This is a genomic window from Luteibacter sp. TLI7-4A (assembly GCF_056754745.1).
The window spans coordinates 1,709,441-1,765,592 of record NZ_JBPGWO010000001.1 but is presented as its reverse complement, the minus strand read 5'-3'; the positions used below and the strand labels follow the sequence as shown (position 1 = coordinate 1,765,592).

At 64.6% G+C, this 56,152-nt stretch carries 51 protein-coding genes and 1 other RNA gene (2 of these 52 cut by a window edge); 29 read left to right on the top strand and 23 right to left on the bottom strand.

Features of this window, described 5'->3' with window-relative positions:
- Nucleotides 1–592, top strand: partial view of a Na+/H+ antiporter gene (locus ACR9Y6_RS07775; protein ID WP_481280782.1) — the final stretch only. 1,004 nt of this gene lie to the left of the window's left edge; 592 of the gene's 1,596 nt are visible here — the last part of the coding sequence; its start codon lies off the left edge, out of view; the stop codon is at nt 590–592.
- A 31-nt stretch (nt 593–623) separates the two neighbouring features.
- Here the strand turns inward: ACR9Y6_RS07775 and ACR9Y6_RS07770 are convergent, their stop codons facing one another.
- The 4 genes from ACR9Y6_RS07770 to ACR9Y6_RS07755 form a co-directional block, all read right to left on the bottom strand.
- Nucleotides 624–2,162: an alpha/beta hydrolase gene (locus ACR9Y6_RS07770; RefSeq protein ID WP_481280781.1), complete on the bottom strand. Its 1,539-nt coding sequence runs from the start codon at nt 2,160–2,162 to the stop codon at nt 624–626.
- A gap of 111 nt (nt 2,163–2,273) precedes the next feature.
- Nucleotides 2,274–5,303: a TonB-dependent receptor gene (locus ACR9Y6_RS07765; RefSeq protein WP_481280780.1), complete on the bottom strand. Its 3,030-nt coding sequence runs from the start codon at nt 5,301–5,303 to the stop codon at nt 2,274–2,276.
- Nucleotides 5,304–5,681: 378 nt separating this feature from the next.
- A complete protein-coding gene (locus tag ACR9Y6_RS07760; protein WP_481280779.1) occupies nt 5,682–6,335 on the bottom strand; it encodes a DUF6766 family protein in 654 nt (217 codons plus the stop codon).
- Between the two features lie 113 nt (nt 6,336–6,448).
- On the bottom strand, nt 6,449–6,646 hold the full coding sequence (locus ACR9Y6_RS07755) for a hypothetical protein (RefSeq protein WP_481280778.1): 198 nt from the start codon (nt 6,644–6,646) through the stop codon (nt 6,449–6,451).
- 288 nt (nt 6,647–6,934) lie between these two features.
- Between ACR9Y6_RS07755 and ACR9Y6_RS07750 the strand changes: the two genes are divergently transcribed.
- The gene (locus ACR9Y6_RS07750; protein WP_481280777.1) at nt 6,935–7,393 is read left to right on the top strand and encodes an Hsp20 family protein; all 459 of its coding nucleotides are present in this window, start codon (nt 6,935–6,937) and stop codon (nt 7,391–7,393) included.
- A 69-nt stretch (nt 7,394–7,462) separates the two neighbouring features.
- On the opposite strand, the gene ACR9Y6_RS07745 is transcribed toward ACR9Y6_RS07750, so the two are convergent.
- Nucleotides 7,463–8,308: a hypothetical protein gene (locus ACR9Y6_RS07745; RefSeq protein ID WP_481280776.1), complete on the bottom strand. Its 846-nt coding sequence runs from the start codon at nt 8,306–8,308 to the stop codon at nt 7,463–7,465.
- A gap of 314 nt (nt 8,309–8,622) precedes the next feature.
- Between ACR9Y6_RS07745 and ACR9Y6_RS07740 the strand changes: the two genes are divergently transcribed.
- The gene (locus ACR9Y6_RS07740) at nt 8,623–9,345 is read left to right on the top strand and encodes a hypothetical protein (RefSeq protein ID WP_481280775.1); all 723 of its coding nucleotides are present in this window, start codon (nt 8,623–8,625) and stop codon (nt 9,343–9,345) included.
- On the opposite strand, the gene ACR9Y6_RS07735 is transcribed toward ACR9Y6_RS07740, so the two are convergent.
- Nucleotides 9,346–10,080, bottom strand: coding sequence for an SDR family oxidoreductase (locus ACR9Y6_RS07735; protein ID WP_481280774.1), 735 nt, complete (start codon nt 10,078–10,080; stop codon nt 9,346–9,348).
- Between the two features lie 86 nt (nt 10,081–10,166).
- On the opposite strand from ACR9Y6_RS07735, the gene ACR9Y6_RS07730 reads away from it, so the two are divergent.
- On the top strand, nt 10,167–10,820 hold the full coding sequence (locus ACR9Y6_RS07730) for a TetR/AcrR family transcriptional regulator (protein ID WP_481280773.1): 654 nt from the start codon (nt 10,167–10,169) through the stop codon (nt 10,818–10,820).
- Between the two features lie 15 nt (nt 10,821–10,835).
- Here the strand turns inward: ACR9Y6_RS07730 and ACR9Y6_RS07725 are convergent, their stop codons facing one another.
- Nucleotides 10,836–12,629 carry an IlvD/Edd family dehydratase gene (locus ACR9Y6_RS07725; protein WP_481280772.1) on the bottom strand — a complete coding sequence of 598 codons (1,794 nt, stop codon included), beginning with the start codon at nt 12,627–12,629 and terminating at the stop codon, nt 10,836–10,838.
- A gap of 195 nt (nt 12,630–12,824) precedes the next feature.
- Between ACR9Y6_RS07725 and chvE the strand changes: the two genes are divergently transcribed.
- The 3 genes from chvE to mmsB are packed head-to-tail and all read left to right on the top strand — an operon-like array spanning nt 12,825 to nt 16,715.
- Complete coding sequence (gene chvE, locus ACR9Y6_RS07720; protein WP_481280771.1) at nt 12,825–13,952, top strand: multiple monosaccharide ABC transporter substrate-binding protein; 1,128 nt, start codon at nt 12,825–12,827, stop codon at nt 13,950–13,952.
- Between the two features lie 17 nt (nt 13,953–13,969).
- Entirely contained in the window at nt 13,970–15,526 is a 1,557-nt protein-coding gene (gene mmsA / locus ACR9Y6_RS07715) for a multiple monosaccharide ABC transporter ATP-binding protein (protein WP_481280770.1), read from the top strand.
- Complete coding sequence (gene mmsB / locus ACR9Y6_RS07710) at nt 15,510–16,715, top strand: multiple monosaccharide ABC transporter permease (protein WP_481280769.1); 1,206 nt, start codon at nt 15,510–15,512, stop codon at nt 16,713–16,715. The genes mmsA and mmsB overlap by 17 nt, the downstream gene beginning before the upstream one ends.
- 32 nt (nt 16,716–16,747) lie before the next feature.
- Here the strand turns inward: mmsB and ACR9Y6_RS07705 are convergent, their stop codons facing one another.
- Entirely contained in the window at nt 16,748–17,497 is a 750-nt protein-coding gene (locus tag ACR9Y6_RS07705; protein ID WP_481280768.1) for a FadR/GntR family transcriptional regulator, read from the bottom strand.
- A gap of 122 nt (nt 17,498–17,619) precedes the next feature.
- Between ACR9Y6_RS07705 and ACR9Y6_RS07700 the strand changes: the two genes are divergently transcribed.
- The 3 genes from ACR9Y6_RS07700 to ACR9Y6_RS07690 are packed head-to-tail and all read left to right on the top strand — an operon-like array spanning nt 17,620 to nt 21,102.
- Nucleotides 17,620–19,143 (top strand): aldehyde dehydrogenase (NADP(+)), encoded by a 1,524-nt coding sequence (locus ACR9Y6_RS07700; protein ID WP_481280767.1) that lies wholly within the window; start codon nt 17,620–17,622, stop codon nt 19,141–19,143.
- Nucleotides 19,144–19,174: 31 nt separating this feature from the next.
- Nucleotides 19,175–20,167, top strand: coding sequence for an AraD1 family protein (araD1, locus tag ACR9Y6_RS07695; RefSeq protein ID WP_481280766.1), 993 nt, complete (start codon nt 19,175–19,177; stop codon nt 20,165–20,167).
- Between the two features lie 2 nt (nt 20,168–20,169).
- Nucleotides 20,170–21,102 carry a Gfo/Idh/MocA family protein gene (locus ACR9Y6_RS07690; RefSeq protein WP_481280765.1) on the top strand — a complete coding sequence of 311 codons (933 nt, stop codon included), beginning with the start codon at nt 20,170–20,172 and terminating at the stop codon, nt 21,100–21,102.
- Between the two features lie 67 nt (nt 21,103–21,169).
- Here the strand turns inward: ACR9Y6_RS07690 and ACR9Y6_RS07685 are convergent, their stop codons facing one another.
- Nucleotides 21,170–21,760 carry a TetR/AcrR family transcriptional regulator gene (locus ACR9Y6_RS07685; protein ID WP_481280764.1) on the bottom strand — a complete coding sequence of 197 codons (591 nt, stop codon included), beginning with the start codon at nt 21,758–21,760 and terminating at the stop codon, nt 21,170–21,172.
- Nucleotides 21,761–21,886: 126 nt separating this feature from the next.
- On the opposite strand from ACR9Y6_RS07685, the gene ACR9Y6_RS07680 reads away from it, so the two are divergent.
- From ACR9Y6_RS07680 to ACR9Y6_RS07670, 3 genes are all read left to right on the top strand, one after another.
- A complete protein-coding gene (locus ACR9Y6_RS07680; RefSeq protein ID WP_481280763.1) occupies nt 21,887–22,852 on the top strand; it encodes an SDR family oxidoreductase in 966 nt (321 codons plus the stop codon).
- Nucleotides 22,849–23,661, top strand: a complete 813-nt coding sequence (locus tag ACR9Y6_RS07675; protein ID WP_481280762.1) for an NAD-dependent epimerase/dehydratase family protein — start codon at nt 22,849–22,851, stop codon at nt 23,659–23,661. The genes ACR9Y6_RS07680 and ACR9Y6_RS07675 overlap by 4 nt, the downstream gene beginning before the upstream one ends.
- Before the next feature lie 172 nt (nt 23,662–23,833).
- Nucleotides 23,834–24,283: an acetyltransferase gene (locus ACR9Y6_RS07670; RefSeq protein ID WP_481280761.1), complete on the top strand. Its 450-nt coding sequence runs from the start codon at nt 23,834–23,836 to the stop codon at nt 24,281–24,283.
- 216 nt (nt 24,284–24,499) lie between these two features.
- Here ACR9Y6_RS07670 and ssrA read toward each other — a convergent pair.
- Nucleotides 24,500–24,892: a transfer-messenger RNA gene (gene ssrA / locus ACR9Y6_RS07665) on the bottom strand.
- An 81-nt stretch (nt 24,893–24,973) separates the two neighbouring features.
- Nucleotides 24,974–25,474 carry an SsrA-binding protein SmpB gene (gene smpB, locus ACR9Y6_RS07660; RefSeq protein WP_306847568.1) on the bottom strand — a complete coding sequence of 167 codons (501 nt, stop codon included), beginning with the start codon at nt 25,472–25,474 and terminating at the stop codon, nt 24,974–24,976.
- A gap of 79 nt (nt 25,475–25,553) precedes the next feature.
- Here smpB and ACR9Y6_RS07655 point away from each other — a divergent pair, with 79 nt between their 5' ends.
- Together ACR9Y6_RS07655 and ACR9Y6_RS07650 are read left to right on the top strand one after the other, a co-directional pair.
- Nucleotides 25,554–25,982 carry a type II toxin-antitoxin system RatA family toxin gene (locus ACR9Y6_RS07655; RefSeq protein ID WP_481280760.1) on the top strand — a complete coding sequence of 143 codons (429 nt, stop codon included), beginning with the start codon at nt 25,554–25,556 and terminating at the stop codon, nt 25,980–25,982.
- Nucleotides 25,975–26,253, top strand: a complete 279-nt coding sequence (locus tag ACR9Y6_RS07650) for an RnfH family protein (protein ID WP_481280759.1) — start codon at nt 25,975–25,977, stop codon at nt 26,251–26,253. Before ACR9Y6_RS07655 ends, ACR9Y6_RS07650 begins: the two co-directional genes overlap by 8 nt.
- Before the next feature lie 9 nt (nt 26,254–26,262).
- Here the strand turns inward: ACR9Y6_RS07650 and ACR9Y6_RS07645 are convergent, their stop codons facing one another.
- On the bottom strand, nt 26,263–26,745 hold the full coding sequence (locus ACR9Y6_RS07645; protein ID WP_306847563.1) for an outer membrane protein assembly factor BamE: 483 nt from the start codon (nt 26,743–26,745) through the stop codon (nt 26,263–26,265).
- A 72-nt stretch (nt 26,746–26,817) separates the two neighbouring features.
- Here ACR9Y6_RS07645 and fur point away from each other — a divergent pair, with 72 nt between their 5' ends.
- Complete coding sequence (gene fur / locus ACR9Y6_RS07640) at nt 26,818–27,231, top strand: ferric iron uptake transcriptional regulator (protein WP_306847561.1); 414 nt, start codon at nt 26,818–26,820, stop codon at nt 27,229–27,231.
- A gap of 481 nt (nt 27,232–27,712) precedes the next feature.
- On the opposite strand, the gene ACR9Y6_RS07635 is transcribed toward fur, so the two are convergent.
- Nucleotides 27,713–29,332, bottom strand: a complete 1,620-nt coding sequence (locus tag ACR9Y6_RS07635) for an MASE1 domain-containing sensor histidine kinase (RefSeq protein ID WP_481280758.1) — start codon at nt 29,330–29,332, stop codon at nt 27,713–27,715.
- A gap of 89 nt (nt 29,333–29,421) precedes the next feature.
- Between ACR9Y6_RS07635 and ACR9Y6_RS07630 the strand changes: the two genes are divergently transcribed.
- Nucleotides 29,422–30,051 (top strand): response regulator, encoded by a 630-nt coding sequence (locus ACR9Y6_RS07630; RefSeq protein WP_371024859.1) that lies wholly within the window; start codon nt 29,422–29,424, stop codon nt 30,049–30,051.
- Here ACR9Y6_RS07630 and recN read toward each other — a convergent pair whose 3' ends face one another.
- A complete protein-coding gene (gene recN, locus ACR9Y6_RS07625; RefSeq protein WP_481280757.1) occupies nt 30,052–31,722 on the bottom strand; it encodes a DNA repair protein RecN in 1,671 nt (556 codons plus the stop codon). It abuts the gene before it with no gap.
- A gap of 134 nt (nt 31,723–31,856) precedes the next feature.
- Here recN and hrcA point away from each other — a divergent pair, with 134 nt between their 5' ends.
- The 4 genes from hrcA (at nt 31,857) to dnaJ (ending at nt 36,856) form a co-directional block, all read left to right on the top strand.
- Nucleotides 31,857–32,918, top strand: coding sequence for a heat-inducible transcriptional repressor HrcA (hrcA, locus tag ACR9Y6_RS07620; protein ID WP_481280756.1), 1,062 nt, complete (start codon nt 31,857–31,859; stop codon nt 32,916–32,918).
- A gap of 86 nt (nt 32,919–33,004) precedes the next feature.
- On the top strand, nt 33,005–33,544 hold the full coding sequence (gene grpE, locus ACR9Y6_RS07615) for a nucleotide exchange factor GrpE (RefSeq protein ID WP_481280755.1): 540 nt from the start codon (nt 33,005–33,007) through the stop codon (nt 33,542–33,544).
- A 131-nt stretch (nt 33,545–33,675) separates the two neighbouring features.
- Nucleotides 33,676–35,601 carry a molecular chaperone DnaK gene (dnaK, locus tag ACR9Y6_RS07610; protein ID WP_481280754.1) on the top strand — a complete coding sequence of 642 codons (1,926 nt, stop codon included), beginning with the start codon at nt 33,676–33,678 and terminating at the stop codon, nt 35,599–35,601.
- Between the two features lie 127 nt (nt 35,602–35,728).
- A complete protein-coding gene (gene dnaJ, locus ACR9Y6_RS07605) occupies nt 35,729–36,856 on the top strand; it encodes a molecular chaperone DnaJ (RefSeq protein ID WP_481280753.1) in 1,128 nt (375 codons plus the stop codon).
- Nucleotides 36,857–36,912: 56 nt separating this feature from the next.
- On the opposite strand, the gene ACR9Y6_RS07600 is transcribed toward dnaJ, so the two are convergent.
- Nucleotides 36,913–37,359, bottom strand: coding sequence for a DUF2147 domain-containing protein (locus ACR9Y6_RS07600; protein ID WP_481280752.1), 447 nt, complete (start codon nt 37,357–37,359; stop codon nt 36,913–36,915).
- Between the two features lie 140 nt (nt 37,360–37,499).
- On the opposite strand from ACR9Y6_RS07600, the gene apbC reads away from it, so the two are divergent.
- The 3 genes from apbC to ACR9Y6_RS07585 all read left to right on the top strand — a co-directional run bounded on the left by apbC (nt 37,500) and on the right by ACR9Y6_RS07585 (nt 39,801).
- Nucleotides 37,500–38,585, top strand: coding sequence for an iron-sulfur cluster carrier protein ApbC (gene apbC / locus ACR9Y6_RS07595; RefSeq protein WP_481280751.1), 1,086 nt, complete (start codon nt 37,500–37,502; stop codon nt 38,583–38,585).
- A 70-nt stretch (nt 38,586–38,655) separates the two neighbouring features.
- Entirely contained in the window at nt 38,656–39,222 is a 567-nt protein-coding gene (gene dcd / locus ACR9Y6_RS07590; RefSeq protein ID WP_036114141.1) for a dCTP deaminase, read from the top strand.
- An 87-nt stretch (nt 39,223–39,309) separates the two neighbouring features.
- Nucleotides 39,310–39,801, top strand: coding sequence for a hypothetical protein (locus tag ACR9Y6_RS07585; RefSeq protein ID WP_481280750.1), 492 nt, complete (start codon nt 39,310–39,312; stop codon nt 39,799–39,801).
- Between the two features lie 101 nt (nt 39,802–39,902).
- Here ACR9Y6_RS07585 and ACR9Y6_RS07580 read toward each other — a convergent pair whose 3' ends face one another.
- Both ACR9Y6_RS07580 and ACR9Y6_RS07575 read right to left on the bottom strand, forming a co-directional pair.
- Nucleotides 39,903–40,319, bottom strand: coding sequence for an HIT domain-containing protein (locus tag ACR9Y6_RS07580; protein WP_481280749.1), 417 nt, complete (start codon nt 40,317–40,319; stop codon nt 39,903–39,905).
- Complete coding sequence (locus tag ACR9Y6_RS07575; RefSeq protein ID WP_481280748.1) at nt 40,316–40,987, bottom strand: dienelactone hydrolase family protein; 672 nt, start codon at nt 40,985–40,987, stop codon at nt 40,316–40,318. The genes ACR9Y6_RS07580 and ACR9Y6_RS07575 overlap by 4 nt, the downstream gene beginning before the upstream one ends.
- An 892-nt stretch (nt 40,988–41,879) precedes the next feature.
- On the opposite strand from ACR9Y6_RS07575, the gene ACR9Y6_RS07570 reads away from it, so the two are divergent.
- From ACR9Y6_RS07570 to ACR9Y6_RS07560, 3 genes are all read left to right on the top strand, one after another.
- On the top strand, nt 41,880–42,944 hold the full coding sequence (locus tag ACR9Y6_RS07570; protein WP_481280747.1) for a hypothetical protein: 1,065 nt from the start codon (nt 41,880–41,882) through the stop codon (nt 42,942–42,944).
- A gap of 573 nt (nt 42,945–43,517) precedes the next feature.
- Entirely contained in the window at nt 43,518–44,843 is a 1,326-nt protein-coding gene (gene rimO, locus ACR9Y6_RS07565) for a 30S ribosomal protein S12 methylthiotransferase RimO (RefSeq protein ID WP_481280746.1), read from the top strand.
- 6 nt (nt 44,844–44,849) lie between these two features.
- Nucleotides 44,850–45,647 carry a DUF3025 domain-containing protein gene (locus ACR9Y6_RS07560; protein WP_481280745.1) on the top strand — a complete coding sequence of 266 codons (798 nt, stop codon included), beginning with the start codon at nt 44,850–44,852 and terminating at the stop codon, nt 45,645–45,647.
- Nucleotides 45,648–45,810: 163 nt separating this feature from the next.
- On the opposite strand, the gene ACR9Y6_RS07555 is transcribed toward ACR9Y6_RS07560, so the two are convergent.
- Entirely contained in the window at nt 45,811–46,446 is a 636-nt protein-coding gene (locus ACR9Y6_RS07555; protein ID WP_481280744.1) for a response regulator, read from the bottom strand.
- Between the two features lie 84 nt (nt 46,447–46,530).
- On the opposite strand from ACR9Y6_RS07555, the gene ACR9Y6_RS07550 reads away from it, so the two are divergent.
- Entirely contained in the window at nt 46,531–50,112 is a 3,582-nt protein-coding gene (locus tag ACR9Y6_RS07550; protein WP_481280743.1) for an ATP-binding protein, read from the top strand.
- Here ACR9Y6_RS07550 and greB read toward each other — a convergent pair.
- The 3 genes from greB to ACR9Y6_RS07535 are packed head-to-tail and all read right to left on the bottom strand — an operon-like array spanning nt 50,062 to nt 53,323.
- Nucleotides 50,062–50,562: a transcription elongation factor GreB gene (gene greB / locus ACR9Y6_RS07545; RefSeq protein WP_481280742.1), complete on the bottom strand. Its 501-nt coding sequence runs from the start codon at nt 50,560–50,562 to the stop codon at nt 50,062–50,064. The two genes, ACR9Y6_RS07550 and greB, sit on opposite strands and share 51 nt — an antisense overlap.
- Nucleotides 50,559–51,821, bottom strand: a complete 1,263-nt coding sequence (locus ACR9Y6_RS07540) for a hypothetical protein (RefSeq protein WP_481280741.1) — start codon at nt 51,819–51,821, stop codon at nt 50,559–50,561. The genes greB and ACR9Y6_RS07540 overlap by 4 nt, the downstream gene beginning before the upstream one ends.
- Nucleotides 51,822–51,823: 2 nt before the next feature.
- Entirely contained in the window at nt 51,824–53,323 is a 1,500-nt protein-coding gene (locus tag ACR9Y6_RS07535; protein WP_481280740.1) for a helicase HerA-like domain-containing protein, read from the bottom strand.
- A 135-nt stretch (nt 53,324–53,458) separates the two neighbouring features.
- Here ACR9Y6_RS07535 and ACR9Y6_RS07530 point away from each other — a divergent pair, with 135 nt between their 5' ends.
- Nucleotides 53,459–54,985: a transglycosylase SLT domain-containing protein gene (locus ACR9Y6_RS07530; protein ID WP_481280739.1), complete on the top strand. Its 1,527-nt coding sequence runs from the start codon at nt 53,459–53,461 to the stop codon at nt 54,983–54,985.
- Between the two features lie 9 nt (nt 54,986–54,994).
- Here ACR9Y6_RS07530 and ACR9Y6_RS07525 read toward each other — a convergent pair whose 3' ends face one another.
- Together ACR9Y6_RS07525 and asd are read right to left on the bottom strand one after the other, a co-directional pair.
- Complete coding sequence (locus tag ACR9Y6_RS07525) at nt 54,995–55,444, bottom strand: hypothetical protein (RefSeq protein ID WP_481280738.1); 450 nt, start codon at nt 55,442–55,444, stop codon at nt 54,995–54,997.
- Between the two features lie 129 nt (nt 55,445–55,573).
- On the bottom strand, nt 55,574–56,152 hold the 3' portion of the coding sequence (gene asd / locus ACR9Y6_RS07520; protein ID WP_481280737.1) for an archaetidylserine decarboxylase. Its footprint extends 276 nt past the window's final position; 579 of the gene's 855 nt are visible here — the last part of the coding sequence; the start codon falls outside the window, past its right edge — the gene reads right to left on this strand; its stop codon occupies nt 55,574–55,576.

Sequence of the window (56,152 nt, the reverse complement as noted above, 5' to 3'; positions counted from 1 at the left end):
GCGCATGGTGGGACGCAAGCCCGTGCCGGCGTCGGCGAAGGCCTCGTTCCTGCTCAGTTGGGCGGGCATGCGTGGCGTGGTGACGCTGGCGATCGCCTTGTCGCTGCCCGAAGCCGTGCCTGGGCGCGACCTGACCATCGCGGCGGCCTTCGCCGTGATCCTGGTCACGGTGGTGGTGCAGGGTGGGACGATCGCGCCGGTCATCCGCTGGCTTCGGCTCGATGCCGGCGAGAAGGCGGAAAGCGCGCACCTGACGGAAGCACAGGCTTCCGTATTCATCGATTCCGCCCAACTCGCGGCGGTGAAGGCGCGTGCCTACGATGACGAAGGGCGCTTGATCCATCCCCGCCTGCTGGAGCAGTACACCTATCGCGTGACGGTCGCCGAACGCTACAGCAAGGCCCCGCATGCGAACGAAGGAGGCCGCGCCGCGCATTACGACGTGGTGCTGGCGGCCATCGCTGCGGGTCGCACCGAACTCCTGCGCCTGCATCGCTCCGGCCAGATCCACGACGAATTGCTGCACTACATGGAACGCGACCTCGACCTGCAGCAGATCGAGGCCGAGAACGACCGGCAGAGCCCGACCTGATCGTTCCGGACACGAAGGCGGACGGCTACGCTCAGGAAGACCGCGCCGGCGGCGCCGAGGCCGGTGTCGGCGGCGCGAAGGAAGGTACCTCGAAGTCCGGAACCGGAAGCGTGACCTCGACGGGCAGTCCCGATGTTTCCCCGGTGGCGAGGAACCCATACACGGCTTGCTTCGCCGCCGGTTCGTTCCGCAGTTGATAGAACGCGCCGTCGTGCGATCCCCGGTGGACCAGGATGGCATGGCCCTTCGGGAAATAGGGAAGCAGGCCCAGGGTATTCTCGACCGGCGTCGAGGTGTCCCAGTCGCCGTGGATGAAAACCACGGGTATGTCGGACACGATGGGTTTGCGTACCCCGTCGCCCATGTCCGCAGTCGGCCAGTCGGCGGCCGAAGCGATATTTCCCTCGAAATTCCACGTTCCCAACATGTCCAGCGCGGGATCGGTGCGCAGGAGGTGCTCGCGCTCGGCGCTGACGCCGAGGCTGCTATCCGCCAGCGGTCCTATCAGGATCCTTGGGTCCGGTTTGCGCTCGCCGGCGACCTCGCGCGCCCATGCCTCGTAATGCCGGTGATACAGCGAAAGGATGAAGGCCGGCCATTCCGCGCTTTCCTGCGTGTGCGACAGGAGGGCCTGCTGGAGATCGCCCTCGCCAAGCACGATGCGCCGCGTCGCGCCATTGTCCTCCTTGAACGTGACCGTGACGGGGGCCGCGGCGAAGCGCTCGTGAAGCGCCTTCACGGCCGCCATGAGGCCACCCTGCGGAAGGTAGGGTGCCAGCGATGGCGCGCGATCGGCATCGTAGGCGATGCGTTGCAGCGAGGCATAGACATGCGAAGGCATGTCATAACCATTGTTCAAGGGTTCCACGCTGGCGATCACGGCGCGGCTGACGATGCCCGGATGCAGCCGCATGACCGCCAGCGCCCATTGCGAACCGAAGCTGCCGCCGAAGAGGCTGATCTTTTGATAGCCGAGCGCACGACGGAGGTCGTCGATATCGCTGGCGAACTCGCCGATGTCGTAGCCGGAGAGATCCTTGTCCGGATAGGCCGCGATGGCGGCCTTGGCATCTTCCCGCATGGCGGCCACGTCGTCGCGCACGGAGCCGGGGCGATCGTCGGGCAGGGGTTTCGAGGCAATGGTCAGCATGTCGCCGCGGGTGGTATAGCCACGCTGTTCGATGACGACGAGGTCGCCGACCTGGCCGAAGGCGAGCCATGAGCGCAGCCGGGATTTCGACGATGCGTCCGTATCGGTAAATGCACCGAGCACGGTCAGTCCCGGTCCGCCAGGAAGCCAGAAGACAGGAGGCGTGCCCGGACGCGTCGACGCCGGTCCCTTGATCCTGGCGAAGCCGACACCGATGAGCCGGCTGTCCGGCTTGTGCCTGTTCTCCGGCACGTAAAGCGTGCCGATTTCGTAGTCCCGGGACTGGCCCTTCTCGTCATGTATCGTGTGCCGCTCGACGATGATGTCACCCGCCTTGTGCTGCGCGGATGCGCACAAGGGCAGGAAGAGGAAGAGCGCCAGGACGGAACGGGGGACGTACGCTTTGCCGAACGAACGCATATATCGGTCCTTAAAAAAAACGCCACCGTTGTGCACGGCGGCGAGGGGAGTTTGCAATGAGGGGCCCTCCCTGGCCCGGTTTTTGTTGTGATGCCGTAATGATTCCCCAGCTCAGAAATCGTAGCTCGCGGTCAGGCGGGCATAACGAGGCGTCTGGTAGTACAGCCCCGCACCGTAGGTGTTCGACACCGTGAAGCGATCGTCCTCGTAGACATAGTCGTTGAGGAGCGGCTTGCGCTCGTTGGTGACGTTGAAGACCTGCAGGCCGAAGGCCAGCTTGTGGTCGGCGAACGCCGGGCGGTATTCGACCGACAGATCGAGCTGCTTGAACCAGGGCATGCGCTGCTCGCCCGGTGCATAGAGCTTGCCCGCGCAGGAGTGGTACGACGAGCCGTAGCTGATCGGGTCGTCGTCGTTCGGGCCGAAGAAGCCGAGACAGGACTTCGGCGCGCCGGAGGTGAGGCGCAGTGAACCGGAAAGCAGCCATTCCGGGGTCACCTGGTAGGAGCCGTAGGCCTTGAACTGGTGTTTGCGATCGTTGGCCAGCAGGCCATTGCTATGCACCATCAGCGCGGCGGCGTCCCAATCCTGCGTCTTCGAAATGTCGTTCTGGCCGATATCCGACTTCACCTGGCCTTCCGTGTTGCCGTAGCTCTTCGAGAAGGTGTAAATGGCGCGGCCGAACCACTTGCCATCGAACGGATGTTCCAGGTACAGGTCCAGTGAGTAGTACTTGCGCTTGGCACCGGTGGTGAAGCCCCAGTCGTCCTTGGACATCTTCACCTTGGTACGGCCACTGCCGTCGACGTTGGCCAGGCTGAACTCGTTCGAGCGGCCAGGATTGAAGATCACGCACCCCGGGATGGTGACGCTGTCCGGATCGATGCCGGTCGCCGCCAGCTTGTCGGCGATCCGTGCGGTGTCGCAGACATCGTCGATCGCCGCACGCAGCTTGCGGACCATGACCTTGGCGCCGGTGACCCAGTCGGGACCCAGTGTCTTGTCGAAGCCGAGGATGGCTTCATCCTGGTACTGCGACTTGAGGTCGGTCGCGGTGATCGACTTCGGATCATTGGGCTGACCGTACTCGCCGTTCGAGGATACCGGGCCGGGACCGATCGGGCTCAGGCCGGTCGGTTCGCCGTTCGGATCGATGCCGGTATACGTGAAGTACTCGTTGGTAAAGGTCGAGGCCGAGGCGCCTCGAATAGCGACGCTGTTCGGTAGCGCGAGGTAATAACGGCCGAGGTTGCCGTAGATCTTCAGCGAGGAGTCGCCGAAGACATCCCATGAAGCGCCCAATCGTGGCGCCCACTGGTTTCCGCTGTTGACGTAGGTGCGACCCTGGTCGTTGTAGTTCTTGAACCGGTCGTTGCGCACACCGATGGTGAACAGGAACTTGTCGGTGATCTGCCACTTGTCTTCCAGGTAATAAGCCTTCTGATCGACTTCCATGCTCGTGGTCGTGATGAAGATCGTGCGACGGGCGTAATAGCCGTCACCGCCGGTCGGGCCGACGCCCAGGCCCGGGACGAGTGGGACGGTGGGATCGTTCACGTGACCGTAGGCCCAGAAATAGCCCGGGCCCGTGGTCGTCACGCCTTCGTCCTGCGCGGTGTACTTCATGTTGTCGATACCGCCGGTCACGCGGTGATCTCCGACTTGCCATTCCAGGTCGGCACGCAGGCCGTGGGTCTTGCTGTTCGCGCCCGGCGCGATCTTCTGCGTGGTGGCCGTGGTGTTGGTGAAAGACTGTCCGCCGGTGATCGCCGGATCCTGGAGGTCCGGACGGCTGATGAAGGGCAGGCCCAGGTCGCCCGGATTGCGCTGGACGTCGGTTGTCTTGCTCTTTCCGTAAGTCGCCGAGAACGTCAGGTCGTCGGTGATGTAGCTGGTGTACTTGGCGATGCCGTAGGTCGACGACGTCTTCGTGCTGTCGGGGTAGCGTCCCTGGAAGCCCAGGTGTTCGCGTGTGTCGTAGTCGAAGGTGGAATACTTGCCGCTGCGTTCGTCCGCCGAGTTGATCCCGGTCAGTTCGAGGATGTTGCTGTCGTTGATGTTCCAGTCCAGCTTCGCGTAGTACTTCGGCAAATCCCACTTGTAGTGGTTGGTCGCGTTTGGTGCCGTGGTAAAGGGATTGGTATTGGTACCTTCCGTTTTCTCCGTTTCCGCGGCGACGAACAGGTACAGCTTATCCTTGATCAGCGGACCGCCGGCGTACGCGCTGACCGTGCGTGTCCATTGGTTGTCGCCTACGCGATTGCGGTAGAGCTGGCCGGCCAGCGAGGGGTCGGAGTACTCGTAGCCCGCGGGCAGGTTCGCACTTGGGAAGTACTGGTTGCCCAGCTGCGAGCGAGCGAACTTCGGCTCCCACAGGATCTGCGCGCCGAAATGCCATTCGTTCGTGCCGCGCTTGCCGACCTGGCTGATCACGCCGCCTTCGGAGCGTCCATACATCGCGCTGTAGCCGCCGGTATAGATCTCCTGCTGGTCGATGGCGCCATAGGGAAGGCCCACGCCACCCAGGTTACGCAGCGGATCGGCCGTGTTGTAGCCGTTGATGTAGTAAGCGTTCTCGGATACGCCCGAGCCACCGAACGAGACGGTCCGCCCGAAGAAGCCCGCGCCTGGATTCACGCCCGGAGCGAGCAGGGCGATGGCTTCCGCGTTGCGGCCGAGCGGCAGGCGGGCGAGTTGCTCGGAGGTGATCACCGTGCGCGAATCCACCGCGGAGACATCGATCGGCGGTAGCGCATTCGCTGTCACGGTGACCGATTCCAGCGCCTGGGCGCCGGTGGCGGTGGGAGCCCCGGTGAACGAGACTTCCGATCCCGCACCCACGGTCAGGCCGACGTTCTTGCGGGAATCGACCACCTGGCCGTTCTGCATGACGTTGACCGTATAGCTGCCTAGCGGAAGATTACCGATGCGGTACCGGCCGTCGGTACCGACCGTGACCTCGCGGGTCACACCGGTCGTGCCGGATACCTGGATCGTGCTGCCTGGACTGGCCTGGCCGAAGATCGCGCCCGTGGTGGCCTGAGCGAGGACGGCACCCGTGCCGCCGAGGCCAACCGCAAGGGCCAAGGCCAGTGCGGAACGACGCAGGACTTGCGCCTGCCGTAGGTCACGTGAATTCATTTACTGCTCTCCCCAGAGTTGGCCCCCAGCGGGCCACAAGTAACGCATCGGCGGTTGCCGAAGGTCTCACTCGGAAAGCATTTCCATTCGCTATTCGAAATTCTTTCCGAATGTTTCAAACGATGGAAAACAAGCCAAAGCCGTTCGGTCGCCCGTCAACGGCAGCCCGAACATAAAACTATCGTTCAGAAGTCGTCAATACTTGCGATGTGAATGGGCGTATGCAATTGCGGAAGAAGCGATATGAACGATTTAAATCTCTGATATCTAAGAGACTATCACGTAGATTTCACGTCGCAGGATAATGCTCGATTAGCGCCGCCTATCGAAAGATGTTGCCGGCCTCATAATGGGTTCCATGTGCGCGCTACTAGCAGGTCAACTTCCTGTCCGGCTATTGGGTGCGTCGACGGGTTTGGACTGCGGCGAATCCTTCTGGCGAAGAAAGATCGACAGGACGACGAGGGAGAACACCGCCAGGAATTCGCTTTGCCAGTTCTGGAAAGACTCGAACCAGAACGAGGGATCGACGATATAGGCGGCCAACCGCTCGGGCGGCTGGTGGTGTGCCAGTGCCTCGTCGATGGATTTTCGCCAGCTGCCGAACAGGTGGCCCGCGAAGCTCATGGCGAACAGGCAAAGGAACGCGATGGATAGCGAGTTGGCGTAGAGCCAGCGCACGATCCCGCCACGGCGCCATGCCTTGGGTTGCAGATGTTCGGGAGTTGGCTCGTTTTCCTCTTCCTTCTCGTCCATGGGACGCGATTCGGCCGACCCTTTCTGGCGCAGCCAGACGGTGAGCAGTACGTACAGGCCCATCTGGAGGAACTCGGACTCCCAGTTCTCGCAGGTGGCCGACCAGAAGTCGCCGCTCATCAAATAAGCGACAAAGCCGATGTCGGGAAGCCTATGCTCGCCCAGTTCCTGGTTATGCGCGGCATGGCCCGTGATGGCCTGCGCGCCCCACGTCGCCAGCATCATCAGGCCGACGACGATGCTCAACCCGTTGCGCTTGAAGAACGAGTCCTTCATATCGTTGCTCCGGTGAAATGACCGAAGCATTCAGGCCGTCGCGTGAAGGCGGGGTGGCCGGGCAGGAAGAAGGCGCGGAGATCGCGCCTTCTTCCGTTTCGTGGTTTAGACGGTTACTGGTTCTTGTGGCTTTGTTGGCCAGCCTTGGCGTGCTGTTCGCTCGAACCGCCCCTCATGGAGCTTTCGGACGACTGCTGCTGTCCGCCCGTGTTCTTGTGCGATTGCTGGCCTGCCTTGACGTGTTGCTCGTGGCTTGCCTGGTCGCCGCCCCTGCCGGGGGCGTTGCGGTTGGTGTTGCCGGAATTTGCCATTTTCGGGTCCTCCACAAGAAAAGGTGATTGCCGCCTGCGACAGGTTCCGCCGACGACGCGGGCAGCATTCCACCCGGTCGTTAAAGCCGTCGTGGCCTCATCATCAAGGGTGTGACGACATCGGTGAAGCAGCCTGTATGGATGGCTAAACAAATTCTGAATGTGCCGGCTTGAAATGGAGCGAGGCATCCCTAGTTACGCATCGCTGGCCGCTTCGGGGCCAGCCTGTCCACCCGGGAGGGTGGGCAAGAGAACCCATCCATGTTGCTTATTCATGAGGATATGGCCATGCGTACTCTTCTCGATTATTCCCCGCTCCTGCGTTCGAGCATCGGCTTCGACCGCGTGTTCGAACTGCTCGAATCCGCTTCGCGCTCGCAGCAGGGAGACAACTATCCGCCGTTCGATTCCGTCAAGCTCGACGAAGATTCGTATCGCATCACCATGGCGGTGGCGGGATTCACGGAGGATGAGCTGAACATCTCGACCCAGTCGAACATGCTTATCGTCAGCGGTGAGCACAAGGCCGAAGCCGAGGGCGAATACCTGCATCGCGGGATCGCGACCCGGGCCTTCAGCCGGCGATTCGAACTGGCCGAGCATGTGCGGGTGACCGGCGCGCGCCTTGCCAATGGCCTGCTCTCGATAGATCTGAAGCGCGAGATTCCCGAGGCCATGAAGCCTCGCCGCATCGAGATCAATCGTGGCACGGAAACCGTGCGTCAACTGCATAGCGACGCCGCCTGATATCACCGCCGGCATCGCCCGGTACAAACCACCCAAGGACGAGGCCCACGGCAGGGATGCCGTGGGCCTTTATTGATCGAACAGAAGCGACCAGAGGTAGGGCTTGAACGAGACCTGCATCACTTCGCGGTCGTCTTTCACGGGAATCCAGAACGTCTTGCCGTCGACCACGGTAGATTCGTACTTGGGGCAGATCAGGTAATCGATCGTGGTGTCGGTGTCTCGCAGAAGATGCCACAGGTATGAAAAGAAGGAGGCGTTGTCGCGCATGGATATGACGGAATACTTTGCGTACTGGATTTCGTATCGCTTGACGAGTTCATCGCAGCCATATGCACGAACGCCACGATAACTGACCGTATAGTCGAGGCGCTTTTCATTGTCGGCCGTCAGCGCCACTTTGACTTCGGATCTGAGCATGGTCATTTCGAAGAATGACGCTGGTGAAACGTCCTGGTAGAACTGTGCGCCTTCCGAAAAGGTGAATTCGTCTTTCGGATTAAGCGTCTTGAGCGTGAAATTGGAGTAGTCGGTGGTCTCGTCGGAGTTGTGCTCATGCGCCGATCCGTCCCGGGTTTGCGCCCCATGAACCGTTATGAACGATTCGACATCGATTGCCGTGTAGTTCGAACGCTTTTCATAGGCGAGGCCAAGCAGGAGGTTGTTCAACAGCTTGTCGCCATCATTGCGGACCATCAGGCGGACAGGAAAATAGACGACGTCCTGCTGATCGATACGGGGATCGATGGCAACGAAGACATGGGACGTTTCACCCGGCTGTAAGTTGTCTCGGGCGATGGCGACGGCCGGCTCGGCGCGATCGAACTGACCGGTGATCTTTGCGACGTGATAGGTGGCAGCGATGCCGCCAATGGTTCCGAGCACGCCCAGTACACGTTTTGCGATCTGGTTCATTCCGTCTTCGTCGCATATGGAGAGGGTCTGTACCACTTGTCGGATGAAGGCGGCACAGATCCTTCATATCGGCCACATTGCGAGGAGCTTGAACGCTGGTTCCGCCCAAGGCGCGGGTTCCTCTATGGAAGTTCTACATGCTCGACCACGCTTCGAACTTCATTCGTCGCCCCCCAAGGAACCTTCCACGGCTAGTCAGGTCGAAGCGACGCCGATCTGGCATGACTTGTCGGTAACGCCCTGCCATCCTTCGTGGCGAAATGGTCAGTGCAGGCCAATGGCATAAATGTTGCCAAGTGGAGAGGCGGGCCGTGATGGCAGAAAAGCTGAAATGGGATGCCTCGCACGAATCGGTGCGCCGAATCGCGGCATGGGTCGTGGCGATAAGTTGCCATCTCGGTTTGCTAATGCTTTTGCTTCGGCCCGGAGTCAATCGTCCCGACGAACTATCGGCTTCGGAAAGAACCACGGGAGCTCTGCAATTGCGATTCATATATCCACGGATGGCGCTTCCTGCGCATGCCCTGGCGTCGATACCCGCCACGATCAAGACGTTGACGGATCTACGACGCGGCAAACTCGTCGCGGAAAAGGCGTCTCCCATGGGAATGGTTCATCAGCCGGCCACGCGTTATGAACAAGTACTCGGTGGCACGGTCGCTGCGAATGCATCTTCCGTATCTCGCCAGCCAACGCCGGCTGCCGAACCCGCTCGCAACGGAGCGGGTACCGGCGATGGAGGATTCCAGGAGCGATTGCTTAACGCCGAAAGCTCGGGCAACATTCGTGGCGTACCTGGATCTGATCGACGGCGCGTGCCAGGCATTCAATTGACCGACCCGATGAATCAGGGTGTGGGTGGATTGATGCGAAATACGCAACGTCTATTTGGGGTTACCAATCGTCATTGCATCGACATCGAGGTATGGAGAAGCCTCAGCCCGGAAGAACGAATCGCGCGGCATATCTCATCCGATGTCGTGACGAAGATCGACCAGGAATATAAGTGCGACAAGCCATTGGGATTGAGCTTCTGATTACCAGGGTTCCGCACCATCGGAGTTGAAGAACCCACCGGTCGGGCCGTCGTCCGGGAGCAGGGCGAGGCGGATGGCTTCAGCGGCACCTTCAGGGATAGTCTGGTGGCCGCTATGGCCGTTCAGGTCGGTGGCGGTGTAGCCGGGATCGGCGGCGTTCACCTTGATCCCGTATTCCTTCAGTTCGGCTGCCAGCAACACCGTGAACATATTCAGTGCGGCCTTCGAGCCGTTGTAGCCAAGGAACTTGACCGCGGCGAACTCCCAGGCCGGGTCGTTGTTCAGGGTGATGGAACCGAGACCGCTGGAGACGTTGACGATGCGGCCGGAAGTGGATTTCTTCAGCAGCGGCAAGAGTGCCTGTGTAACGGCGACGGTGCCGAAGAAGTTGGTTTCGAATGTCCGGCGCACGGCGTCCAGGTCGACCGTTCCCGGCAGGCCGTCGTTCTGCAACGCGATGGCGGCGTTGTTGACGAGGACGTCGACGCGGCCTTCGTTGGCCTCGATGTCGGCGGCGGCGGCCGTCAGCGAGTTGGGGTTTGTGAGATCCACGGCCACGAAGCGCACGTCGATGCCTTCGGCCTGAAGGGTTTTCGCCGCTTCACGGCCACGTGTTTCGTCTCGTGCGCCGAGCAGGACACGATGACCGGCCTTGCCAAGCTGGCGGGCGACTTCAAGACCGATGCCCTTGTTGGCACCGGTGACGAGGGAGATGCGACGGTCTGCGTTACTCATGGCGTTTCCTTGTGGAGTAGTGGTGGTTGGCGCTATGAGTTAATTTATGAATCATCCTTCGGTTTTTACATTCGCATATGACCGTCGTGCCTTCCGAGTCCCTGAAGCCCCGTAAATCCCCGCGCCAGGCCCGCTCGACGGCGACCGTGGCGGCGATTTTCGAGGCGACGTTTCAGGTTTTGCTATCCGATGGCATCGCCCGGCTCACGACCACGCGCGTGGCGCAGCGGGCCGGGGTCTCCGTGGGCACGATGTACCAGTATTTCCCGCACAAGCAGGCCTTGCTGTACGCGGTGCTCGATCAGTACCTTGGCGATGTGGTGATCGCCATGCAGGAGGCATGCGTGCGATACGAGGGCGCGCCCCTGCGGGAGATCTCGGATGGCCTGTGCCGCGCGTACCTCGATGCGAAACTGCGCCACCTTCCTGGCTCGCGGACCTTGTATGTGGTCGCCGCCGAACTGGATACGGCCGACCTCATCGCCGATGTGGTCGGCCGTACCGATCGGGCCATCGCGCAGCTGCTCGCCACGGCATCGGATGCCGTGTTCGACGACGTCGAGACCGTGACGTTCGCATTGCGTTCCATGCTCGTCGGCACGGTGCAAGCCGTACTGGAGAAAGATGGCTCGCCTGCATCCCTGGCGATACTACGGGCGCAGCTGCCCGTCATGTCGCGTGCTTATCTGGTGGAAGCTTCGCGAAGCCGGCCGAACACCAAGGGCGTGTCGACCGGTTAGCGCTTGCCTGGCCGGTCAGTGACTGTCCCGCGGGAGCCCCTTCGTCTGCGCGATCTGCTGGTATTTCTCCGCACCTTCGAGGATGGCGCCGGTTTCCATCTGTCCGACGATGCTGCGCTGGATCTCCTGCCACGGCGTCTGCGATGCCGGATAGCGGTAGCCGCCCGCTTCGGCCAGCGCTCGGCGGCGCTCGGCCAGTTCCTCGTCGCTGATCAATACATTGGCCGTGCCCCTGCCGAGGTCGATGCGGACGCGATCCCCGGTGCGGATCAGCGCCAGTCCCCCCATCACCGCGGCCTCGGGGCTCGCGTTGAGAATGGAGGGCGAACCCGAGGTGCCCGATTGGCGACCGTCACCGATGCAAGGCAGCGCGTGCACGCCTTCGCGGATGAGATAGGCCGGCGGCCGCATGTTTACCACTTCCGCGGAACCCGGGTAGCCCACCGGGCCCGCGCCGCGCATGAAGAGCAAGGTGTCGGTGGTGATGCCGAGCGAGGGGTCGTCGATGCGGTGGTGATAATCCTCCGGGCCGTCGAAGACGACCGCCGGGCCTTCGAACGCTTCGGGGTCCTCGGGACGGCTGAGATAGCGTTCGCGAAACTCCGGGCTGATGACGCTGGTTTTCATGATGGCGCTGTCGAACAGGTTGCCGCGCAACACGATGAATCCGGCATCTTCCTTCAGGGGACGAGTGAACGGGCGGATGACGCGCTCGTCCTCGATGGTCGCATCGCGGCAGTTCTCACCGATGGACTTGCCGTTGGCCGTCATCGCGCCTTCGTGGATCAGGCCCTGCCTGAGCAACTCGCCCACCACCGCGGGTACGCCGCCGGCGTGGTAGAAGTCCTCGCCGAGGTATTCCCCGGCCGGTTGCAGGTTGACCATCAACGGCACCTTGTGGCCGTGCGTCTGCCAGTCGTCGATCGTCAGTTCCACGCCCATGTGACGGGCGATGGCTGCGAGGTGGATGGGCGCGTTGGTCGATCCGCCGATGGCCGAGTTGACCACGATGGCATTGAGGAATGCTTCGCGGGTGAGGATGTCGGAGGGTTTGAGATCTTCCGCGACCATCTCGACGATGCGCTTGCCGGTGAAATAGGCGACTTCCTGACGGTCGCGGTAGGGCGCGGGGATCGCCGCGGCGCCCGGCAGCTGCATGCCGAGGGCTTCGGCCAGGCTGTTCATCGTCGTCGCCGTTCCCATCGTGTTGCAATAGCCTGTCGATGGCGCGGACGAGGCGACCAGCTTGATGAAGCCTTCCTTGTCGATGGCGCCGGTAGCCAACAACTCGCGCGCTTTCCAGACGATCGTTCCCGAGCCGGTGCGTTCGCCCTTGTGCCAGCCGTTTAGCATGGGGCCGACCGAAAGCGCGATGGCCGGGATGTTCACGGTGGCCGCCGCCATGAGGCAGGCTGGCGTGGTCTTGTCGCAACCGATCGTCAACACCACGCCGTCGATGGGATAACCATGCAGCACTTCGACCAGGGACAGGTACGCCAGGTTGCGATCGAGGCCGGCGGTGGGGCGCTTTCCTGTTTCCTGGATCGGATGCACCGGGAACTCCAGCGCGATGCCGCCCGCTTCGCGAATACCTTCACGAACGCGTTCGGCAAGCACGACGTGATGGCGGTTGCATGGCGAAAGATCGCTGCCCGTCTGGGCGATGCCGATGATCGGCTTGCCCGAGCGCAACTCTTCCAGCGACAGGCCGAAGTTGAGATACCGCTCCAGGTACAGCGCGGTCATGTCGATGTTTTCGAGATTGTCGAACCAGGCGCGGGAACGAAGCGGAGAGGGGGGCTGTGTCATGGCGAGCGGGAGTTCTCTGGAGACAGGCAGGAAGCCGTTCGGCACTTGGGGGTACAGTCGAGCGGCGGTCGTTGACGCGCGATCAGTGCGCCGATAGTCTATTACTCAGACAAGATAATCGATGAGATACGCGGCGGTAAAGACGTTTTCGGAAAGACGGGTAATTTCCAGCACTCAACCGAAAGGTATTCCAAAGTGAACGCACGCAACCTGTATATCGGCCTCGCGGCCGTCGGCTTCGCCTTCTCGCTCGCGGCTTGTTCCGGCGGGCGTGGCAACGGCGACACCGCCGCCTCGTCATCGGACAACAAGGGCGCCCTGGTCGGTGTCGCCATGCCCACCAAGGTCTCCGAGCGCTGGATCAAGGATGGCAACGCCGTCAAGGAGGATCTGGAGAAGCTCGGCTACAAGGTCGATCTCGAGTACGCCGACAACAAGATCCCGCAGCAGGTGCTCCAGGTCAGCAACATGATCACCAAGGGTGCCAAGGTGCTGGTCATCGCGTCGATCGACGGTGGCTCGCTCAGCGACCAGCTCGATGCCGCGGCAAAAGCCGGCATCAAGGTCATTTCCTACGACCGCCTCCTTACCGGTAGCAAGAACGTCGATTACTACGTGTCGTTCGACAACTATAAGGTCGGCGTCGACCAGGCCAACAGCCTGCTTACCGGCCTGGGCTTCCTCGATGCGAATGGCAAGAAGACCGACAAGAAGGGGCCGTTGAACGTCGAGCTGTTCGCCGGTAGCCCCGACGACAACAACGCCACGTTCTTCTACAACGGCGCGATGGACACGCTCAAGCCGTACATCGACGACGGCTCCATCGTCATCAAGAGCGGCCAGACCGGCTTCACCCAGGTGGCCACCCTGCAGTGGGATCCGGCGACGGCGAAGGCGCGCATGCAGAACCTGGTCGCCAAGTCCTATTCGGACGGCGCCAATGTCGATGGCGTGCTCTCTCCGTACGACGGCATGTCGATCGGCATCATCTCCGCCTTGCAGGGTGCGGGCTACGGCGGCGCCGCGAAACCGCTGCCGATCATCACCGGGCAGGATGCGGAGGCGGCCTCGGTCAAGTCGATCATCGCGGGCCAGCAGTACTCCACGATCTACAAGGACACGCGCAAGCTCGCCGACCAGGCGGCCGTGATGACCAACGACCTGCTGACCGGCAAGAAGCCGGAAACGAACGACGACAAGACGTACAACAACAAGGTCGTGGTCGTCCCGACCTACCTGTTCCAGCCGACCGTGGTCACCAAGGCGAACTATAAGGAAGTGCTTGTCGATAGCGGTTACTACACCCCGGCGCAGCTGCAGTAAGACGCGCTGGAGGGCACGTGACCGATCATATTCTCGAGATGCGGGGCATCACGAAGGCGTTTCCAGGTGTCAAGGCATTGCAGGATGTGTCGCTGGGAGTGAAGCGTGGCCATGTCCACGCCATCTGTGGCGAGAACGGTGCCGGCAAGTCGACGCTCATGAAGGTTCTCAGCGGGGTATATCCCGCTGGGACGTTCGACGGACAGATCGTCTTCGAGGGCCAGCCGGTCGACTTCAGGAGCATCAACGATTCCGAAGCGGCCGGTATCGTCATCATCCATCAGGAGCTTGCGCTCAGCCCGTATCTTTCCATCGCCGAGAACATCTTCCTCGGCAACGAGCAGCAGACGCGTGGGTGGATCGACTGGAACAAGACCAACCTGGAAGCCGCGAAGCTGCTCGAGCGGGTAGGGCTGAAGAACAACCCGGTCACCAAGATCACCGACCTCGGCGTCGGCCAGCAGCAGCTGGTGGAAATCGCGAAGGCCTTGTCCAAACGGGTGAAGTTGCTCATTCTCGATGAGCCCACCGCGGCCCTGAACGATGCCGATTCGGCGCACCTGCTCGGGTTGATCAAGCAGCTCCAGGCGCAGGGCATCACCTCGATCATCATCAGCCACAAGCTCAACGAGATCGAGGCGATCGCCAACGAAGTGACGATCATCCGCGACGGCCGTACGATCGAGACGCTCGACATGCAGGCGGACCACGTCTCCGAAGAACGGATCATCAAGGGCATGGTCGGGCGCGAACTGGAAAGCCGGTATCCGGAGCACACGCCGAACATCGGCGAAGAGCTTCTACGCATCGAGAACTGGAACGTCTTTCACCCGATCGACGTCACCCGGCAGATCATCACCGACGCCAGCCTCCGCGTGCGGGCGGGAGAAATCGTCGGCATCGCCGGGTTGATGGGGGCAGGACGGACCGAGCTCGCGATGAGCGTGTTCGGGAAGAGCTACGGCGTGAAGATCAGCGGCAAGGTGTTCAAGCGCGGTGTCGAGATCGACATGAGCACCGTGCCGAAGGCGATCAGGAACGGCGTGGCGTATGCCACGGAAGATCGCAAGCGCTATGGGTTGAACCTCATCGACGACATCACCCGCAATACATCGGGCTCGGCCCTGGGCAAGCTCGCGGGCCTGTTCGGTTTCGTCGATGGGCATAAAGAGGCCACCGTGGCGGGCGAGTACCTCAAGTCGCTCAAGATCAAGGCGCCCAGCGTGTCCTCGATCACCGGGAAATTGTCGGGCGGTAACCAGCAGAAGGTCGTGTTGTCCAAGTGGATGTATGCCGACCCGGATGTGCTGATCCTCGATGAGCCGACCCGTGGCATCGACGTGGGCGCCAAGTACGAGATCTACGCCATCATCAACCGGCTCGCCGACGAGGGCAAAGGCATCATCATGATCTCGTCGGAACTCCCCGAACTCCTGGGCGTCTGCGATCGTATCTACACCCTCGCCGAGGGCCGTATCACGGCGGATATCCCGCGATCCGAAGCGACCGCCGAAATCCTTATGCAGCACATGACAAGAGAACGGGAGCGGGGCGCCAGTGACAACCTCCAATGAATTGACGCCACCGCCCAGTGCGACGAAGACCGCGCTGAAATACCTGGCGGGACAGCTTCGCCAGGTCGGCCTGTTCAGTGCGCTGATCGTGATCGTGCTGTTCTTCCAGTTCGCGACCGGTGGCATCACGCTCCGGCCGATCAACGTATCGAACCTGGTCATCCAGAACAGCTACATCCTGATCCTTGCCATCGGCATGGTCATGGTGATCATCGCGGGCCACATCGACCTGTCGGTCGGTTCGCTCGTGGCCTTCGTGGGGGCGATGGCCGGCGTCATGATCACGCAGTGGCACATCCCCTGGCCGGCGGCGATCGTGCTCTGCCTGGTCATCGGTGGCGTCGTCGGCGCATGGCAGGGTTTCTGGATCGCCTATTTCAGGATTCCCGCGTTTATCGTCACGTTGGCGGGCATGTTGCTGTTTCGCGGAGCCGCGCAGATCGCGCTGCAAAACCAGCAGATTTCGCCCTTCCCGGAAGCGTTCCGCCGGATGGGTTCCGGGTTCCTGCCGGCGTTCGGCACCAGCGGATACGAGCCACTCACGCTCATCCTGGGGGCTGTCGCGGCGCTCGTGCTGCTCTATGGCTCGTTGCGTCAGCGGATGGTGCGGCATACCTACGGACTGGAGTCCGAGCCGCTCTGGTATTTCATCCTCAAGCTGGCCTTCTCGGTCTTCCTGATCGGTTGCATGGCGTTCCTGCTGGCCAGCTATAACGGCACGCCGATTGTCCTGGTGATCCTGGGCGTGCTGATCGTCGCGTATGCGGCGATCATGGCGCGGTCGGTTTTCGGGCGCCATGTCTACGCGATCGGTGGCAACCTCAACGCGGCGGCCCTTTCGGGCGTGAAAACCAAGCGCGTCACCTTCCTGCTGTTCGTGAACATGGGAGTCATCTCCGCGCTCGCCGGGCTGGTCTTCACCGCCCAGCTGAACCTGGCGAGCCCGAGCGCCGGCACGGGTTTCGAACTCGACGCGATCGCCGCCGTGTTCATCGGTGGCGCCGCCGTGACCGGCGGTATCGGCACGGTGACCGGCGCGATCATCGGTGGCCTCATCATCGGCCTGCTCAACAACGGCATGTCGATCCTCGGCGTCGGCACGGAATACCAGTCGCTGATCAAGGGGCTGGTGCTGTTGGCGGCCGTCGCGTTCGACGTCTACAACAAGCGCCGCGTCGGAGGTCGCTAGGCCCCGCTGAGGCGGGCGGTCAGCGGTGCGGCTTACGGTTGCATCGCCTGCCGCGTGTCTTCCAGCGCCAGTTCCACGAGTACGCGCATCGCTTCGCTGGCGGCGGCCGGGTCGCGATCGGCGATGGCGACGAGCACCCGGCGATGGTCCGGGATGGGATTGCGGGGCAGGGTGCGCTGGCGTTGCTTGAACTGTGTCGTCCAGCTGACGGCGGCACAGATACTCGCATTCAACACGATGAGCGCATCGTTGCCGGTGGCATGCAGGATCGCGCTGTGGAAGTCACGGTCGGCCGTGCGGCCGGCCTCGGTGGCGAGGGTATGGCGGGTCATGCGGGCCAGGGCGTCGCGCATGGTCTTGAGTGCCTCGTTGTCGCGTCGCTCCGCGGCCAGTGCGGCGGCGGCGGGCTCCACGATGGCGCGGAGTTCGAACAGGCTTCGAATGAAGCCGATGTCGGGCTGCCCGGTGAATGCCCAACCCAACACCTCGGGATCGAGCAGGTTCCAGCGGCTCCGGGGCAACACGCGCGTACCGGCCTTTGGCCGGCTTTCGACCAGGCCTTTGGCAGCCAGTGCCTGGATCGCCTCGCGGTAGGCCGTTCGCGAAACGTCCAGCTGCTCGGAAAAAACCACTTCGCCGGAGAGTACGTCGCCCGGCTGGTATTCACCGGAGAGAATCGCGGCGCCCAGCTTGTTCGCGATGGCGCCGTACAGGCGTCGACCGGTACCGCGCGGCTGGCGTTCGCGTTCGATCGGTACTGTCGGCGTCGTCGTCTTGCTCACGTGCTCATTCCTTCCTGGCCATCGACCGCTTGGCATTGCAAAACCAGCATAACCGCCTTAACCTAATTGTCTGAGTAATTATCGTGGCGCAGCACATGTCGAACGATGAGAAGACAGGCGGGATGCAGAGTACTTTCCGCTCGGTGGAAGCGGCGACCGGGCAGCCTTTCGGCCCTGCGTTCACGCCGGACGGTATGGCCGAGGTCAGGTCCGCCTGTGCGGCCGCCGAGGCGGCCTTCGATGTTTATCGTACGACAGATGCCGGTGACCGGGCGGCGTTCCTGGAACGCATCGGCGAGGAAATCCTCGCCCTGGGTGACGAGCTCATCGTCACCGCCATGCGCGAAAGCGGATTGCCGCGCGCGCGCCTGGAGGGCGAGCGCGGCCGCACGGTCGGCCAACTGAGGTTGTTCGCCGGCGTGCTCAGGCGCGGCGACTGGATGGGGCTGCGCGTCGACCCCGTCCCCGCTGGGGAGACACCGTCCGCGCGTGCCGATTTGCGGCTGCGCAGGATTCCCCTGGGGCCGGTCGCCGTGTTCGGTGCGTCGAATTTCCCGTTGGCGTTTTCCACGGCCGGTGGCGATACGGCATCGGCGCTCGCCGCAGGCTGTCCCGTCGTCGTCAAGGGTCATCCCGCGCATCCCGCCACGGGAGCCTTGGTCGCGGATGCCATCCACAAGGCCGTGAAGGCGAGCGGCCTCCCGTCCGGCGTATTCGCGAACCTCACCGGCCCGGGGATCGAACTGGGAGTGGCCTTGGTCACCGATCCGGCGATCGCCGCGGTGGGATTCACCGGCTCGCGTGCCGGCGGCCTGGCGCTCGTCAAACTGGCACAGGCACGGGAGATCCCCATCCCTGTGTTCGCGGAGATGTCGAGCGTCAATCCGGTACTGCTATTGCCGGAGGCGCTGCGTGCACGCGGGGAAGCCATGGGCACCGCCTTCGTCGGTTCGTTGACGATGGGCGCCGGACAGTTCTGTACCAACCCCGGCTTGCTCCTGGCGATCGAAGGGGAAGGCCTGGACGCGTTCGTGTCGGCCGCCAGCCGCGTGGTGTCCGAGGCACCTCCGCAAACCATGCTGACGCCCGCGATCCACCATGCGTACGAGACATCGGTCGAGGCGCTTCGTAAACACAGCGAGGTGACGGCCCTGGCACAAGGCCCGGCTACCGAAAGCGCGAGCGCCGGGCGCGCTGCGTTCTTCTCCACCAGCGGCAAGGCGTTCCTCGCCGACAAGGCGCTCGCGCACGAAGTCTTCGGTGCCTCGTCCCTGCTGGTTCGCTGTGCCGACGAAACCGAACTTCGCGCAGTCGTCGCGGCATGCGAGGGGCAGCTGACGATGACGTTGCAGATGGACGATGGCGATACCGCATTGGCGGCCCGGCTGGTCCCGCTGCTGGAACGCAAGTGCGGACGCATCGTCGTCAACGGCTGGCCGACCGGCGTCGAAGTCACCCACGCCATGGTGCACGGCGGACCGTTCCCCGCGACGTCCGACGGGCGTTCGACATCGGTCGGCAGCCTCGCCATCGATCGGTTCCTGCGCCCGGTGTCGTACCAGAACTTCCCGCCGGCCTTGTTGCCCGCCGTGCTGCGCGACGACGCTGGCCTGCCGCGGCTCGTCAACGGTATACCGGCCGCCTGAATCCCGTCTTCCGAGAAGAGAGAGAGACTTCATGACTTTGCGTCTCCTGCAACATCGTGCCGCGGACGGCGTGCGCTCGGTGATCGCCGCGCGGGGCGATGCCGCCGCCTTCGTGCCTGGCGTCGATAGCGTTCGGGCACTCGCGGGCAAGGCCATCGCGATGGGCACCGACCTCGCGGGCGCGATCGCCGCATGCGGTGCCGGGAAGCCGGTGGATATCGTCGAGGAGTTGGCCGCGGGCCGCTTGCTCGCTCCGATCGATCACCCGGACCCGGCGCATCTCTTCATGACCGGCACGGGCCTCACCCACCTGGGTTCCGCGGAAGGGCGGGACAAGATGCACCGTGAGGCGGCCGCCGCCGAGAAGCAGACGGATTCGATGCGAATCTTCCTCGAAGGTGTCGCGGGCGGCAAACCCGCGGAAGGGGAGGTCGGCAGCCAGCCGGAATGGTTCTACAAGGGCAACGGCCATGGCCTGGTCGGGCCGGGCACGCCGCTCACATCGCCCGCATTCGCGAAGGATGGCGGAGAGGAGCCGGAACTCGCGGGCATCTACCTCATCGGCGACGACGGCACGCCGTTTCGTCTCGGCGTTTGCCTCGCGAACGAGTTCAGCGACCACATCACGGAACGGCACAACTACCTCTGGCTCGCGCATTCGAAATTGCGCCAGGCGGCCCTGGGTGCCGAATTGCTCGTCGGCCCGCTTCCTGCTGAAATCGAGGGCAAGAGCCGCATCTATCGAAACGGTGCGGTCGTGTGGGAAAAGCCATTCCTCTCCGGGCAAGAGAACATGTCGCATAGCTTCGCGAATCTCGAGGCGCATCATTTCAAGTACGAGCTGTTCCGGCAGCCGGGCGATATCCACGTGCATTTCTTCGGTACGGCCACGTTGTCGTTCTCCGATGGCGTGGCTACCCAGCTTGGCGACGTGTTCGAGATAGAAGCCGCGCCGTTCGCCTTGCCGCTGCGTAACGCGCTCGCGCAGGCACCCGCGCAGGCCGTCACGGTCAAGGCACTTTGACGGTGGCCCCTATCCGCATCGCGGTGGTCGGCCTGGGCAAGATCGCCCGCGACCAGCACCTCCCCGCGATCGCGAACGACGATGACTTCCATCTTGCGGCAGTGGTCGATCCCGCGGTGTCGGGCGTTGAAGGCGTTCCTTGCTTCGACAGCCTCGATGCGTTGTTCCAGGGTGACGTCGCCGTGGATGCGGTCGTCCTCTGCACGCCGCCGCAGGTTCGCTATACGCTGGCCAGGAAGGCCCTGAAGAACAACGTCCATGTCTTCCTCGAGAAGCCGCCGGGCGCGACATTGACCGAAGTCGCGGCACTCTCACAGCGAGCGGATGCTGGCGGCCTGACCTTGTTCGCGGGCTGGCATTCCCGATATGCCGCCGGCGTGGAACCTGCGCGCGCCTGGCTCGCCGAGCGGCGGATAGAGAGCGTTTCCATCCGTTGGCGGGAAGATGTTCGCGTTTGGCACCCGGGGCAAGAGTGGATATGGGAAGCCGGCGGGCTGGGCGTCTTCGATCCGGGGATCAACGCATTGTCGATCGCCACGTACATACTTCCCCGGGCGTTCATCCTTCGATCCGCGACCTTGTCGATTCCCGCCAACCGCGCGGCGCCCATCGCGGCCGACCTGCGGTTCATCGACGGGGACGATGTCCCGATGTCGATGGATCTGGACTGGCGCCAGACCGGTCCGCAGAGTTGGGACATCGTGGTCGAGACCGATCAAGGTCGGTTGACGCTAGCTAAAGGTGGCGCCGTGCTCAGCCTGCCTGGACAGGAGGTGCGCGGGGAAGACCGGGAATATGCGGGGATGTATTCGCGTTTCGCCTCGCTGATCCGTTCGCGCAGTTCCGATGTGGATACGACGCCGCTGCGACTGGTGGCCGATGCGTTCTTGCTGGGTCGTCGTGAGACTACCGAGGCGTTTCATTGGGACAGATGAGACCGTAGCCGCGCCCGTTAGGACACATGGAATGGGTGCTGTCAGGGACGAGTGGCCCTCGATGCAATCAGAGTTCCATGCGTAAACTGTCGAAGGCATCCCTTAAGAACTTGGCCACCGGCTTTCGTTGGCCAGTCTGGTCTCTCCATGCTTGAAGCGCCAATCTCATCGCCCCGACGGAGACCATGGCGACCATTCGAAGCGAGGTGCGGCGCTCGGGTTGCCGCCACACCTCGCACAACGTCTCGAAGAGCGCTTGCTCCTGTTCCGCATAATGCGTCTGCTTGCGGGCACGCAGCGCTTCGCTTGACCGCATGAGGTTGTCGACGGCGATCATTTGTTCGGTCGTATAGCCCTCGATATGCTTCACCATCACATCGCGAACCGCATCGAGCGGCGATACGTCGGGTGACGTCTTGAGCAACTCGGCATACAGACTCGAGGCTCCTGCCTGTTGCCAGAACAGGATGACGTCGTCCTTGGATTTGAAATACGAGAAAAAGGTGCGGCGCGAGATGCCCGCTTCCGCGGCGATGGCGTCCAGCGTCGTATTTTCGTAGCCATTGGCAAGGAACAAGCGCTGTCCGACCTCGGCGATACGCTGACGAGTTTCGCGGCGCTTGCGCTCCCGCAAACCTTCTGTGGCCGCTGCGCCCACGGGGGACGAATTTCCTGACATCCGGATGGCCTATTGCAAAGCTGCATCAAGTGCAGTAAAAATTGCACTCAGTGCTAAATTAGTTGCACTCATCTTACGTTCTCATCCCTGACCAAGGCAAGGTTGATGGCCACTTGGACCGTTTCCGACATCCCATCCCAACGCGGCCGTACAGCGGTAGTCACCGGTACTGGCGGTCTTGGATTCCAGGACGCATTGGCATTGGCCCGGGCAGGGGCCGACGTCATCATCGCGGGTCGAAATCCGTTGAAGGGCAGCGCGGCAGTCGATCGGATTCGCCAAAGCGTGCCGGGTGCGAATGTAGCTTTCGAGTTGCTGGATCTCGCCAGCCTCGACTCCATCAAGTCATTCGCGGGGAACCTGCGACGCTCGCGCGACAGACTGGATCTGCTCATCAACAACGCGGCGGTGATGACGCCACCGAAGCGCCTGGCCACTACCGACGGGTTCGAGTTGCAGTTCGGCACCAACTACCTTGGCCACTTCGCCTTGACCGGCCAGCTTCTGCCGCTGCTGCGAAAGGGCGACAAGCCGCGCGTGGTCACTCTTTCTAGCGTTGCAGCCCGAAGCGCCGCGATCGACTTCGATGATCTGCAAGCTCGGCGCAGCTACAAGCCGATGCCAGCTTATGGTCAATCGAAGCTCGCCTGCCTGATGTTCGCCCTTGAACTACAGCGCCGCAGCGATACCGCAGGCTGGGGTATCCAGAGTGTCGCCGCGCATCCCGGTATTTCGCGCACCGATCTCTTGCCCAACGGCGCCGGAACCTGGAGCGCGCCGGGTATCGTCCGCCGTTACCTGTGGTTTTTGTTCCAACCCGCGGCTCAGGGGGCATTGCCGACACTCTTCGCCGCGACTTCGCCGGAAGCGCAAGCGGGTGCGTACTACGGTCCGAACAAGCTGAGCGAGACGCGTGGCTATCCGGTCCCGGCCATGATCCCTCCGCAGGCCCTCGATACGACCAGCGCTGCCAGGCTCTGGGATGAATCGGAGCGGCTGACCGGCATGGTCTATCCCGCCGGCGAAGGGCGGAAGTTTCCAGAAGCGGACGGGGAGGGAGTGAACCCATGACGGTTCTTGTGACAGGTGGGACCGGGCTCGTTGGCTCGCGTCTGCTAGGGCGTCTGGTGGATTCGGGGGTGCGATGCCGGGCGCTGGTGCGCCACGGCAGGACGCTCCCAGCCGGAGTAACCGCCATCGAGGGCGATATCCTGGACCTGGCGTCCCTTGCGGCTGCGCTGGAAGGTATATCGGCTGTCGTGCACTTGGCGGCGGTGTTCCGAACGTCCGACGAAGACCTGATCTGGAAGGTCAACCTGGAAGGCACGCGTAACCTGATCGCGGCAACGAAGGCACATGCAAAGGGCGCGCGCTTCATCATGGCGAGTACCTGCCACGTCTACGATGCGAACAGCCCTCGTCCAGGCCGCGAAGACGATGTCGTCGAGCCACGGCATGCGTATCCTGCCAGCAAGGTGGCGGCGGAGAACGAACTGCGCAGCAGCGGCATCAACTGGTCGATCCTGCGATTCCCGTTCGTCTACGGTGATCGTGACGGGCATCTCGAAGACCTTCCCAAACATGTCGTCGGCACATGGCATCCTGCCCAGAGACTGAGCACCGTCCATCATCGAGACGTCGCATTGGTCGTGAAGATGGCTTTGGCCGGCGTGATGGACGGCCATATCGTGAACATCACAGACGAAGCCCCGGCGTCGGTCTATGAATTGGTCACGCTCGCCGGCGCATCCATGGCGCCATCTTCCGAGCCGCTCATGAATCCCTGGCACTTGCATGTGGACGGGAGCTTCGCCCGTAGCCTGGGATTCCAGCCTTCCGTCAGAACGATCTATCAGGCTGTCCAGGAGGGGCTGCTCTGACCGGCATATGAAGGCCTGCCGAGAAGCCGCATGTTATCGGTCGTCCGCCACTGGCGATTCCGGGATACAGCCTCAAGACAAGGCTGTCGAACTGCGGGATACTGTGGGGCCCGGTTTCCTGTGCAAAATCAAAGGAAGACTGCTACTTCCTAATGCGCGTTAGACAGCACACATGAAGATTCGAAAAGCACAGCCAGAAGATCATGAAGCTCTCCTTGGCATCTGGGAGCAATCGGTTCGCGCGTCACATGACTTTCTATCGGAACAAGATATCCAGACGCTTCTACCCATAGTTCGCGATCAAGCCCTGCCGGGCCTTGAAGTGTGGGTATTGTGCGATGAGGCATCAGCGCCTATGGGTTTTATGGGGCTGGACGACAACAAGCTTGAGGCGTTGTTTATTTCTCCGACCAGCTTTCGGCGAGGAGGAGGAAAGATCATGCTTGAGCATGCGAGAACACTGAAAGGCGAACTGCAAGTGGATGTAAATGAGCAAAATCCGCGCGCAGTGGCTTTTTATCTATCCAATGGCTTCGTAGTCACTGGGCGCTCGTCAACGGATTCCCTGGGGTTGCCATTTCCGTTGCTGCATTTGAGCGAGGCCGGTCGGAGTGTTGCCTGACATCTCTTCGTGGCGTTGCGCGGCAGTGTCGCGATGGCGTCCAAAAAACAGATCCATGTCCTGCGCGTCGACCTCGGTCAGCGGGCTTATCGGGTTTGCAGGAATGCTTTGGGCATACCAGTACCTCCAAGAGTACCTTTGAAAGGACTGATCGGAGATCTCCGTCACCCGCAAAGCAAAACGGATCAGCAAGTTACTGCTGATCCGCTGCCGAAGTGGTGGAGGTGGCGGGAGTCGAACCCGCGTCCGAAGGCGTTTAATCTCCAGATCTACATGCTTAGCTCACCGTTAAGTCTCGTCCGCCGACAGCACGGCGTGCTAAGCGCACCGGCGGACATATCTGATTGATCTAGCGTCAGACCCACAGACGGAGGGTCTTTCGGCGGTCTCATGATAGTGACCCTACACCGACGAGCATGAGCACAAGATCGGTTCGGGGGTTTGGCCTTTTTTAGGGGCCGGACAGCTTAGGCGGCGAGAGCCACCGAGTTGTCACCGTAGTAGTTGTCATTGGCAACTATATGTTTTGCGGCTGGTTTAACGAGGAAAGCTGCCCCCTCGGCATGCACCAGTAGATCGCACTACCCCCGTCGAAACCAGTACACCCCCGGGGAAAACGTAATGTGACTACATCCAGCAGTATATGGGCGGGGAGGGGCACCCACAATGGGCGCCGCCCGGCTGTTCAGGTCAGCCCATCTTGTTGTGCGAGCGCATCACGCGCTGCTTGTCGATCGCCCATTCGCGTTCCTTGTCGGTGTTGCGCTTGTCGTGCTCCTGCTTGCCCTTGGCCAGGCCGATCTCGCACTTCACCTTGTTGTTCTTCCAGTACATCGCGGTGGGGACCAGGGTGTAGCCCTTGCGCTCGACGGCGCCGATCAGGCGGTCGATCTCCTCGCGGTGGAGCAGCAGCTTGCGCGTGCGCCGATCGTTCGCCACCACGTGGGTGGAGGCACTGATCAGCGGCGGAATCTGGGCGCCGACGAGGAAGACCTCGCCGTGCTGGATGATCGCGTAGCAGCCTTCGCCGAAGTTGATCCGGCCGGCACGCAGGGACTTCAGTTCCCAGCCCTGCAGTTCCATCCCGGCTTCGAAGCGCTGGTCGATGTGGTATTCGTGGCGCGCGCGCTTGTTCAGCGCGATCGTGCCGCGGCCTTCCTTTTCCGTGTCCTTCGGTTTCGCTTTTGCCATGTCCGCTAAAATCGGTCTATCGGATCCCTGATACAAGTCCGGCGGGTCCATGAGCCGGTGAATAAGACGAGGTCTTCACGTGATTGAAATCCGCCGCAGTGCGATCGTGCCGTTCACGCCCGCGCAGATGTTCGACCTGGTCAACGATGTGGAAGCATACCCAAAGCGCTTCGGCTGGTGTGACGCCGCCACGGTGGTGGAGCGGGACGACAATGTGCTGGTGGCCCGACTGGATCTCAAGTTCGCCGGCATGAAGCAGCATTTCACCACCCGGAACACCATGGAACGGCCGGAACGCCTGTCCATGAAATTCGTGGAGGGGCCGTTCCGCTCGCTCGATGGCGTCTTTACCTTCCAGGCCCTGGGCGATGCCGGCTGCAAGATCGCGCTCGCCCTGGATTTCGACTACGCGGGCCTGGGCGGTGGGGTACTGAAGATGGGCTTCCAGCAACTGGCCAACCGGATGGTCGACGACTTCTGCGACGAGGCGCGCCGGCAGTATGGCTGAGATCGCCATCGAGGTCGCCTACGCCGGGCCCGAGGGGCAGGTGGTGATCGCCCTGCGCGTGCCGTCGGGGACGACCGCCTGGGAGGCCGTCGAAGCGGCGAAAACGTCTCTGCCCTTGGGGGTGCTGCCGGACCCTTCCAGGCTAGGCATCTACGCGAAGAAGGTGCCTGCCGGGCAGGTCCTGGAGGAGGGCGACCGCGTGGAACTCTACCGGCCGCTGACCCTCGACCCCATGGAAGCCAGGAGGCGCCGCGCGATGCGCGGCACCTGACCCGGAACTTTACTGGCGCTTGCTGGCCGGGCTGTCGTCGGACGAGCCGTTGACGCCGACACCGAAGCCGCCGTCGCTGGATTCCTTCTTGCCATCGGTGTTCTTGTCGCCGTCGGCGCCGCCGGTCGGGTTCGCCTTGTACTTCTCCGAGTCCTTCAGCAGCTGCTGGGCATCCTGGGAGAAGAAGTCACCCTCGGTCCGCACGAGCGTGTCGTTGTTGAAGGACAGGGTCAGCGTGCGGGTCGTCATCGGACGGCCGCGGTGCGAGAAGGTCGAGACGTAGTCCCAGCGGTCCTGGTCGAACGGCGAGATGACCGAGGGGGTGCCCAGGAGGACGAGGACCTGGCGCTTGGTCATGCCGGGCTGCAGCTGGTCGACGTTCTTCTTGTCGAGCAGGTTGCCCTGCTGCACGTCGGGGGTATAGAGCAGGCCACAGCCCGCGATGGCGGTCGCCATCATGGCCAAACCCAGCGTGCGGATGAGCTTATGCATGCGTAGTAACGTCCGGATCGTGAAGCCTGTGATGATACACTAAGCGCCTTACGGCACCGCGAGGGGTCTGACATGGACCAGGAAACCAAAGAGCTCCGCAAGGCGGGCCTCAAAGTCACGCATCCGCGCATGCGGATCCTGCAGATCTTCGAAGAGGCGGAGGAACGCCACCTCACCGCCGAAGATATCTACAAGCGCCTGCTTGCGCACCAGGAGGACATCGGGCTTGCCACGGTGTACCGCGTCCTGACCCAGTTCGAAGCTGCCGGCATCGTCATGAAGCACAACTTCGAGGGCGGGCAGGCGGTGTACGAACTGGACCGCGGCAAGCATCACGACCACATGATCGACGTGGACAGCGGAAAAGTGATCGAGTTCATCAGCGAGGAGATCGAGCGCCTCCAGCACGAGATCGCCGAGCGCCACGGTTACGTCATCGAAGACCATAGCCTGGTGCTCTACGTCCGGCCCAAGAAGAAGCGCTGATCCCGGCTGCCGGAACGGAAAAAAGGCCCTGCGGGGCCTTTTTTTTGGGTTCTACACGGAAGTCCCGGAAGCGCGGCAGGCGAGCCGTCGGCCGCCACCCTCGTCGCTCCGGTTGCACCGTCGCTCGGGAAGGGATGCCTGTGGGAGCCGACCCTGTCGGCGATGGGTGCTTGCCAAACCTGGCCCGCTGCCGCGGGATAGCCGACAAGGTCGGCTCCCACACGGGGTTTCCGTGTGAAACACCATCACCCGGGAAGGGCCAAAAAAACGCCGCCGGTGGACTCCTGTCCACCGACGGCTTGATCCGGCGTCTTCAAGGTTCGTGGATCGCGAGTTGCTCGCTGGATCCCGATCTCCATGTCGCACCGGCGAGGCCGACATCCTGTCGCCTCATCAGGTCGATCGTCCCCACGACCGACCTGGGCTCACCGTCTCTCGACGGCGGCTCCCCCACATCGATAATGGGATCGTAACGAAGCGTTCATCCACCCGGTATCGGAAAATTTCCTATGTTGCTTCCGATACTTGTGCTGCGAAGCAGCACGCGAAGGTGAAGTCCTACCGGCTCCGGACGGATGCGGAAGAGGCCGCCGAGGGCCGTGATCCGGTCGCTCATTCCCTGCAATCCACGGCCGCCGCCATCGGTGCGGACGGGCCGCGGCGTGGAGGGCAGGCCGGCCCCGTCGTCGCGGATGTCGAGGATCGCCACCGGCCCGCTGTCGCGCAGGCCGATACGCAGGCGCAGCTTCATCTGACGGGCGCCGGAGTGCCGCACCACGTTGGTCGCGCTCTCCTGGACGACACGGTAGATGGCCGTCAGGGTGTCGTCGTCGAGCAGGCGGGGATCGCCCCTCAGGTCGGTCACGTAGTGGATGCCCGCGGCGGTGAGCATGTCGCGCACCGGGCCTTCGTCGAGGGCGCGCAACAGGCCGAATTCGTCCAGGACCGAGGGGCGCAGGCTATCGAGCATCTTGTGCAGGGCACGGCGCATATGGCCGAGGATGCCGTTGATCGAGGTGCCGATGTCTTCCAGGCCGGCGCTGCCGAGCCTGGCCTGGGCCAGTTTCAGGTGGGTCTGGATCGCGGTGAGGTTCTGGCCGAGTTCGTCGTGCAGTTCCGCGGCCATGTGACGGCGCAGGTTTTCCTCCGCCTGAAGGTTGCCGCGCGCGGCGTCGCGCAGTTGCCGCGCGAGCTGGTCCAGTCGCTGGTTGGCGGCGGCCAGGTGGGTGTTCTGCTGGGCCACGCGCTCGCTGCTGCGGCGCAGCGCATCGGTCGCCGCACCGAGCATCAACGTGCCCGTGCCCGCCACGGCCAGGAACAGGTGGGCGGCCGCCGTGGGCGCCCCGCGGCCGATCATGTCCTCGGTGACGTTCAGTCCCACGCTGGTGATCAGCATGGCCAGGCCGGCGCCGCGCCAGCCGTGGCGGAACGCGAAGAACAACACCGGCGCCAGGGAGAGGACCCGGGCGAACTGCGGTTGCGGCGAGTATTCGGCGAGCGTGATCAGGATGGCGAGCGAGGGCAGCATCACCAGCAGGCCGTCGAGCAGCAGCTCGCCCATCGCCGCTTGGGTGGGCCGCTCGCGGAACGCCAGGATCATGACCGGCACCACCAGCAGCACGCCCAGGTAGTTGCCGAGCAGGTCGCTGCCGAAGGTGGTACCCAGCATCTCCACCGGGGCGGCGGGATGCATGGAGGCCATCATCGCGGCGTTGCCGGCGGTGGCCACCGTGGCCGTGACCATGGCCGAGAGCAGCAGGCGGGCGACGTCCTCGGGCGTATTGAGGCTGGCGTGCAGGTGCGCGCGTCGCAGCAGCCACAGGCAGGCGGCCACCATCAGCGGCTCGGGAGCGTCGCCCAGGACGAAGCCCGCGCCCCCGATCGGCAGGCCACTGCGCCATTCGCAAAAGGCGCTGGCGGCGATCTCGGCGCCGAGGATCCAGAACCAGTGGCGCGTGCGCATCAACAGCAGCGCGCCAAAGCGCAGGCCGAAGGGCAGCACCCAATAGGGCTGCTCGGTCGGCCACAGCATCACCCACGCCGCGGCGTACGCGAGCGCGAACAAGGGGCCGGCGAAGCGTGAAAGACCGTGTAGTCGCATTGGCGGCAATGTTACACGGCGGATGCGCGGAGCCGACGGCGGCGATCGGGCCGTACGCACGCGTCGGGAGAGCCTGCTACATTCTGCCCATGCCAAGAATCGTCCTTGTAGATGACCATGCCATCGTCCGTGAGGGTTTCAAGCGCCTCATCGAGCTGGAACCCGACCTCGACGTCGTCGCCGAAGCCCGCAACGCCGACGAGGCGGTGGACGCTGTCACCCAGCATCGGCCGGACCTGGTGGCCGTGGACCTGTCCCTGCCGGATGGCAGCGGGCTGCCGCTGATCGAGCACCTGGGCAGCATCGCCCCGGGCATGAAGATCGTGGTGCTGAGCATGCACGACGGCGAGCCCTACGTATCCGAGGCGCTGCGCCGTGGTGCCCGCGGCTACGTGACCAAGGGCGTGGCGCCCGAGGAACTGGTGGCGGCGGTGCGTTCGGTGCTCGGCGGCGACCAGTACCTGAGTTCCGACCTGCGCGAGCGTCGCTCGGGCCGGCCCACGACCGACCTGGACCCGTTCAATCGCCTGACGGCCCGCGAGCGGGAGGTCTTCCTGTTGCTGGCCGCCGGACGCGCACCGAAGCAGGTGGCCGCGGAACTCGGGATCGGGCAGAAGACGATCTACATCCATCGCGCGGCGGTGATGAACAAGCTCAACGCCGGCTCGGAACTGGACCTCTACCGCATGGCGCAAGAGCGCGGCCTGATCCGCACCTGATCACCCCTGGGCGCGATCCAGCATCTTCTTCGCATGCGCCCGGGTCTCCTTGGTGATCTCCACCCCCCCGAGCATGCGGCTGAGCTCGTCACGCCGTCCGGCGGCATCGAGCGAGTGGATGCGTGTACGCGTGGCCTCGCCATCGCTCTCCTTCGCCACCTGCAAATGCGAGTGGCCCTGGGCGGCCACCTGCGGCAGGTGCGTCACGCAGAGCACCTGCACGCGTTCGCCGAGGGCGCGCAGCTTCTGGCCGACCACTTCGGCGACCGCGCCGCCGATGCCGGTGTCCACTTCGTCGAAGATCATGCAGCCGATGTTGTCGTTGCCCAGCGTGGCAACCTCGATGGCGAGGCTGATGCGGGCGAGTTCGCCACCGGAGGCGACCTTGCGCAGCGGACGCGGCGGCTGCCCCGGGTTGGCACTGACCAGCAGTTCGCAGCGCTCCCGTCCCTGCGGATCGGGCTCGTCGCCCTCGGCGCGTTCCAGCGAGACTTCCAGCCGTCCACCAGCCATGCCCAGTTCGCCCATCAAGCCGGCGACCGTGGCGCCAAGGCGTGCCGCGGCCTCGGCGCGTGCCTTTGACAGGGCGGCGGCGGCGGTGTCGTAGGCCTGGCGCAGGCGGTCGCGCTCGCGACCGAGGCGGTCGAGCGCGTCGCCGGCGCCTTCGAGTTCGGCCAGGCGTTCGCGGACCTCGTCGGCCTTGGCCGTGAGTTCGGCGATGGGCAGGCGGTAGCGGCGTGAGAGATCGTGCAGATGGGTGAGGTGGGTATCCACCTCGGCCAGCCGCTCGGGATCGAGTTCGACATCCTGTGCGTAGCGGCTGAGGCCGTCCACGGCTTCGCCCACCTGAATCTGCGCGCTGTCCAGGAGTTCCAGCGTCGGCGCGAGCGTGGCGTCGAGTTCGGCCAGTCGCGACAGTTCCGCGTGCGCGCGGAGCAGGGCGCGGCCGATCGCGAACTCGCTTTCACCATCCAGCATCTCGACGACGCCGTTGGCGCCCTCGGCGAGGCGGCCGGCGTTGGCGAGACGGCGGTGCTGTGCTTCGAGGTCTTCCAGCGCGGCCGGGGCCAGCGCCCAGCGGTCGAGTTCCTCCAGTTCGTGGCTCAGCAGCTCGATCTGGTGTTCGCGGTCGTCGCCACCGGAGAGCGTGCGGATACGCGCCACGGCGTCGCGCCACGCCTTGGCCGTTTCGCGTACCTGGGCCAGCAGCGCTTCGTTGCCGGCATACGCGTCGAGCAGGGCCATCTGGTGCTGGCGCGAGAGCAGGGCCTGGTGCTCGTGCTGGCCATGGATCTCGACGATCAGCGCGGCCAGCGCCGACATCTGGGCGAGGCTGGCCGGACGGCCGTTGATCCAGCCACGCGAGCTGCCTTCGGTGCGGATCACACGGCGGAGCTGGCAGGTCTGCCCGTCGTCCAGTTCTTCCTGGCGCAACCAGTCCAGGGCCTCGGGCAGGCCGGCCAGATCGAATTCCGCGGCCAGTTCGGCGCGGTCGCTGCCGGCACGGACCATGCCGCTGTCCGCGCGGGCGCCCGCCAGGAGCATCAGCGCATCCACCAGCAGGGACTTGCCGGCACCGGTCTCGCCGCTGACCACGGTGAGGCCCGGCCCGAAGGCGACCTCGGCTTCTTCGACGACGGCGAACTGGCGGACGTAGAGCGAGGTGAGCATGGGCACGGGAGTGGCGAATGGAATCGCGCCGATTGTAGCGGCAGCGGCGTCGCAGAAGCCGAGACTTGCAAGCGGAGCGGCTAGACCTTATTGATAGCCCGAGGATCCGACCCCCTTCCCATCCAGTCAGGCGCATGAATCCGTTTTCCGGTCACGACATCGATGCTCGCGCGCGCCGGCTGCTGCGGACCCTGATTTCCCAATACCTGTCCGATGGCGAGCCGGTCGGCTCACGCACGCTGGCGCGGTCCTCCGGCCTGGAAGTCAGCCCGGCGACGATCCGCAACATCATGGCCGACCTCGAGGATGCCGGCCTGGTGGCCTCGCCGCACACCTCGGCCGGGCGTATTCCCACGCCGCGCGGGCTGCGCCTGTTCGTCGACAGCCTGCTCGAACTCAAGCCGCTGCCGCGCGACGAGATGGCCCGCTTGCAAGGCGGCCTGCCGCCACACCAGACGACCACCCGCGACCTGCTCGGCAATGTCTCGAACCTGCTCTCGGCGATGACCCATTTCGCCGGGGTGGTCACCGTGCCCCGCCAGGGCGATTTCCCCCTGCGTCACATCGACTTCGTCAACCTGCCGGACGCCCGCGTGCTGGTGATCCTGGTGTTCTCGGACAACCAGGTGCAGAACCGTGTCGTCCAGCTGGCCCGTCCGCTGGAAGGCTCCGACCTGGAGCAGGCGGCGAACTACCTGAACGCCCAGTTCGCCGGGTTCCGCCTGGCCGATATCCGTGCGCACCTGGCCGCGGAACTGCGCGAGGCGGGCGGCGAGATCAACCGCCTGCTGTCCAGCGTGGTGGAACTGGCCACCGCCTCGTTCTCCGCCGACGAGGACGCGGACGATGTCCTCGTCAGCGGCCAGACCAACCTGATGGGTTATTCGGAACTGGCCGACATCGACCGGCTCCGCGATCTCTTCGACGCCTTCCAGCAGAAGCGCGACCTGCTCCAGCTCATGGAAATGTGCGTCAAGGCCCCTGGCGTGCGGCTGTTCATCGGCGAGGAGTCCGGATTCTCGGCCCTCGACGGCTGCAGCATCGTCACCGCCACCTATGGCACGAGTGGCCGCATGCTCGGCGCGATCGGAGTTATTGGACCGACGCGTATGGCATATGAGCGGGTGATCCCGGTGGTCCAGGCCACCGCCGGACTGCTCAGCGACGCCTTGAATCGCGCCGCGGCGACCTCATAAACCGCCACGGGAGGCGGGTTTACTATTTCCCGCGAATGTTCGGCCCCTCCATGGAGCGGGTCGGTAAGCTGACATTTGGAGTACGCATGCATAACAACGATCCCCACGTGCCGGATCCGGTACAGGACGGCGGCACGGCCGGCAACGAGAGTGTCAATGCCGACTTCGACGCGCTGACCGCGAAGCTGGCCTCGCTCGAAGCCGAGCTGGGCCAGGCGCGCGAGACGGTCCTGCGCGAGCGGGCGGAGATCGAGAACCAGCGCCGCCGTCTCCAGCGCGACCTGGACAACGCCCGCCGCTTCGCCAACGAGAAACTGCTGGGCGAGTTGCTCCCGGTGTACGACGGCATCGTGCTTGGCCTGGCCAACGAGTCGGCCGATGCGAAGGCCCTTCGCGAAGGCCTCGACCTGACGCTGAAGCAGTTGGAAAAGGTGATCCAGAGCAACGGGCTGAGCGTGATCGATCCGCTGCACAAGCCGTTCAATCCGGAACACCACCAGGCGATCAGTTCGGTCACCTCGAACGAACACGCACCGGGCACGGTGGTCGCGGTCGTGCAGAAGGGCTTCGTGCTCAACGATCGCCTGCTGCGCCCGGCGCTCGTCGCCGTCGTCGGCGATCACTGAATGAAAACCCCGTGTGGCGCGGTTTTCGCGCAGGCGGGGAGTCTCACCAGGCATTGAATCGATGGGGCCGGGCCCCATTTTCAAACACAGTCGCGGCCGCGGGGGCCGCTTAGCAATTCGGAGCAACTTCAATGGCCAAGATCATCGGCATCGACCTCGGTACGACCAACTCCTGCGTCGCAGTGATGGAGGGTTCGACCGCGCGTGTCATCGAGAACGCGGAGGGCGATCGCACCACGCCGTCCATCGTCGCTTTCACCAAGGACAGCGAGGTCCTGGTCGGTGCGCCGGCCAAGCGCCAGAGCGTCACCAATCCCAAGAACACCTTCTACGCGGTGAAGCGCCTCATCGGCCGCAAGTTCACCGACGCCGAGGTGCAGAAGGACATCAAGATCGTGCCGTACAGTATCGTCGCGCACGATAACGGCGATGCCTGGGTGCAGACCGCCGACGGCAAGAAGATGGCGCCGCAGGAGATCTCCTCGAAGGTGCTGATGAAGATGAAGAAGACCGCCGAGGACTTCCTGGGCGAGTCGGTCACCGAAGCGGTCATCACCGTGCCGGCGTACTTCAACGACAGCCAGCGCCAGGCCACGAAGGATGCCGGCAAGATCGCCGGCCTCGACGTCAAGCGCATCATCAACGAGCCGACCGCGGCCGCCCTGGCCTATGGCCTCGACAAGACCGACGCGCGTGACCGCAAGATCGCCGTGTACGACCTCGGCGGCGGCACGTTCGACGTGTCGATCATCGAGATCGCCAACGTCGACGGCGAGAAGCAGTTCGAAGTGCTCGCGACCAACGGCAACACCTTCCTGGGTGGCGAGGACTTCGACAACCGCGTCATCGATTACCTCGTCGAAGAGTTCAAGAAGGAGCAGGGCATCGACCTGCGCCAGGACCAGCTCGCGCTGCAGCGCCTGAAGGACGCCGCCGAGCGCGCGAAGATCGAGCTTTCCTCGGCCCACCAGACCGACGTCAACCTGCCGTATGTCACCGCCGACGCCTCGGGCCCGAAGCACCTCAACATCAAGCTGACCCGCGCCAAGCTGGAGTCGCTGGTGGAAGACCTGGTCAAGGGCACGATCGATCCCTGCCGCACCGCGCTCAACGACGCCGGCCTGCGCGTGTCAGACATCCACGAGGTGATCCTCGTCGGTGGCCAGACCCGCATGCCGAAGGTGCAGGAAGCGGTGAAGGACTTCTTCGGCAAGGAGCCGCGCAAGGACGTCAACCCGGATGAAGCCGTGGCCGTGGGTGCCGCGATCCAGGGCGGCGTGCTGGGTGGTTCGGTGAAGGACGTGCTCCTGCTCGACGTCACCCCGCTGTCGCTCGGCATCGAGACGATGGGTGGCGTGATGACCAAGCTCATCGAGAAGAACACCACGGTGCCGACCAAGGCCTCGCAGGTCTTCTCCACCGCCGACGACAACCAGACGGCCGTTACCGTGCACGTCCTCCAGGGCGAGCGCGAGCGCGCCAACGCGAACAAGTCGCTGGGCAAGTTCGACCTGCAGGGCATCCGCCCGGCGCCGCGCGGCACGCCGCAGATCGAGGTCACCTTCGACATCGACGCCAACGGCATCCTTCACGTGTCGGCGAAGGACAAGGACACCGGCAAGGAACAGAAGATCGAGATCAAGGCCGGTTCGGGCCTCTCGGAGGAAGAGATCCAGCGCATGGTCGCCGACGCGGAAGCCAACCGCGAGGAAGACAAGAAGTTCCACGAACTGGTGCAGGTGCGCAACAGGGCCGACCAGCTCGTGCACGCCACGCGCAGCCAGCTGAAGGAACACGGCGGCAAGATTCCGGCCGAGCAGCTCGCCGGTATCGACAACGCGGTGTCCGAGCTGGAGAAGCTCAAGGACAGCGACGACAAGACCGCGATCGAGGCGAAGATCGCCAACCTCGAACAGGTGGCGCAGGCGCTCGCGGCGGCGGCGCAGTCGGGCGGCGCGCAGGACACCGCGCAGCAGTCCGCGCCGGGCGGCGGTTCGGCTCAGCCGGACGACGTGGTCGACGCCGAGTTCACCGAGGTCAAGGACGACAAGAAGTAAGTCGTCCTGCTAAAGCGATGCCATGCCGCGGCCAGAGCGTCCGCGGCATGGCAAGGGTCAACCGGATCGATCGCGCCGAAGGGTTTCCCGCCGGCGCGTTCGTTCGTCCAGGGAAAGCAAGCGTGCAATGAGCAGCAAGCGCGACTACTACGAAATCCTCGGTGTGGAACGCACCGTGAGCGAGGGCGACCTCAAGAAGACCTTTCGTCGCGTCGCGATGAAGTATCACCCCGACCGCAATCCGGAACCGGAAGCGCTCGAGAAATTCAAGGAAGCCAAGGAAGCCTACGACGTACTCTCCGACGCGCAGAAGCGCGCGGCGTACGACCAGTACGGCCATGCCGCCTTCGAGGGCGGTGGCTTCGGTCGTGGCAACGGTGCCGGCTTCGGCGACGTGGGCGACATCTTCGGCGATATTTTCGGTGACATCTTCGGCGGTGGCGGCGGACGCCAGCGTACGCGCCGCGGTGCCGACCTGCGCTACATGATGGATCTCGATCTCGAGGAAGCCGTGTTCGGCGTCGAGAAGAAGATCGAGGTGCCCACCCAGGTCAATTGCCATCACTGCAACGGCACGGGCTCGGAGGACGGCAAGGTCTCCACCTGTTCCACCTGCGCAGGCCACGGCCGCGTGCGCATGCAGAACGGCATCTTCTCCATCCAGCAAGCCTGCCCGACCTGTCATGGCTCCGGCCAGAAGATCGACAAGCCCTGCAAGAAGTGCCACGGCGAGGGTCGTCTCGAGGAAGAGCGCACGTTGTCGGTGCGCATTCCGGCGGGCGTGGACAACGGCGATCGCATCCGCCTGACCGGGCAAGGTGAAGCCGGTCCCGCGGGTTCGCCGGCCGGCGACCTCTATGTGGAAGTGCGCGTGCGCGAGCACAAGATCTTCCACCGCGACGGTTCCGATCTCTACTGCGAAGTACCCATCCGCTTCGCGCAGGCCGCGCTCGGTACCGAGCTGGCCGTGCCGACGCTCGAGGGCGAGGTCCCGGTGAACGTGCCGCCCGAAACACAGACGGGCCAGCAATTCCGCCTGCGCGGACGCGGCGTCAAGTCGGTTCGCGGTGGCCGTACCGGCGATCTCATCTGCACCGTGGTGGTGGAGACACCGGTCCGCCTCACGAAGGAGCAGCGCGACCTGCTTACCCAGCTGGAAGCCACGTTCGTGGGCGAGGAAGCGGCGAAGCACACGCCGCGTTCGAACACCTTCATCGACGGCGTCAAGGACTTCTGGTCACGCGTCACGTCGTAACCGACGATGGCGGCAGGAGCGCAATGGCGTGCTCCTGCCGCTCGTGACCCGCCGGCTTACTCGGCCCGCACCCACTCCTGGCTGCGCCCGATCAGCGAGAAGCCCACGTATCCGTGGACGTCGAGGGTTTTTCCGCCGTTCTCCAGCTTGAGCGTGACCTTGTAGATCTTGCCCTTGGCCGGGTCGAGGATCTGGCCGCCGGACCACTCGTCGCCATCCTTCTTCAGGCCCCACATGATGGTCATGCCTTCGATGGGCTTGTTCTTGCGCTCGCCATCGCACTCGGTGCAGAGCGGATGCGGGCCGTGGTCGGACTTGAGCACCTGGATCACCTTGCCCTCTAGCAAGCCGCCGTTCTCGGTGATCTCGACGATGGATTTCACTTCCTTGGTCTTGTCGTCGATCGTCTTCCACTTGCCCACGGGCGAGTCGTTGGCGGCCAGGGCGGGGAGGGCGCTCGCGGCAAAGGCGAGGGCGACGGCGGTGCGGATCAGAGGCTTCATAGGCTCGGGGACTCCCCATACGGTCAGGTACGGCCGGAGCCTGACGACCGCCGCGACGCCCGTCAAGCTGCATCGCGCCAGACCGTGCCGGGGCCCACGCTGGCATAATGGCTGATCTTCGATTTTCCTCACGTGTCCCCATGACCCAGCCCAGCGAAACCCTCGTCCGCGGCATCCTCGACCGCGTTATCGATCCCCATTCCGGGCAGCCCCTGGGTGCGTCCCTGCGCGCTGTCGGCGTGGACGGAGACCGCGTATCTGTGGATATCCAACTGGGTTATCCGGCCACCGGGTACCTGGAGCAGGCGGCGCACGACGCCAGGGACGCCCTGCAGGCGGACCCGGCCATCGCCTCGGCAGCCGTGTCGGTCAGTTGGCGCGTGCACCCGCACAAGGTGCAGGGCCAACTGGCGCCGTTGCCGGGCGTGAAGAACATCATCGCCGTCGCCTCCGGCAAGGGCGGCGTGGGCAAGTCCACGGTGTCGGTGAACCTGGCCCTGGCCCTCGCGGCCGAAGGCGCCACGGTCGGCATCCTCGACGCCGATATCTACGGGCCGAGCCAGCCGCGCATGCTCGGCCTCAGTGGCAAGCCGTCGTCGCCCGATGGCAAGAGCATCGTGCCGATGCGCGCCCATGGCCTCCAGGCGATGTCGATCGGCGTGCTGATCGAGGAGGACACGCCGATGATCTGGCGTGGCCCGATGGTCACCCAGGCGCTCATGCAGCTCCTGACGGACACCCTCTGGGAAGAGCTCGACTACCTCATCATCGACCTGCCGCCGGGTACCGGCGACATCCAGCTCACGCTTTCGCAGAAGGTGCCGGTGTCCGGCGCGGTGATCGTCACCACGCCGCAGGACATCGCCCTGCTCGATGCACGCAAGGCGCTCGGCATGTTCCGCAAGGTGGAGGTGCCCGTCCTCGGCGTGGTGGAAAACATGGCCACCCATATCTGCTCGAACTGCGGGCACGAGGAACATATCTTCGGCCACGGCGGCGGCGCCCGCATGGCGCAGGAAGCCGGCATCGCCTACCTCGGCGACCTGCCGCTGGACATCCGTATCCGCCAGCAGGCGGACGACGGCAAGCCCACCGTGGTCGCCATTCCCGACTCCGACCTTGCCGCGCGCTATCGCGCCATCGCCCGCACCACCGCCGCCAGGCTGTCGCTGCAGGCGCGCAACAAGGCCATTTCGTTCCCGAAGATCGTCATCCAGAACACCTGACCGCCGACGCCCAAGTGGCGTGCACGGCAACGTTCCTATACCTTTCCGGCTCCAGCGAGGGAGACAGTAAGTGAGCATCAAGTCCGACAAGTGGATCCGCCGCATGGCCGAGCAGCACGGCATGATCGAGCCGTTCGCCCCTGGCCAGGTCAAGGAGCGCGACGGCCACCGGCTGGTGTCCTACGGCACGTCCAGCTACGGCTACGACGTGCGTTGCGCCGACGAGTTCAAGGTGTTCACCAACATCAACTCCACGATCGTCGATCCGAAGGCCTTCGACGAGCGCAGCTTCGTCGACGTCAAGTCCGACGTCTGCATCATTCCGCCCAATTCCTTCGCGCTGGCGCGCACGGTTGAGTATTTCCGCATCCCACGCCAGGTGCTCACGATCTGCCTCGGCAAGAGCACCTACGCGCGCTGCGGCATCATCGTGAACGTGACCCCGCTCGAACCCGAGTGGGAAGGCCACGTGACCCTGGAGTTCTCCAACACCACGCCGTTGCCCGCAAAAATCTACGCCAACGAGGGCGTGGCGCAGATGCTCTTCCTCGAGTCCGACGAGGAGTGCGAAGTGTCCTATGCCGACCGCGGCGGCAAGTACCAGGGCCAGCGCGGCGTCACCCTGCCGAGCACCTGAACGCGGCCTTCACGTCGCATCCGCGCGCGACATCGGCGCGCGGTAGACTCGCCCATTCCAAGCCATACCGATCCACGGAGACACCGCATGATCCGAGTTCCCACCCTGATGGCCCGCGCCGCCGCGGCGCTCCTCCTCGCCAGCATGCTGGTGCTGGCCGGCTGCCATCGTGGCGCCTCGAAGTCCGACCACGTCGCGACCGAGCAGGGCCAGTTCGACTACACCATCAAGGCGTACAAGAGCGGCCAGTTCATCGTCGATGGCGCGGTACTTTCCGCCGCCGACACCGGTAGTCATTTCGCCTACCTGAAGGACCAGGGCAAGCTGCCGAAGACGGTGCTCGTGCTGCCCAGCGACGATTCCAAGATCCGCGACAACCACCTCGGATTCCTCGCCCGCATGCAGCTGGATTACGGCTTCGCGGTGTACTACGACAAGAAGGGCGAACTGGTTCGCCTGAACGCCGTCGAGGAAAAGGCCCGCCAGCTGGAGGACACCCCGCACAAGGCCGCCTTGCCGGATCGCATGCAGGGTAAGGAAGCCTCCAGCGGCGCCTACGACCCGCAGACGCAGCAGTAAGCAGCCTCGCGTGGCCTCGAAAGGCCCCGTCACTCCCGCCTCGGCGGGTAGTGCCGGGGCCTTTCCGCTGTCTGTGTGACGGGCTACCGTTCCGCGGCCGTCTAGGAAAGACCCAGCCGCGCCCTGAGCGCTTCCACCCGCCGTGCCGCTTCGCCGTCGGCATAGGCCTCGGCCGCGCCGTGCCCCCAGACGGGCCCTGGCCATGCCGCGTCGCCTTCGACCCGGGCCACCACGTGCACGTGAAGCTGGCGGACGATGTTGCCCAGCGCGCCGATGTTGAGCTTGTCGCAGGGCGCCACCGCGCGCAGGGCATCGCCGGCGGCGTCCACTTCGCGCCACAACGCCGCGCGGTCGTCCGGCGGAAGGTCGGCCACCTCCACCATCGCGCTCCGGCGCGGCACCAGTACCAGCCAGGCGTAGCGGCTGTCGCGCATCAGTAGCAGCCTGCACAGGGGCAGGTCGCCGACGGGCAGGGCATCGCCGGCGAGGCGCGGGTCCAGTGCGAAATCCTGGCTCACTTGAGTTCGCGGGCGAAGAAGGCCAGGGTCCGCTCCCAGGCCAGCTTCGAACTCGGCTCGTCATAGCTGGCGCGGGCGTCGCAGTTGAAGCCGTGGTCGGCCGGATAGACCCAGGTATCCATTTCCGGTTTCAGTTCGCGGTGCTTTTCCACCATCTCCGGCGGGATCGAATGGTCGCGCTCGCCGAAGTGGAAGATCACGTTGGCCTTGGCCGGTTCGGACAGGAAGGGGACGTCCCTCGAACCGTAGTAGCTCGACGAGGGCAGGCCGAGGCGCAGGGCGGCCAGCAGGGCCACCGTGCCGCCCCAGCAGTAGCCGACCGTACCCACCTTCACCTTGTATTGGTCGGCGATGAGACGGGCGGCGATGGCGGTGTCCTGCATCGGCCGGAGCAGCCCCAGTTCGGCGACCAGCTTGCCGCCTTTCTGCATGCCCTCCTGGTCGTAGCCCAGTTCCACGCCTTTCTGCACGGGGTCGAACAAGGCGGGCGCGATGGCGACATAGCCCTCCGCCGCGAAGCGGTCGGCTACGCTGCGGATGTGCGCGTTCACGCCGAAAATCTCCTGGATCACCACGATGCCGCCCTTGGGCGTGCCCAAGGGTTCGGCAAGGTAGGCGTCCATGCTTTCGTGCGGGCGGGACGTGTCGAGGATCAGGGTGCGGCCCATGGGGCGGATCTCCATCGGTGTGGGATAGGGAACGCGAAGGTTAACCGGGAGCCCGTGTCTGTGGGAGCCGACCCTGTTGGCGATCCCGCGGCAGCGGGCCGGTTTCCTGCACGGCTCGGCTTCGCCCTCGCGTTGGGGGCGTGGGCAGAGCCGTCGGCCGCCACCCTCGTCGCTCCGGTTACACCGTCGCTCGGGAAGGGATGCCGCTGCGCGGCCATGTTTGATGGCTGGCGCCCCGTCGCGCCCGTCGCGCCGGGCGGGGTTTCCGACTCGCCTTCCATGGCTCGGCGGAAACGGCCGGCCATCCATGGCCGGCCCCCTGACGGGCCTTTTCGCCCGGCACTCCTCGGTTCCACAAGTCGCGACGAGGGTGGCGGCCGACGGCTCTTCCGGGCACGGAGGGGTCGTGTGGCCCAAGCAACGCCCGCGACCTGGGTAGATGTCGTTCCGTGTCAGCCCCCTCACCCGGGTCGGGTGGAAAGCGGGCTGGCCCGCGATCCGTCACCCTGGAGTGAGCAAACGAGGTCATGCACTGCAACTGAGCAAGCGGTGACAAGCTGACCCACGCCCTGAAAACTGGCTCATCGTAAAGTAGGGAATTTGACCGCCTGGGCTCCGTTGGGATAGAGCCTCGGTCGTGGGCGGTGGCGTAGCGCATCGGAATGCCAATCACGTCACGGAATGCGACTGCCGAAAAAGGGCCTTTCGCAAGGTTTCTTGTAGGCGAATGCCTACTCGACGCGTTAGGCCCCCATGCACGTCAGTCCATGGAGTGGAAGCGCTGAACGGACCGTCGTACGTTTTCGCGAATTCGCGTTTTCCTGCCGGCTTGGCGCAGTTATGGCCTGCAATTACGGTCTTCCTTGCAGGGGGATTTCAAGGAAGTGAATTCATGAAGAATCGTATTGCACTCGCAGCCGCCGTCGCGCTGGCGACGTCCGCCGTCAGCGTGCCGGCATTCGCTGGCTCTACCGCGCCAGTCACCGTTAGACCCGACCTCATGCCGGTATGCGATGGTGGCGATGGCAGTGGTGACCCGTGGGCGGACCTGCAAACTACCGGGACACCAAAATCATTGAATCTCACGGCGAGCGCCCGGCGAGGTCTGACTACACACGTCCCGACCGGTGCATCGGTGAGGGTCATTGGTGCGGACGAGAAGAGCGTGGACAACAACTTCGGCGACGTGATTGAAGCAAACTTTGCCGCTGCGTCCACTGAGCAACTGATCAGCCGATTGTCGGACAAAGAACTTGCGGCGATCGCGAAGCACTATCAGCGCACACGCGGCACGCACGACACGCCGCTGCTATCCACCTTCGCGAAGCGATTGAGCGACAAGGCTCTACTGCGCGTCGCCGGGGCATTCGACAAGGCGGCCGTGAGTGCGGCTGTCACAAAGTATTCGGGTAGTGCCGTGCGCGCATCCTTTGCCGTGCAGGTGTCCACAGTGCAGCCTGACTTGCTCCCAGGTGGCGGCGAGGAGGGTGGTGGCGGTGGTGGCTCGGCAGGTGGTGGGAGCACGGGCGGCGGCAGCGCGGCGGCCGCCCCGACCACGGACATGACGCTGGAGGAGATCTACCTTGATTTCCGCACCGCTCCTGTCGGCAGCCTGAGCCCCGCAAGTGCACTGTCCGAGACAACGCTTTTTGCCTCTCAACGCGTGCTGCCCGCCGCGGCGGCAGGCACCGCGATCGGAACGGGCATCAATTATCTGATCGAAAATTACGACCCGAGCCTGAGTGACGCGATCGGCGGCACGATCGCGGGTAGCATCGAGGCTGCCCAGGCGGCTATCACGGAAGTAGAGCGTGGCCATTACCAATCGGCCTACGACGCCTTGTTCGGGTATCCCGTCACCAATACAGGAGGTGCGACGGTGCAGTTCGATGCGGACTGGAACGTCGCGGAGCCGATGCAGGAGTACTATGACGCCGGTGGCGGTTGCGGTTGGTAACGGGAGAGATGCGATGAATACGGCTGGATCAACAAGAAGCGCCACTGCTCTGGCCGTCGTTTTCGCAGTGGGCGGTGTCGCCTACGCCTTGTGGCGACCGACGCCAGCCAATTTCCTAATCATGGCATCGATGCTACTGCTCGCATGGAACATGGCGTTTACGCCGGGGCCGCCTTTGGGCAACTCGATTCGAGGGGTCTACACGCAGGCTCGGGCGGGGACATATCGCACACCCATGACGGCAAAACTCGTGACCGTCGCCGCGCTCGTGCTGTTCGTGGCTGGTATTTACCTGAACTTGACGCAATAGAAAGTAGTTCAGGCGCAAGCCGGTGATAACGTCAGGGGATCTCTCCTTTCCTTTGCGGCGCCCCACTTGACATGCCGCTGGCGGAAGGCGCTCAGGCCCTCGTCCGGGAGGGGCAGGGCCTGTCGAGCACCAGGTCTCGATCGCGCGCTTACCGTTCGACGTACTGTGCCTGGCGGTCTGCGCTGTGCCCGGTGCACTGTCGAGCATCGCTGTATCGCAAATAGCTGTATACTATGCCGTTTTTAGCCTCGAATACACCTGCCATGAACGCTTCAGCCCGAGTCGGAAACCGTATTGGCATAGTATCCTTGGGCTGCCCGAAGGCGCTCGTCGATTCCGAACGCATCCTCACCCAGCTCAAGGTCGAAGGCTACGAGATCGTCCCCAGCTATGGCGAAGCGGATGCCGTGGTGGTCAATACCTGCGGATTCATCGATTCCGCCGTGCAGGAATCGCTCGACGCCATCGGCGAGGCCTTGCACGAGAACGGCAAGGTGATCGTCACCGGTTGCCTGGGCAAGCGCGAGTCGCTGATCCGCGAAAGCTATCCGGACGTGCTCGCGATCTCCGGCCCGCAGGACTACGCCAGCGTGATGAGCGCCGTGCACACGGCCTTGCCGCCCACGCGAAACAAGTTCATCGATCTCGTGCCCGACACGGGGGTGAAGCTCACGCCCAAGCACTACGCGTACCTGAAGATCTCCGAGGGCTGCAATCATCGTTGCAGTTTCTGCATCATCCCTTCGATGCGCGGCGACCTCGTCAGCCGGCCGGTCGACCAGGTGTTGCTCGAGGCCGAGAAACTGGTGAAGGGTGGCGTGAAGGAGTTGCTGGTGATCTCGCAGGACACCAGCGCCTATGGCGTGGATGTCCGCTATGCCGAGCGCGAATGGCGGGGCAAGGCCTATCGCACGCGCATGACCGAACTCTGCCAGGGCCTTTCGGAACTGGGCGCGTGGACGCGCCTGCATTACGTCTATCCGTATCCGCACGTCGACGAGGTGATGCCGCTGATGGCGGAGGGCAAGATCCTTCCGTACCTCGACATTCCGTTCCAGCACGCCAGCCCACGCATCCTCAAGCTCATGAAGCGCCCGGGTAATGTCGACAAGACGCTGGAGCGCATCCAGAACTGGCGTCGCCAGGTGCCCGATCTCACGATCCGCAGCACCTTCATCGTCGGCTTCCCCGGCGAGACGAACGAGGAGTTCCAGGAACTGCTCGACTTCCTGCGCGAGGCGGAACTCGACCGCGTGGGTGCGTTCGCCTACTCGCCGGTGGACGGCGCGAAAGCCAACGATCTGCCCGGGCAGATCGACGAGGAACTGAAGGAAGACCGCCTCGAGCAGTTCATGGCCGTGCAGGCGGAGATTTCCGCCGCGAAGCTGCAACGCAAGATCGGCAGGACGATCAAGGTGCTGGTCGACGAGATCGACGCGGAAGGTGCCTGGGGCCGTTCCAGTGCCGACGCACCGGAGATCGACGGTGCCGTGCGCATCGACGATGGCCAGCTGCTCAAGCCGGGCCAGTTCGTCGACGTGGTCGTGGAAGAGGCCGACGCGCACGACCTCTACGGCCGCCTGGCCTGAGCCATCATGCGGCACGTGGCGCCGACGCGGGATGCGCTGGACCGGCGCGTGCTGGCGTCGCCGCCGCTGTCGCACTGGTCGCGCTTCGCTAGTTTCGTCGAAGGCGGGGCATGGCCGGATGTCGAGTCCCTGAACGGCCTGTGGCCCGGCCCGTCGGGCTTTCGCTTCGCGAGGCAGGACGCCGCGTTGCTCGCCGACGGATTGCACTATGAGGAACGCATCGCGCGCCTCGGCGCCATCGCCACGCGGCCGGACAATTGGCACGATCTCTTCAACGCTTTCGTCTGGTTGCGCCACACCGCCCTGAAGCGCGCATTGAATGCGCGGCAGATGGCGGAAATCGGAGTGATGGGGCCACGCGAACGTTCGCGTCCGCAATGTGCGCTCACGCATTTCGACGAAGCCGGATTGATCGTGACGCTACGCGATACGGCCATGCTGGACGCATGGGATGCGCACGACTGGCATCGTCTGTTCTGGACACATCGCGAGGCATGGTCGAATGGTGAAGCGCGTGTCGATGTCTTCGGCCACGCCTTGCTTGAGCATGCGCTCACGCCGGGAAAGCTGCTGGTGGGCAAGGCGCTGGTGATGATCGGCGAGGGGGATGCCATCGCGTATTGCGCGGAAGCGATCGCCGCCGGTGTCGTCCTGCGCGATCCACAGGAACTCCGTCCGCTTCCGGTATCCGGTGTTCCGGGATGGCATCCGGAGACCGGGAACGAGGCCTTCTACACGAGCGCGCCATGCTTCCAGCCGCTGCGCCCCGGCCGCGTCTACCCGCCACCGCTAGGGCTTCGATAGCGAAGTTTTCTGTGTGCGGGAGCCGCTTCAGCGGCGTAGTTGACCGACCCTGGTGGGAGCCGACCTTGTCGGCGATCCCGCGGCAGCGGGCCAGACTGAGGCAAGCACCCATCGCCGACAAGGTCAGCTCCACCAGTCTTCCAGCAGTCTATCGCAGAGGCTCTTACACCAAGCCGTGGTCCCGCGCGTACTCGCCTAGCAGGCTGTCGTGGTCCACGCCCAGCTTGCGCATGGCATCGCGCTTCTGCCGGCTGATCGTCTTCACGGACTTTCCTTCGCGGTCGGCGATCTGCTGGAGCGACATGCCGTTGACGAACATGCGGATCACTTCCGTCTCGCGCGGTGACAACGGCGCACCGGGCATCGCTTCGGAGGCGTCGTCCGCTTCGTTGAGGATGTCGAGCAGCGTTTCGCTCAGGTAGGTTTCGCCGTCCGCCACGGCGCGGGCGGCGGTCGCCAGTTCGTCCATGGGGGCGCGTTTGTCCACGATGCCGCGCACGCCCCGGTTGAGCATGGACTGCAGCGCGGCGGGGCGGTTGATCATCGTCAACACCACCAGCGCGAGTTGCGGATACTCCTTCACGATCGTCTCGATCAGGGCGAAACCGTCGTCTTGCCGATCGCTCGGCATGAGAAAATCCGTAATAACAACGTCGCAAGGACGCTCGCCGAGCATGGCCAGCAACTCGTCCGCGGCCTTGGCCTCGCCCACGACGTCGATGTGCGCGTTCCGCAGCGCAAGGGCGCCGCCGACGAGAACCAGGGGGTGATCGTCTGCCAGAATGACCTTCAGTGGCATGCCTTGTGTTCTCCTTGTTTCATTACACACAGCGAACTTCGAACCGATTATGCCCATGATGGTTCCCCTGACGAAGCCTGCGATGTGATCCGACGCCTGATCCTGCTTTTCCTGGTCTGCCTGGCCGGCCCCATCGGGGCCACGCCGGACGGCTCGCTTTCGCGTGAAGACGCGAATTGGCTACGCCACCACCCGGTGCTCACCGTCGGCGCCTACCGCGAGGGCTACCCACCGTTCGAGGAACTACGCGACGGCGAGTTGGAGGGCCTGGGCCCGGATTACCTGCGCGAGATCGCCCGCGACCTCGGCGTGACCTTGCAGACCCGGGTCTACGCCACATGGCCCGACCTGCTCGCGGGCCTGGCCCGGGGCGAGATCGACGTCGCCACCTCGGTCACCCCGCTGGAACAGGGCATGCCGGGCATCCGCGTCGGCGCGACCTACTTCGAGTCCCTGCCTTCGTTGGTGGAGCGCGCGGACGCACCCATCATCCATCGGCCGGGTGACCTGCGCGGCAAGCGCCTGGCCGTGCACGCGGGCTACTTCGACATGGCGGCGCTGCGCCGTGAACTGCCGGAAACCACCCTCGTCGAGACGACATCCACGGCCGAGGCGCTGGCCCGGGTTCGCTCGGGTGACGTCACGGCGTATCTCGACAACCCTTATTCCGCCCGTGAATTCGTGGCCCGCCTCGGTTTCGAGCGCGAACTTCGCGTGGGCGCACCGCTGGCGCTGCCCATCAGCGCGCTGGCATTCGCCGTTCCCGCCGACCGCGCGCCACTCGGCCATGCCATCGACCACGCGGTGGGCGAGTTGACCGCCGCCGACCATGGCCGCCTCCGCGCCCGCTGGGTCGGCCGCGATATCGCGCCGCGACCCCGCCAGACCGACATCCCGCTCAGCGAGAAGGAAAAGGCCTGGCTGAATGCCTTGCCGCCATTGCGCCTGGGGGTGGACCCCAGCTATGCACCTTTCAGCCTGCTATCGGGGCAGGGCGAGGCGGAAGGCCTGGCGCTCGACTACGTGCGCGAGATCGCCGCCGAACTGGGCATCCGCCTGACGCAGGTGCCCAGCGAGAACTGGACGGGTACCGTCGACAGGGTGAAGCGCGGCGAGGTGGACCTGGTCGCCGCGATCAATCCGCAGAGCGCCACGTTTCCCTTCCTCGAACCCAGCGTCCCCTATCTCGACTTCCCGATCATGATCGTGACGCGCGAAGGCGCGCCGACCATGGCGGGCCGCGACGATCTTGCCGGCAAGCGCGTCTTCGGCAATGTCACCCGCGAACCGATTCGCCACCTGCTGGCACGCATTCCCAACGTGCAGGTCGTTCCTGTCGACACGGAGGCGGAAGGCATGCGCCGGCTGGCGGCGGGCGAGGGCGACGCCTTCGTCGGCAACCTGGCTTCGGTCGACTACCACATCCGCGAAACCTTCCTCGGCCAGCTGAAGGTGGCCGCGCCCACCGGAGACACCGAGGCCATCGCGGTAGGTGTCAGCCGCGACCTCGCTCCCTTGCTACCCCTGGTCAACCGGGTACTCGTCAATCTTTCCACGCACCGCCAGCAGGAGATCCGCAACACCTGGTTCGCATCCCACTACGTCGTCGGCCCGACCTGGCGCGAGGTCGCCGGCCGCGTGCTGCCATTCGTCGCGGTGCTGCTGATCTCGCTCGTCGCCATCAGCTACGCCTACCTCAACCTGCGCCGGGAAACCCGCCGGCGCGAGCGCACCGAGCGACGGCTCGCCGAAGTGACGGGCCACGTTCCCGCGGTGGTGTACGAGGCCGTGCGCGGCACCGGCGGCGCCTATGCGATGAGCTACGTCGGCGGCGATCCACAGCGCATCCTGGGCATGGAACCCGGTGACCTGCTCGCCGGCGACGCGACGATGCTGGCCCCCGTGGCGGACGAGGATCGCGGAAGGCTTCGCGAAGCCTTCGAGCGATCCGCGCGCGAACTCACGCCCTTGCACGTGACGGTGCGCGCGCAGGTCGGCGGACGTGTCCGTTACCTCAGTTCGGATGCCGTGCCGCTCGCGGCGGCCGACGGCAGCGTGCGCTGGAACGGCTACTGGGTGGACGTCACCGCGCAGGAGCTGGCCGCGCGCGGGCTGGCCCACGCACGCGACGAGGCGGAGGCGGCCACGCAGGCGAAGAGCGACTTCCTCGCCACGATCAGTCATGAGATACGCACGCCGATGAACGGCGTGATCGGCTTGCTCGACGTCCTCGAGCGCACGCCCCTCGACGATGGGCAACGCAAGATGGTGTCCACGATCGAGCACTCCGCCGAGGCGTTGCTGCATATCCTCGACGACGTCCTCGATTTCTCCAAGATCGAGGCCGGCCATCTCACCCTCGACCCGCAACCCTCGGACCTGCGTGCGATCGTCGAAGGAGCCGTCGCCATCCTGGCGGCCCAGGCGGAGGCGAAGGGCCTCTCGCTGCGCGTGCATTTCGATCCCGCCCTGGCGCCGGCGGTCGTCGTCGACGACGGTCGCCTGCGCCAGGTCCTGCTGAACCTGATCGGCAACGCGATCAAGTTCACCGCCCGCGGCGACGTGGCCGTGGAGGTACACGTCGACGAACGGCACGGTTCACGCCAGCGTCTGCGCATCGTCGTCGCGGATACCGGTATCGGTATCCATGCCGCGAAACTGCGTCACGTCTTCGCACCGTTCAGCCAGGCCGAATCGTCGACGACGCGGCGTTTCGGCGGAACAGGCCTGGGGCTGAGCATTTCCCGGCGCCTGATCGAGCGCATGGGTGGGCATATCGCCCTGGACAGCGAGCCGGGCCGTGGCACGGTCGTGTGCGTGACGCTGGAAGTCGCCGTGGCCGATGCGCCTCGCGTGCCCGACGAAGCCGCTTCACCGGCATCGCTCCCATCGTCGGGCGAGCCGGACAAGACACGCATCCTGTTGGCCGAGGATCATCCGGTGAACCAGGAACTGGTGCGCGTGCAGCTGGCCTTGCGCGGCTATCGCTGCGACATCGTCGACGATGGCGTGGCCGCGCTCGCCGCCCTCGAACTCGCCGATTACGACCTGCTCCTGGTCGATTGCCACATGCCGCACATGGACGGCTACGCGGTGGCGCGTGAAGTACGCCGGCGTGAAGCGGGAACCGGGCGCCACCTGCCCATCGTGGCGATGACCGCCGACGCGCGTGCCGACCAGCGCGATATCTGCCTTGCGGCCGGCATGGACGACCTGCTGCGCAAGCCCATCCGCCTGGAAGCTTTCCATGCGACGATCGCTCACTGGCTCGCCAGCGCCGGGCAGGCCTTGCCCGCGATCGACATGGACCGGATGCGCCGGGCGTTCGGCTCGGACGAGAACGTCGCCCGGGTGATACGTGCCGGCGTGGACACCACGCGCGAGGCGCTGTCGCGCTTGCCCGACGTGCTCGACAGGGCGGGCCGCGAGGAAGTCGCAGGATGGATACACCATGTGCTCGGTGGCGTGAACGTATTCGGCTACTCACCCGTCGGCGAGGAAGGCGAACGCCTCGAACGGGCGCTCCGCGAAGGTGCCGAGGTCGACATCATCGCCGTCGACACCTTCGCGTCCCGCGTGACGCGATTCGCCGACGGCCTCGAACAACTCGCTCGCTCAGTCGTAGTCGACGGCGATCACGGCGAAGCGGGTACGGCCGCCCGGTAGTTCGGCGTCGAATTCGTCGTCCACGCGTTTCTTCAGGACGGCGCGGGCGAGGGGCGAATCGATGCTGATCCAGCCGCGTCGCGCGTCGGTTTCGTCGGGCCCCACGATGCGGTAGCGCACGGTGCCGCCGGTGTCGACGTTTTCCAGCTCGATCGTCGCGCCGAAGAAAACGGCATCGCGCTGTGAAGGTGCCGCCTCCACCACCTTGAGCACGGGAATGCGCTTGCTGAGGTAACGCGCCCGGCGGTCGATCTCGCCGAGCTGTTTCTTCCGGTAGGTGTATTCGGCGTTCTCCGAACGGTCACCTTCCGCTGCCGCGGCGGCGAGTGCCTTGACCACTTCGGGCCGGACCGTGTGCCAAAGGTGGTCGAGTTCGGCCTTCAGGCGTTCGAAACCTTCGCGCGTGATGATCGCCGTCGACGACGGCGAGGGCGGACGCCAGCGGCTCATGGCGAGACTTTCCGTGTCGGCGTCAGCGTGGCCAGCGAGGCCTCGATGTCGCGCGCGAGCGGATGCTCCGGATGATCGGCAAGGAGCCGGCGCGCCAGGGCCGCGGCTTCCGCGAACTGGCCGAGACGATCGTGCATGCGCACGGCCAGCAGGCCGTAATGCGGCGCACCCATGTCGCGCGGCCAGCGACGCATGTAACCCTCGGCCAGGTGCAAGGCGAGCCGCGACATGCCGCCGTGCGCCGCGGTGTCGGCAAGCGGCCCGCAGGTGACGGTATCGTCGGGAAGAAAGGACGGATCGACGTCGAGGCAATCCTGCACCACGCCGAGCGCCCGTCGCGACTCGCCGCCGACGACCAGCGCGGCGATCCATATCTGCCCGTGCACGAGCAGTTCCGGCAGCCGTCCCTGCACACGCAGCAGTTCGCGGTAACGCAGGTGCAGGCCGGGCGGGGCCAGGCCCTCGCGCAAGCGTTCGGTGAGGATGTCCGTGGCACCGGGAACGTCGTCCCGGGCGATCAGGTTCACATGCGAAAGCAGTGCACTGTCGTCGTCGGGCTCCGCCACGGCGGCGATCGCCATCGACTCCGGCTGGTAGCCGAGCACCTCGTGCTTGTGGTGGATCAGTGCACCCATCAGGTGGAAATTATAGACGGTGAGGTAGTTGGCGACGAGGTAATAGCCCAGCGTGCCGAAGAACGTGGGGCCATGATCCTTCATCGCGTACTGGGCGGCGGCCTGGAGCAGGCTGCTGGCCAGCATGATCGCGAACAGCAGGAGGTAGCTGCCGCCGAGGCGTCCGACCGCCTGGACCCAGATGGACGGATTCAAGGCGGCGCCGACGCCGTCGAAGGTCAGCGACATCGTGATCACGGGCAGCACGAAGGCGAACACCAGCGAGACGAGCAGCCCCGGTACGCCGAAGAAGATCGGCGCGAGCACCGCGATGGCGTTGCCGGTCAACTGGATCAGGATCAACGCGATGCTGGTCCCGTCTCGCGTATGGATCGCCATCTCCGGCGGATCGGCGTAGCCGTCGGCGGTGTGACGCAGGCATTCGAAGGCATACGTGTAGAGCGCCATCCAGCCGATGCCGATCACCAGCAGCTTCAACCCCGTCACCGGCAGGAAGGCGATCGCCTCGAACAGCGTGATGGCGCCGATCGTGAGCGGTGCCGCGCCACGCATCGGATAACGCCACCCGATGCGGATACGTTCCGCGAACGGCGTATCGGCATCCGCCAGTTCGTGGCGAGGCACGTCTAGCGCTTCCCGCCGAAGATGCTGCCCAGGATGCCGCGCACGATCTGCTGGCCCGCGCGCGAGCCCGCGGTGCGCACCATGGATTTCGCCATGGTCTCGATCATGCCCTGGCGGCGCTTGGTGCCGAAGACGGCATCGCGCACGGCGCCGCCCCAGCCACTGTCGCCATCGCCGTCCTTGCCGTCCGCCTTCACGGGTGGCGCGTCGTCCGCGCTCTTTTCGCTGGCGCGGGTGGCGAGGCGTTCCTGTGCGGAGTCGCGGTTCACGAGGGTGTCGTACTTGCCGCCCACGGGCGAGCGTGAGCGAACGGCGGCTCGCTCTTCCGCCGTGATCGCCCCGATGCGGCACACGGGTGTCGCCACCAGCACCTTCTGCACGGGCGAGGGCACGCCGCCGTCGCCGAGCGTGGAGGCGAGGGCCTCGCCCGTGCCCAGCGTGCTGATCGTCTCCACGACATCGAGCTTGGGATTGCGGGCGAAGGTCTCGGCCGCGGCCTTCACCGCCTTCTGGTCGCGCGGCGTGAAGGCGCGCAGCGCGTGCTGCACGCGATTGCCCAGCTGGCCGAGGATCTCGCCCGGCACGTCGTCCGGGTTCTGCGAGCAGAAGTACACGCCCACGCCCTTGGAGCGGATCAACCGGACCACTTGTTCCACGCGCTGTCGCAACGCCGCCGGCGCGTCGTCGAAGAGCAGGTGGGCCTCGTCGAAGAAGAACACCATCTTGGGTACGTCGAGATCGCCCACCTCGGGCAATTGCTCGAACAGTTCCGACAGCAGCCACAGCAGGAAGGTGGAGTACAGCCGTGGCTTCAGGATGAGCGTGTCGGCGGCGAGCACGCTGATGACACCGCGGCCACTCATGTCCTGGCGCATCAGGTCGGCCAGCTCCAGCGCCGGCTCGCCGAAGAACGAATCGGCTCCGTCCTGTTCCAGCTTCAACAGCGCCCGTTGGATCGCGGCCACGCTCTGCGCGCTGATCAGGCCATAGCGTGCGGAGATGTCCTTGGCGTGTTCCGAGGCGAAGCCGAGCATGGCGCGCAGGTCGGCGAGGTCGAGCAGCAACAGCCCTTCGTCGTCGGCGACACGGAAGACCACCTCCATCACGCCTTCCTGCGTGTCGTTGAGTTCCAGGATGCGCGAGAGCAGGGTGGGGCCCATCTCCGACACCGTGGCACGCACGGGATGGCCCGACTTGCCGTAGATGTCCCAGAACACCACCGGGTTGGCCTGCGGTTTCCAGTCGGTGAGCCCGAGTTTCGCCAGGCGGGCCGCCAGCTTCTCGGAGGGCGCGCCGGCCGCCTGGGACAGGCCGGCCAGGTCGCCCTTGGCGTCGGCGAGGAAACAGGGCACGCCCAACTTCGAGAAGCCCTCGGCCAGCAGCATGAGGCTGACCGACTTTCCGGTGCCGGTGGCGCCGGCGATCATGCCGTGGCGGTTGCCGTAGCGGGAGTCGAGTTCGACGGCCGTTTCGTCGTTCCGGCCGATCAGGATCGTGGTCATGGCTTCATCCTTAAGAATGTCCTGAACAAGTGTACGCAACGATGCGCCGTTACGGAGAAAAGTCGCGCCTGCCGCTTGAGTCCCGGAGGCCCCGGCAGTAACGTGGCCGGCATTGTCCGACCCCCGAGTAAGTGCATGTCTGTCCGCGTCCCGCGTTCGCTCCTGATCCTGCCCCTGGCCATTCTCGCCGGTTGCGCGTCGAGCGGCGCCCCCCGCTCAGGCAAGGCCACGCCGGAGGTGAATGCCTTGTACGACCGGATGAACCAGGCGAGCAAGGGGTACGAGGCCTCGATCGACCAGGCCCGGCGCGGCGACACCCCGCAGGCGGCGCAGACGCGCAAGCAGTCCCTCGACCAGTTGAAGGACGCCTCGGCACGCTGCGCCCTCACGCCAGGCTGCGACCAGCAGCGCTTCGCCGCCGTCTTCGACCGCTTGCTGCGGCTGAAGGACGGCAGCTTCATCGAGGGCGAGGACGCCGACGACACGGAGCAGGGCGCGGAAGTGGGCGAGCAGCCCGGCGACACGGCCAGTTCGGTCGCCATCGGTGCGCTGCCGCAGGCGCAACGCGCCGTCACCATGCTCAAGGGCCAGCAGTTTTCCGACCTGATGGTGATGAACGGTCCCGTGAAGGCCGCACTGGAGATGTGGCTGACCCAGCTGCGTCCGAACCTGATGGACGCCTATGTCAACTACCAGATGATGCGCTACAAGATGTGGCCGGCCTACAAGAAGGCCGACCTGCCCGAGGCCTTGCTGTTCGGCATCATGGCGAAGGAATCCGGCGGCAAGGTGCACGCCGTGTCGCGCTCGGGAGCCTCCGGCCCGTTGCAGTTCATGTACGCCACCGGGTTGCGCTTCGGCCTGTCCAACAGCGACGGCTTCGACCAGCGCTTCGATCCGACGATGGCCGCCCAGGCCAACGCGGAATACATCGACGAGCAGCTTCGCGCGTTCAACAACAATCTCGAACTCACCCTCGCCGCCTATAACGGCGGCGAAGGACGCATGCGCCGGATCGCGGCGACGAGCCCCGGGGCCAGCTTCTACGACCCCCAGATATATGGCCAGATGTCGGCGGAAACGCGCGACTACGTACCGATGGTGCTCGCCGCGGCATGGCTGTTCCTGCATCCGGACAGCTACCACCTGACCTGGCCCAAGATCGACGGCGAACCCGGCCAGATCGTGCTGAAGCGCCCCGCGTCGATCAGCGAACTCACCGTCTGCCTCGGTTCCGCCCAGGGCATGCCGGAGGGCTGGTTCCGTACGTTGCGCAACCTCAATCCGCGACTCGATCCGCAGGTGAGCCAGCCGGTGGGTGCGCGCCTGGAAGTGCCCAGGCAGCTGGAGAAGGCGTATGCCTCGACCTGCACCGACGGCCCCTGGCCGATCCTCGCCAGCGACTTGCACAATGCCGTGAAGATCGTCGCGCCACCGCCGCCGGCCGCCACCTCGGCCGCGTTGGCCAACGGGCCGTCCGCTCCGTCGCCGAAACCATCGTCCAACGCGTCGAGGAGCTACACGGTGCGTCGGGGCGACACCCTGGTCAGCATTGCGCGCAAGAGCAGTTGCGCCGATGTCGAGGACATCGCGCGCATGAATGGATTGAAGGGGCACCAGTTGAAGGTGGGGCAGGCGATTCGCGTCCCCGTCTGTCGCTGAGACGGGTGTTTACGCGACGGCGTGCGGCTCGTTGCTTGCCCATGCCGTGGTCGTGCCGCGCCGCTCGGACGCCGACAATTCCTTGATCTGGCGCATCAGGCGAAGGATCTGCCGGTGCAGGTCTTCCATGTTCGGGCGCCGCGAATCCAGGGTCTCGTGGTAGACCGAGGCGATCCACAGCGCGACACCACGCGTGGCGATCAATGGATTCTCCGACCGGGCCTTGCCGAGGCCGATATCCGGCCCATGGCCGTAGGTGCTGTAGCGCTCTTCGGGCGGGGTGCCATAGAGATGGGGAAAATCGCAGGCCGCGGCCTGTTCCATCTCGCGCCGGACCAGTTGCTGCAAGTCCACGTGGGCTCGCACCGGCAGGGCCAGGACGACACGTTCGATATCGGCAAGTTGACGGCGAAGGCGGATTTCGCGATTGACGGCGATGAGATGGGTGACCAGACGCATGGACTACTTCCCCTAGTACGGATGCTTCTTACGGTCCCGTGCCCTTCCCCGGTCGGGCAGCGGTCCGCCGAGAATACGCCGCCGATGCGTCAAATGTAAGACGTTTTCGTCACATTGTGACGCGGTTCGTCATTGCGCCGCGCCGTCGCCGGTCCAGGCTCCGATGCGTTGCCCGACGATAACCTGTTGTTGCGGCTTGAGTTCGTCCAGGGTGTAACCCTCCGGCAACAGGAGGATGACGGTCGAGCCCATGTTGAAGCGGGCCATTTCGGCGAAGCGTTCCAGCGTCACGTCGCGGCCGCGGCAGTCGTTGCGGATGATCTCCGAGGCGTACGGCGGGATGGCCATGCCGTCCCATACCGTGGCCACGCTGGAGACCAGGATCGCGCCGACCATGACCGACACGAAGGGGCCGTGTTCGCCCTGGAAATGGCAGACGAGGCGCTCGTTGCGCGCGAACAGCCGCGGAATGGCTTCGACCGCGAACGGGGCCACACTGAAGATGCGGCCCGGAACATGCGTGGTACCGGTGAGCTTGCCCTCCAGAGGCATGTGCACGCGGTGGTAGTCGCGCGGCGACAGATAGATGGTGACGAAGCTGCCATTGCGGAACGGTGCCGCGGCGGTCTCGTCGCCCAGCAGTTCCGCCGCGCTGTATTCCTGGCCCTTCGCCTGGAAGATACGGCCGTCACGGATACGTCCGGACTG

Bases quoted from the DNA above. Each gene is read 5' to 3' on its own strand.
- ACR9Y6_RS07560 (WP_481280745.1), top strand. From the start codon at position 44,850: ATGCGGCACGTGGCGCCGACGCGGGATGCGCTGGACCGGCGCGTGCTG.
- ACR9Y6_RS07770 (WP_481280781.1), bottom strand. From the start codon at position 2,162: ATGCGTTCGTTCGGCAAAGCGTACGTCCCCCGTTCCGTCCTGGCGCTC.
- apbC (WP_481280751.1), top strand. From the start codon at position 37,500: ATGACCCAGCCCAGCGAAACCCTCGTCCGCGGCATCCTCGACCGCGTT.
- grpE (WP_481280755.1), top strand. From the start codon at position 33,005: ATGCATAACAACGATCCCCACGTGCCGGATCCGGTACAGGACGGCGGC.
- ACR9Y6_RS07765 (WP_481280780.1), bottom strand. From the start codon at position 5,303: ATGAATTCACGTGACCTACGGCAGGCGCAAGTCCTGCGTCGTTCCGCA.
- ACR9Y6_RS07575 (WP_481280748.1), bottom strand. From the start codon at position 40,987: ATGGGCCGCACCCTGATCCTCGACACGTCCCGCCCGCACGAAAGCATG.
- ACR9Y6_RS07750 (WP_481280777.1), top strand. From the start codon at position 6,935: ATGCGTACTCTTCTCGATTATTCCCCGCTCCTGCGTTCGAGCATCGGC.
- ACR9Y6_RS07740 (WP_481280775.1), top strand. From the start codon at position 8,623: ATGGCAGAAAAGCTGAAATGGGATGCCTCGCACGAATCGGTGCGCCGA.
- dnaK (WP_481280754.1), top strand. From the start codon at position 33,676: ATGGCCAAGATCATCGGCATCGACCTCGGTACGACCAACTCCTGCGTC.
- greB (WP_481280742.1), bottom strand. From the start codon at position 50,562: ATGAGCCGCTGGCGTCCGCCCTCGCCGTCGTCGACGGCGATCATCACG.
- ACR9Y6_RS07530 (WP_481280739.1), top strand. From the start codon at position 53,459: ATGTCTGTCCGCGTCCCGCGTTCGCTCCTGATCCTGCCCCTGGCCATT.
- smpB (WP_306847568.1), bottom strand. From the start codon at position 25,474: ATGGCAAAAGCGAAACCGAAGGACACGGAAAAGGAAGGCCGCGGCACG.
- fur (WP_306847561.1), top strand. From the start codon at position 26,818: ATGGACCAGGAAACCAAAGAGCTCCGCAAGGCGGGCCTCAAAGTCACG.
- hrcA (WP_481280756.1), top strand. From the start codon at position 31,857: ATGAATCCGTTTTCCGGTCACGACATCGATGCTCGCGCGCGCCGGCTG.
- ACR9Y6_RS07555 (WP_481280744.1), bottom strand. From the start codon at position 46,446: ATGCCACTGAAGGTCATTCTGGCAGACGATCACCCCCTGGTTCTCGTC.
- araD1 (WP_481280766.1), top strand. From the start codon at position 19,175: ATGACTTTGCGTCTCCTGCAACATCGTGCCGCGGACGGCGTGCGCTCG.
- ACR9Y6_RS07600 (WP_481280752.1), bottom strand. From the start codon at position 37,359: ATGAAGCCTCTGATCCGCACCGCCGTCGCCCTCGCCTTTGCCGCGAGC.
- ACR9Y6_RS07650 (WP_481280759.1), top strand. From the start codon at position 25,975: ATGGCTGAGATCGCCATCGAGGTCGCCTACGCCGGGCCCGAGGGGCAG.
- ACR9Y6_RS07735 (WP_481280774.1), bottom strand. From the start codon at position 10,080: ATGAGTAACGCAGACCGTCGCATCTCCCTCGTCACCGGTGCCAACAAG.
- ACR9Y6_RS07585 (WP_481280750.1), top strand. From the start codon at position 39,310: ATGATCCGAGTTCCCACCCTGATGGCCCGCGCCGCCGCGGCGCTCCTC.
- ACR9Y6_RS07670 (WP_481280761.1), top strand. From the start codon at position 23,834: ATGAAGATTCGAAAAGCACAGCCAGAAGATCATGAAGCTCTCCTTGGC.
- ACR9Y6_RS07630 (WP_371024859.1), top strand. From the start codon at position 29,422: ATGCCAAGAATCGTCCTTGTAGATGACCATGCCATCGTCCGTGAGGGT.
- recN (WP_481280757.1), bottom strand. From the start codon at position 31,722: ATGCTCACCTCGCTCTACGTCCGCCAGTTCGCCGTCGTCGAAGAAGCC.
- ACR9Y6_RS07570 (WP_481280747.1), top strand. From the start codon at position 41,880: ATGAAGAATCGTATTGCACTCGCAGCCGCCGTCGCGCTGGCGACGTCC.
- ACR9Y6_RS07535 (WP_481280740.1), bottom strand. From the start codon at position 53,323: ATGACCACGATCCTGATCGGCCGGAACGACGAAACGGCCGTCGAACTC.
- rimO (WP_481280746.1), top strand. From the start codon at position 43,518: ATGAACGCTTCAGCCCGAGTCGGAAACCGTATTGGCATAGTATCCTTG.
- ACR9Y6_RS07755 (WP_481280778.1), bottom strand. From the start codon at position 6,646: ATGGCAAATTCCGGCAACACCAACCGCAACGCCCCCGGCAGGGGCGGC.
- ACR9Y6_RS07725 (WP_481280772.1), bottom strand. From the start codon at position 12,629: ATGACACAGCCCCCCTCTCCGCTTCGTTCCCGCGCCTGGTTCGACAAT.
- ACR9Y6_RS07675 (WP_481280762.1), top strand. From the start codon at position 22,849: ATGACGGTTCTTGTGACAGGTGGGACCGGGCTCGTTGGCTCGCGTCTG.
- ACR9Y6_RS07645 (WP_306847563.1), bottom strand. From the start codon at position 26,745: ATGCATAAGCTCATCCGCACGCTGGGTTTGGCCATGATGGCGACCGCC.
- ACR9Y6_RS07745 (WP_481280776.1), bottom strand. From the start codon at position 8,308: ATGAACCAGATCGCAAAACGTGTACTGGGCGTGCTCGGAACCATTGGC.
- ACR9Y6_RS07635 (WP_481280758.1), bottom strand. From the start codon at position 29,332: ATGCGACTACACGGTCTTTCACGCTTCGCCGGCCCCTTGTTCGCGCTC.
- ACR9Y6_RS07525 (WP_481280738.1), bottom strand. From the start codon at position 55,444: ATGCGTCTGGTCACCCATCTCATCGCCGTCAATCGCGAAATCCGCCTT.
- ACR9Y6_RS07700 (WP_481280767.1), top strand. From the start codon at position 17,620: ATGCAGAGTACTTTCCGCTCGGTGGAAGCGGCGACCGGGCAGCCTTTC.
- ACR9Y6_RS07680 (WP_481280763.1), top strand. From the start codon at position 21,887: ATGGCCACTTGGACCGTTTCCGACATCCCATCCCAACGCGGCCGTACA.
- dnaJ (WP_481280753.1), top strand. From the start codon at position 35,729: ATGAGCAGCAAGCGCGACTACTACGAAATCCTCGGTGTGGAACGCACC.
- ACR9Y6_RS07760 (WP_481280779.1), bottom strand. From the start codon at position 6,335: ATGAAGGACTCGTTCTTCAAGCGCAACGGGTTGAGCATCGTCGTCGGC.